At 54.6% G+C, this 57,671-nt stretch carries 50 protein-coding genes and 3 pseudogenes; 27 read left to right on the top strand and 26 right to left on the bottom strand.

All coding sequences use genetic code 11. The annotated features are described in order from the left end of the window. Nucleotides 1–177: 177 nt before the first annotated feature. Nucleotides 178–341: pseudogene (locus tag ACR1XY_RS18910) on the top strand (IS6 family transposase); the annotation flags it as partial. Nucleotides 342–397: 56 nt separating this feature from the next. Here the strand turns inward: ACR1XY_RS18910 and ACR1XY_RS18905 are convergent. From ACR1XY_RS18905 to ACR1XY_RS18880, 6 genes and pseudogenes are all read right to left on the bottom strand, one after another. Then, nucleotides 398–547: pseudogene (locus tag ACR1XY_RS18905) on the bottom strand (NAD(P)H-dependent oxidoreductase); the annotation flags it as partial. 228 nt (nucleotides 548–775) lie between these two features. Then, nucleotides 776–1,627: a 2OG-Fe(II) oxygenase family protein gene (locus ACR1XY_RS18900; protein WP_480595471.1), complete on the bottom strand. Its 852-nt coding sequence runs from the start codon at nucleotides 1,625–1,627 to the stop codon at nucleotides 776–778. Nucleotides 1,628–1,829: 202 nt separating this feature from the next. Continuing rightward, complete coding sequence (locus ACR1XY_RS18895) at nucleotides 1,830–2,237, bottom strand: nuclear transport factor 2 family protein (protein WP_480595470.1); 408 nt, start codon at nucleotides 2,235–2,237, stop codon at nucleotides 1,830–1,832. Then, nucleotides 2,237–3,082 carry an enoyl-CoA hydratase/isomerase family protein gene (locus ACR1XY_RS18890; RefSeq protein ID WP_480595468.1) on the bottom strand — a complete coding sequence of 282 codons (846 nt, stop codon included), beginning with the start codon at nucleotides 3,080–3,082 and terminating at the stop codon, nucleotides 2,237–2,239. Before ACR1XY_RS18890 ends, ACR1XY_RS18895 begins: the two co-directional genes overlap by 1 nt. 205 nt (nucleotides 3,083–3,287) lie before the next feature. Beyond that, nucleotides 3,288–4,433, bottom strand: a complete 1,146-nt coding sequence (locus ACR1XY_RS18885; RefSeq protein WP_480595467.1) for an adenylate/guanylate cyclase domain-containing protein — start codon at nucleotides 4,431–4,433, stop codon at nucleotides 3,288–3,290. Between the two features lie 262 nt (nucleotides 4,434–4,695). After that, nucleotides 4,696–5,682 (bottom strand): zinc-dependent alcohol dehydrogenase family protein, encoded by a 987-nt coding sequence (locus tag ACR1XY_RS18880; protein WP_480595466.1) that lies wholly within the window; start codon nucleotides 5,680–5,682, stop codon nucleotides 4,696–4,698. A gap of 324 nt (nucleotides 5,683–6,006) precedes the next feature. Here ACR1XY_RS18880 and ACR1XY_RS18875 point away from each other — a divergent pair, with 324 nt between their 5' ends. From ACR1XY_RS18875 to lpdA, 11 genes are all read left to right on the top strand, one after another. Next, a complete protein-coding gene (locus ACR1XY_RS18875) occupies nucleotides 6,007–6,993 on the top strand; it encodes a thiamine pyrophosphate-dependent dehydrogenase E1 component subunit alpha (protein WP_480595465.1) in 987 nt (328 codons plus the stop codon). Between the two features lie 16 nt (nucleotides 6,994–7,009). Then, nucleotides 7,010–8,029, top strand: a complete 1,020-nt coding sequence (locus tag ACR1XY_RS18870; RefSeq protein WP_480595464.1) for an alpha-ketoacid dehydrogenase subunit beta — start codon at nucleotides 7,010–7,012, stop codon at nucleotides 8,027–8,029. Nucleotides 8,030–8,100: 71 nt separating this feature from the next. Beyond that, nucleotides 8,101–8,334, top strand: coding sequence for a biotin/lipoyl-containing protein (locus ACR1XY_RS18865; RefSeq protein WP_480595463.1), 234 nt, complete (start codon nucleotides 8,101–8,103; stop codon nucleotides 8,332–8,334). Continuing rightward, a complete protein-coding gene (locus tag ACR1XY_RS18860; RefSeq protein ID WP_480595462.1) occupies nucleotides 8,331–9,011 on the top strand; it encodes a 2-oxo acid dehydrogenase subunit E2 in 681 nt (226 codons plus the stop codon). The genes ACR1XY_RS18865 and ACR1XY_RS18860 overlap by 4 nt, the downstream gene beginning before the upstream one ends. Next, nucleotides 9,008–9,718, top strand: a complete 711-nt coding sequence (locus ACR1XY_RS18855) for a lipoyl protein ligase domain-containing protein (RefSeq protein WP_480595461.1) — start codon at nucleotides 9,008–9,010, stop codon at nucleotides 9,716–9,718. Before ACR1XY_RS18860 ends, ACR1XY_RS18855 begins: the two co-directional genes overlap by 4 nt. Before the next feature lie 52 nt (nucleotides 9,719–9,770). Beyond that, nucleotides 9,771–10,133 carry a putative quinol monooxygenase gene (locus ACR1XY_RS18850; protein ID WP_480595459.1) on the top strand — a complete coding sequence of 121 codons (363 nt, stop codon included), beginning with the start codon at nucleotides 9,771–9,773 and terminating at the stop codon, nucleotides 10,131–10,133. A 97-nt stretch (nucleotides 10,134–10,230) separates the two neighbouring features. After that, complete coding sequence (locus ACR1XY_RS18845; RefSeq protein WP_480595458.1) at nucleotides 10,231–10,824, top strand: Twin-arginine translocation pathway signal; 594 nt, start codon at nucleotides 10,231–10,233, stop codon at nucleotides 10,822–10,824. A 19-nt stretch (nucleotides 10,825–10,843) separates the two neighbouring features. Beyond that, complete coding sequence (locus ACR1XY_RS18840) at nucleotides 10,844–12,424, top strand: GMC family oxidoreductase (RefSeq protein ID WP_480595457.1); 1,581 nt, start codon at nucleotides 10,844–10,846, stop codon at nucleotides 12,422–12,424. 123 nt (nucleotides 12,425–12,547) lie between these two features. Further along, a complete protein-coding gene (locus ACR1XY_RS18835; RefSeq protein ID WP_480595456.1) occupies nucleotides 12,548–13,141 on the top strand; it encodes a VOC family protein in 594 nt (197 codons plus the stop codon). Between the two features lie 69 nt (nucleotides 13,142–13,210). Then, the gene (locus ACR1XY_RS18830; protein WP_480595454.1) at nucleotides 13,211–14,485 is read left to right on the top strand and encodes a HupE/UreJ family protein; all 1,275 of its coding nucleotides are present in this window, start codon (nucleotides 13,211–13,213) and stop codon (nucleotides 14,483–14,485) included. 23 nt (nucleotides 14,486–14,508) lie between these two features. Continuing rightward, nucleotides 14,509–15,903 (top strand): dihydrolipoyl dehydrogenase, encoded by a 1,395-nt coding sequence (gene lpdA / locus ACR1XY_RS18825; protein WP_480595452.1) that lies wholly within the window; start codon nucleotides 14,509–14,511, stop codon nucleotides 15,901–15,903. Nucleotides 15,904–15,954: 51 nt separating this feature from the next. Here the strand turns inward: lpdA and ACR1XY_RS18820 are convergent, their stop codons facing one another. From ACR1XY_RS18820 to ACR1XY_RS18805, 4 genes are all read right to left on the bottom strand, one after another. Next, on the bottom strand, nucleotides 15,955–16,659 hold the full coding sequence (locus ACR1XY_RS18820; protein WP_480595451.1) for an AAA-type ATPase lid domain-containing protein: 705 nt from the start codon (nucleotides 16,657–16,659) through the stop codon (nucleotides 15,955–15,957). Further along, nucleotides 16,652–17,839 carry a sigma 54-interacting transcriptional regulator gene (locus ACR1XY_RS18815; protein ID WP_480595450.1) on the bottom strand — a complete coding sequence of 396 codons (1,188 nt, stop codon included), beginning with the start codon at nucleotides 17,837–17,839 and terminating at the stop codon, nucleotides 16,652–16,654. Before ACR1XY_RS18815 ends, ACR1XY_RS18820 begins: the two co-directional genes overlap by 8 nt. Nucleotides 17,840–17,930: 91 nt before the next feature. Further along, nucleotides 17,931–18,719 (bottom strand): SDR family NAD(P)-dependent oxidoreductase, encoded by a 789-nt coding sequence (locus ACR1XY_RS18810; RefSeq protein WP_480595449.1) that lies wholly within the window; start codon nucleotides 18,717–18,719, stop codon nucleotides 17,931–17,933. Between the two features lie 139 nt (nucleotides 18,720–18,858). After that, on the bottom strand, nucleotides 18,859–19,638 hold the full coding sequence (locus tag ACR1XY_RS18805; RefSeq protein ID WP_480595448.1) for a CmcJ/NvfI family oxidoreductase: 780 nt from the start codon (nucleotides 19,636–19,638) through the stop codon (nucleotides 18,859–18,861). A 158-nt stretch (nucleotides 19,639–19,796) separates the two neighbouring features. On the opposite strand from ACR1XY_RS18805, the gene ACR1XY_RS18800 reads away from it, so the two are divergent. Both ACR1XY_RS18800 and ACR1XY_RS18795 read left to right on the top strand, forming a co-directional pair. Beyond that, on the top strand, nucleotides 19,797–20,705 hold the full coding sequence (locus ACR1XY_RS18800; protein ID WP_480595447.1) for a LysR family transcriptional regulator: 909 nt from the start codon (nucleotides 19,797–19,799) through the stop codon (nucleotides 20,703–20,705). Between the two features lie 206 nt (nucleotides 20,706–20,911). Next, nucleotides 20,912–22,798 carry an NAD-dependent malic enzyme gene (locus ACR1XY_RS18795; protein ID WP_480595446.1) on the top strand — a complete coding sequence of 629 codons (1,887 nt, stop codon included), beginning with the start codon at nucleotides 20,912–20,914 and terminating at the stop codon, nucleotides 22,796–22,798. 111 nt (nucleotides 22,799–22,909) lie between these two features. Here ACR1XY_RS18795 and ACR1XY_RS18790 read toward each other — a convergent pair whose 3' ends face one another. After that, nucleotides 22,910–24,151 (bottom strand): YbfB/YjiJ family MFS transporter, encoded by a 1,242-nt coding sequence (locus tag ACR1XY_RS18790; protein ID WP_480595445.1) that lies wholly within the window; start codon nucleotides 24,149–24,151, stop codon nucleotides 22,910–22,912. 371 nt (nucleotides 24,152–24,522) lie between these two features. Beyond that, nucleotides 24,523–26,082 carry a class I adenylate-forming enzyme family protein gene (locus tag ACR1XY_RS18785; RefSeq protein WP_480595444.1) on the bottom strand — a complete coding sequence of 520 codons (1,560 nt, stop codon included), beginning with the start codon at nucleotides 26,080–26,082 and terminating at the stop codon, nucleotides 24,523–24,525. A 204-nt stretch (nucleotides 26,083–26,286) separates the two neighbouring features. Between ACR1XY_RS18785 and ACR1XY_RS18780 the strand changes: the two genes are divergently transcribed. After that, nucleotides 26,287–26,673 (top strand): WGR domain-containing protein, encoded by a 387-nt coding sequence (locus ACR1XY_RS18780; RefSeq protein WP_480595443.1) that lies wholly within the window; start codon nucleotides 26,287–26,289, stop codon nucleotides 26,671–26,673. A gap of 26 nt (nucleotides 26,674–26,699) precedes the next feature. Here the strand turns inward: ACR1XY_RS18780 and ACR1XY_RS18775 are convergent, their stop codons facing one another. The 4 genes from ACR1XY_RS18775 to ACR1XY_RS18760 form a co-directional block, all read right to left on the bottom strand. After that, the gene (locus tag ACR1XY_RS18775; protein ID WP_480595479.1) at nucleotides 26,700–27,392 is read right to left on the bottom strand and encodes a glutathione S-transferase; all 693 of its coding nucleotides are present in this window, start codon (nucleotides 27,390–27,392) and stop codon (nucleotides 26,700–26,702) included. Nucleotides 27,393–27,442: 50 nt separating this feature from the next. After that, nucleotides 27,443–27,832: an HAD hydrolase-like protein gene (locus ACR1XY_RS18770; RefSeq protein ID WP_480595442.1), complete on the bottom strand. Its 390-nt coding sequence runs from the start codon at nucleotides 27,830–27,832 to the stop codon at nucleotides 27,443–27,445. Between the two features lie 223 nt (nucleotides 27,833–28,055). After that, nucleotides 28,056–28,253 carry a hypothetical protein gene (locus ACR1XY_RS18765; protein ID WP_480595441.1) on the bottom strand — a complete coding sequence of 66 codons (198 nt, stop codon included), beginning with the start codon at nucleotides 28,251–28,253 and terminating at the stop codon, nucleotides 28,056–28,058. 927 nt (nucleotides 28,254–29,180) lie between these two features. Continuing rightward, on the bottom strand, nucleotides 29,181–30,293 hold the full coding sequence (locus tag ACR1XY_RS18760; RefSeq protein WP_480595440.1) for a hypothetical protein: 1,113 nt from the start codon (nucleotides 30,291–30,293) through the stop codon (nucleotides 29,181–29,183). A gap of 198 nt (nucleotides 30,294–30,491) precedes the next feature. Here ACR1XY_RS18760 and ACR1XY_RS18755 point away from each other — a divergent pair, with 198 nt between their 5' ends. The 3 genes from ACR1XY_RS18755 to ACR1XY_RS18745 all read left to right on the top strand — a co-directional run bounded on the left by ACR1XY_RS18755 (nucleotide 30,492) and on the right by ACR1XY_RS18745 (nucleotide 33,170). Beyond that, nucleotides 30,492–31,145 (top strand): PepSY domain-containing protein, encoded by a 654-nt coding sequence (locus tag ACR1XY_RS18755; protein ID WP_480595439.1) that lies wholly within the window; start codon nucleotides 30,492–30,494, stop codon nucleotides 31,143–31,145. 37 nt (nucleotides 31,146–31,182) lie between these two features. Continuing rightward, a complete protein-coding gene (locus tag ACR1XY_RS18750; protein WP_480595438.1) occupies nucleotides 31,183–31,842 on the top strand; it encodes a response regulator transcription factor in 660 nt (219 codons plus the stop codon). Nucleotides 31,843–32,030: 188 nt separating this feature from the next. Further along, nucleotides 32,031–33,170, top strand: coding sequence for an ATP-binding protein (locus ACR1XY_RS18745; RefSeq protein WP_480595437.1), 1,140 nt, complete (start codon nucleotides 32,031–32,033; stop codon nucleotides 33,168–33,170). 511 nt (nucleotides 33,171–33,681) lie between these two features. Here the strand turns inward: ACR1XY_RS18745 and ACR1XY_RS18740 are convergent. Both ACR1XY_RS18740 and ACR1XY_RS18735 read right to left on the bottom strand, forming a co-directional pair. Next, the gene (locus ACR1XY_RS18740; protein WP_480595436.1) at nucleotides 33,682–35,709 is read right to left on the bottom strand and encodes an oxidoreductase; all 2,028 of its coding nucleotides are present in this window, start codon (nucleotides 35,707–35,709) and stop codon (nucleotides 33,682–33,684) included. A 264-nt stretch (nucleotides 35,710–35,973) separates the two neighbouring features. Continuing rightward, nucleotides 35,974–36,921, bottom strand: coding sequence for a DMT family transporter (locus tag ACR1XY_RS18735; RefSeq protein ID WP_480595478.1), 948 nt, complete (start codon nucleotides 36,919–36,921; stop codon nucleotides 35,974–35,976). Nucleotides 36,922–37,466: 545 nt separating this feature from the next. Here ACR1XY_RS18735 and ACR1XY_RS18730 point away from each other — a divergent pair. Next, a pseudogene (locus tag ACR1XY_RS18730) lies at nucleotides 37,467–37,789 on the top strand (transposase); the annotation flags it as partial. A gap of 264 nt (nucleotides 37,790–38,053) precedes the next feature. After that, the gene (locus ACR1XY_RS18725) at nucleotides 38,054–38,899 is read left to right on the top strand and encodes an MBL fold metallo-hydrolase (protein WP_480595435.1); all 846 of its coding nucleotides are present in this window, start codon (nucleotides 38,054–38,056) and stop codon (nucleotides 38,897–38,899) included. Nucleotides 38,900–39,034: 135 nt separating this feature from the next. Here the strand turns inward: ACR1XY_RS18725 and ACR1XY_RS18720 are convergent, their stop codons facing one another. The 3 genes from ACR1XY_RS18720 to ACR1XY_RS18710 all read right to left on the bottom strand — a co-directional run bounded on the left by ACR1XY_RS18720 (nucleotide 39,035) and on the right by ACR1XY_RS18710 (nucleotide 42,066). Further along, nucleotides 39,035–40,759: a caspase family protein gene (locus ACR1XY_RS18720; protein WP_480595434.1), complete on the bottom strand. Its 1,725-nt coding sequence runs from the start codon at nucleotides 40,757–40,759 to the stop codon at nucleotides 39,035–39,037. A gap of 440 nt (nucleotides 40,760–41,199) precedes the next feature. Then, nucleotides 41,200–41,463: a YdeI/OmpD-associated family protein gene (locus ACR1XY_RS18715; RefSeq protein WP_480595433.1), complete on the bottom strand. Its 264-nt coding sequence runs from the start codon at nucleotides 41,461–41,463 to the stop codon at nucleotides 41,200–41,202. 300 nt (nucleotides 41,464–41,763) lie between these two features. Beyond that, on the bottom strand, nucleotides 41,764–42,066 hold the full coding sequence (locus tag ACR1XY_RS18710) for a winged helix-turn-helix transcriptional regulator (RefSeq protein WP_480595432.1): 303 nt from the start codon (nucleotides 42,064–42,066) through the stop codon (nucleotides 41,764–41,766). A gap of 154 nt (nucleotides 42,067–42,220) precedes the next feature. Between ACR1XY_RS18710 and ACR1XY_RS18705 the strand changes: the two genes are divergently transcribed. The 6 genes from ACR1XY_RS18705 (at nucleotide 42,221) to ACR1XY_RS18680 (ending at nucleotide 50,783) form a co-directional block, all read left to right on the top strand. Continuing rightward, nucleotides 42,221–43,936 (top strand): adenylate/guanylate cyclase domain-containing protein, encoded by a 1,716-nt coding sequence (locus ACR1XY_RS18705; protein WP_480595431.1) that lies wholly within the window; start codon nucleotides 42,221–42,223, stop codon nucleotides 43,934–43,936. Nucleotides 43,937–44,466: 530 nt separating this feature from the next. After that, entirely contained in the window at nucleotides 44,467–46,197 is a 1,731-nt protein-coding gene (locus ACR1XY_RS18700; protein ID WP_480595430.1) for a sensor histidine kinase, read from the top strand. Next, on the top strand, nucleotides 46,194–47,534 hold the full coding sequence (locus ACR1XY_RS18695) for a sigma-54-dependent transcriptional regulator (protein ID WP_480595429.1): 1,341 nt from the start codon (nucleotides 46,194–46,196) through the stop codon (nucleotides 47,532–47,534). The genes ACR1XY_RS18700 and ACR1XY_RS18695 overlap by 4 nt, the downstream gene beginning before the upstream one ends. 125 nt (nucleotides 47,535–47,659) lie before the next feature. Continuing rightward, nucleotides 47,660–48,670 (top strand): TRAP transporter substrate-binding protein DctP, encoded by a 1,011-nt coding sequence (dctP, locus tag ACR1XY_RS18690; protein ID WP_480595428.1) that lies wholly within the window; start codon nucleotides 47,660–47,662, stop codon nucleotides 48,668–48,670. A 68-nt stretch (nucleotides 48,671–48,738) separates the two neighbouring features. Then, the gene (locus tag ACR1XY_RS18685) at nucleotides 48,739–49,371 is read left to right on the top strand and encodes a TRAP transporter small permease subunit (protein ID WP_480595427.1); all 633 of its coding nucleotides are present in this window, start codon (nucleotides 48,739–48,741) and stop codon (nucleotides 49,369–49,371) included. Nucleotides 49,372–49,382: 11 nt separating this feature from the next. Continuing rightward, a complete protein-coding gene (locus ACR1XY_RS18680; protein WP_480595426.1) occupies nucleotides 49,383–50,783 on the top strand; it encodes a TRAP transporter large permease in 1,401 nt (466 codons plus the stop codon). 420 nt (nucleotides 50,784–51,203) lie between these two features. Here ACR1XY_RS18680 and ACR1XY_RS18675 read toward each other — a convergent pair. The 5 genes from ACR1XY_RS18675 to rsgA all read right to left on the bottom strand — a co-directional run bounded on the left by ACR1XY_RS18675 (nucleotide 51,204) and on the right by rsgA (nucleotide 55,343). After that, nucleotides 51,204–51,961, bottom strand: a protein-coding gene (locus ACR1XY_RS18675) for an IS5 family transposase (protein WP_480595425.1) whose coding sequence is annotated in 2 segments (ribosomal slippage) — nucleotides 51,204–51,640 and nucleotides 51,640–51,961 — 759 coding nt in all. Because the reading frame shifts where the segments join, the coding sequence is not laid out codon by codon here. Nucleotides 51,962–52,481: 520 nt separating this feature from the next. Then, nucleotides 52,482–52,622, bottom strand: a complete 141-nt coding sequence (locus ACR1XY_RS18670; protein ID WP_480595424.1) for a hypothetical protein — start codon at nucleotides 52,620–52,622, stop codon at nucleotides 52,482–52,484. A 204-nt stretch (nucleotides 52,623–52,826) separates the two neighbouring features. Then, nucleotides 52,827–53,021, bottom strand: a complete 195-nt coding sequence (locus ACR1XY_RS18665; protein ID WP_480595423.1) for a hypothetical protein — start codon at nucleotides 53,019–53,021, stop codon at nucleotides 52,827–52,829. Between the two features lie 467 nt (nucleotides 53,022–53,488). Next, on the bottom strand, nucleotides 53,489–54,256 hold the full coding sequence (locus tag ACR1XY_RS18660) for a VOC family protein (RefSeq protein WP_480595422.1): 768 nt from the start codon (nucleotides 54,254–54,256) through the stop codon (nucleotides 53,489–53,491). A 4-nt stretch (nucleotides 54,257–54,260) separates the two neighbouring features. Further along, nucleotides 54,261–55,343 carry a ribosome small subunit-dependent GTPase A gene (gene rsgA, locus ACR1XY_RS18655; protein WP_480595421.1) on the bottom strand — a complete coding sequence of 361 codons (1,083 nt, stop codon included), beginning with the start codon at nucleotides 55,341–55,343 and terminating at the stop codon, nucleotides 54,261–54,263. 750 nt (nucleotides 55,344–56,093) lie between these two features. Here rsgA and ACR1XY_RS18650 point away from each other — a divergent pair. Continuing rightward, the gene (locus tag ACR1XY_RS18650) at nucleotides 56,094–57,323 is read left to right on the top strand and encodes an adenylate/guanylate cyclase domain-containing protein (protein ID WP_480595420.1); all 1,230 of its coding nucleotides are present in this window, start codon (nucleotides 56,094–56,096) and stop codon (nucleotides 57,321–57,323) included. The last annotated feature ends 348 nt before the right edge of the window (nucleotides 57,324–57,671 follow it).

Genomic DNA, 57,671 nt, shown 5'->3' with positions numbered 1-57,671 from the left:
AATAGCTGGTTTTGGGATTCGTCGTTTATGTGCTGGTGTGCATCCTAGATGGGGGTTCTGTTACAAAGTTATGGCTGTTGACGCGCTGGGGTTTAGCGCGTGGATGGCTTTCGGTCCCAACTGGTCGAAAGTCAGTTCATGATCTCCTTCAAAGGCGCGTAATATCCCAAGGATGCGATCCTCTTTGCTGTGTTCTTCTACGTCCGATACGGCGTGTCGTACTGTGATCTTGAAGATACCATGTCCGAGCGTGACGCTGCGGCAGATCTCACGACGCTGAACCGTTGGGTGATAAACACGCTAGTGTGATCGCCGACGTAGCGCGAAGGCGTAAGGGACCGTGTGCAAACCCGTGTTGCAGAACGAGTTCCTGCCTCTCTTTCAGAAGGCTCGGCGTTGAGTGCCAATACAGTGGAAACTGAAACAGGATCACATCGTGATCCGGCAGGCGACGCTGCTCCTTCTCGAGATCTATGTCGTGGCGGGGGTATTCGGCGTACAGATCAACGAAGGTTATACCCGTGACGGCCTTTGCCGCTTTTGCCATGATCTAATTTGCCCGGCTATGGCGCTGCCCAGGATGGCCGAAGTACACGATCATTCTGGACATCATAGCCCCTTTTTCTGTTGTGGTTTCTGCAGGTGACACGATGTTAAGTCTGGATGTCGCGGCTCGTCAGTCGCACCGCAACCAGGCACAATTTTGTAACCTGGTGACGCTGTGCAGACTGGCGAGGCGCTTTTCTGCACCGGTGAAATTGATTCAACGGCTCTGTTAAAACGGTGCAAAACTGTCGGCTGAGGGCGCTGGCACAGTCCACCGCTGACGCGCGTCTATTTCCTTGTGCTCTGCCCCTTGAGGTGGAATCCGACCGTTTTCACCATACAGCCAGAGCACAAAGTTGTAGCGCTCGCCACTGGTGATCGGTTCGGACGCATGAGGGACACTACCGTGGTGTATCAAAGCAGTCCCCGGCTCAAATGTAAGCTTGCTGACTTGACGCGTTTGATTGTCAAAAAAGCTGACGGCTGACCCTGAAAAATCCTCGCCCGGTAGGTTCAGATTGATGTTCAGCGTCACAGCGGACGCATCAGTATGCGGGCGCAGCGAGGTATCTTTGTTTTCTTGCCAGCGAATGGAGAAACCAAAGGTCTGCGTGTCATAGCCGACAATGTCGGGGAACAGTAGGCGAGAAACGGGCCTCATATAGCCGTCCATCAGCTCTTGATAAAACGCTTGGAAACTTGGGGCCGCAAGATACCCTTCCGAGCGCGGATCAAGAAGCGCACCGCCCCGGTTCAGCACGATCCCATAAGGAGGGCGCAGCGGAATATCCGCGCGGGATACCTTGTCCAGGTAGTCCCTTAGAACGGCAAGTCGTTGTGGGTCAAAGAACTGTGTCGCGTAAACACCTGGAAAAACTTCTTTCCACAGGTCCCGAACTGCCGCCTCTTTGGTCGGGTCGTCCCATGCTTGCTCAACAGCTTCGCGCAATTGTGGATCAAAAAGGGACGGGTCAAGCACGTGCTTTCCTCCCTCTGCATTTTCCCAATCAGTCCAGGCGTCTTTGAATAAGTCACGGTTCTTAGTCCAGAATTGTTGAACAGAGGGTGCGCGTTGAAGCATCTCTTCTCGCGTAGGTCGCTCAATTGTACGAGCGCGGTCCAGTGAAGTGACTGACATAATTACATTAGTCTCCGTTTGTGGGAGGCTGCGCCGCCTTCAGCGCCGCAGCGTCAAGTGAAGCTATCCAAAAATCGCGGGCACCGGGTCCACTGCCTAACGACGACTGGATATAGAAAGCGCCCGTCAGATGTGCTGACTTTGGTCAGACGTCGTCGATCAGGACCTGCTTCAGGTGCAGCGTGTCCATGTATTCGCGGATTGCAGTGATCTTTCCGTCCTTCAACGTCACCAAGAAATGGTAGAAGTTGTTGTAGACAGTTCCGTTCACTTTGGTCCCGTAGGACTCCATTTCCATCGCGACCCGATCACCCTCGACAGTCCAGCCTGTTGGCGTAAGCTGAAGGCCACTGGGCATTCTTTCACGCATCTTTTTGATAAGCTCGGCTATTCCTTCTCGATCCATCCGTGTATCCACAGGTGGGTTGCTTTTGAGGCCCATCGCTTGCCAAACGACTTCTGCGTCCAGCAAGGCCAGTGCCCCCTCCACATCGGTTTCAGAAAACCGCTCAAAAAAGCATTGAACGGTTTCTTTGTTCTGGGTGGCGGACATCAGTTGATGTCCTGAACCTTCATCACCAGTTCGCCCCAGTTGCGCTGGTTTTCGATGTCATGCTCCAGTCCCTGTTCATCTGCGATAGCAAAGCGTTTGACCGCAGGGGTTTTGCTGGTTGCCTGATACAGCCAATAGGCTTCGGCTTTCAGAGCTTCATCAATTGGCTTGTCGATGGACTCGTAGACCATTTGTTTGCAGGCATTGATCGACTCCGCTGGGAATTGTGCAATGCGTTTGGCCAACGCGTCGACAAATGGTCCAATCTCGTCAGGATCAAGCGCCTTGTTGATTGTGCCGAACCGTTCCGCGTCGTCCGCATCATAGTCCTGCGCACTGAGGATGATTTCCAGCGCCCGACCCAGACCGGTTTGACGGGCCATGCGTGATGCACCTCCGCCGCAGGGCAGGATGCCCATGCCGACCTCCATCTGCATAAACTTGAACTTACCGCGCGCAGCAAAGCGCATGTCCAGCGCCAGTGCCAGCTCGTGTCCGCCACCTCGGGCGAAACCCTCCAGTTTTGCGATCGTCGCCTGCGGTACGCGGCTGATCCTTTCGCAGACGGCTTGCAGGTCCAGCAACTGGGCTTCATCGCGCGACACGGCCTCGGTCGACATGTCTTTCAAAAGTTCAGTGTCGTAGTGGCAGACCCAGATTTCCGGATTGGCGGATTCAAAGACCACAACCTTGACGTTGCGGTCCCTCTCCAGCCGCATCGCGAGGCTGTTAAGATCAGCCAGCATTTCCTGACCCTGGACATTTACGGATCCGAAATCGAACGTGACGGTGGCGATTGCGTTCTCAACCTTCACGTTGAACGTGGTGAAGTTCTCATACTTCATTTGGGTTCCTCATTTCCTGTTTCGAACCGTTCGGACATGAACGGTTTTGGAGGTTGGCATTTCCCTAAGGGCGAAGCGGTTCTTGAGCAGCACCTCACCCGAAGCGCAATCTATTCGCTGGAGCTGTTTTATAAATACGCCTAAATAGATTTCAGTATTTAGTTTTCTTATATATTCAACTTGAAAATATGGTCATCACCAAGCTTCAAACCATTGAAGGCAATGAAAACAGTTGCTCTGGTTTGTTCATTCCTTTGAGGCATTGCGTACCCAGAGACTCAACCTCATCATCGAGAAGGCATGCGACCTCTGAAGAGAACAGCAGGTTCCGTTTCAGTATTTTACAGCACCCCTCAATTCGGCTTGCTACATTTACGGCCTCGCCAATGACGGTAAAATCCAATCGCTGCGCCGCACCGATGTTTCCAAAGAAAATTTCACCCAAGTGCAAACCAATGCCCGCATGTAGCGGAGTCCAAGCCGTTTCACTACGCATGCGCACGTTCAGTAAATCCAGCTCGGATAGCGCTTGTCGCGCGGCTTCAACAGCCGCTTGGGCGGCGCTTTGAGACGTTTCAAAAGAAGCAATTGGAAACACGGCGAGCATACCGTCACCAATAAATTTCAAGATGTCGCCGCCATGCTGATTTACAGCGTCTGCCATGGCTGTGAAGTAGTGATCGAGCACCTTTGCGACGGATTGGTTGTCCATGTTTTCCGAGAGCGTAGAAAAACCACGCATATCAGAGCTCCATACAACTGCCCTGATCGGAACGCCCGTTCCCCGCCGGATCGTCCCGCTTGCAACGCGCTCGCCTGCTTCCCATCCAAGATAGGTATGGGAGATGTTCTTCGTAATCCGTTCTGCAACGTGTCGATCTACATGCAAACCGAACAACTTGATTAGGAGGGTCAAATTTTCCAGTTGTTCCGTTTCGAATCCGCCTCGCTGTCGCGTGGCCAGTGTGATGGCATTAAATCTGCCGCAGCTCGCAGATATCGGAAGCGCCACATATTCCAAGAAGCCCTCTTTAACGAGACTTTTCATGAGAGGGCTTGCCGCTTCGCCTTCATCGTTTTCAAGAGCCACCCGAACCATTCGGCCGTACTCCATCACGTTGAAAAGAGGGTTTTTTCTGTAGCCGTCAGAATAAAGGGCTTCCTCACCAATTTGGATCTCATCGCAAAACCCGTCGGTCGTGCTCCAGTTCCACGCATATCCAAAGGCTTGCGGGTGCAATGTTCCAACATTGAGACTCAGACGACCAACACCCAACCCGGCCTGCACCAACCGTTCCGCAAACTCTTTTGTGAGGTCGATGGTGTCCTTAGTCAGAACTGCTGCGTTCAACAGCCAATCCCCGACGTCTTCCGGGGTGCATTGTTGATTCAGGTTCAGGTCGAACCGGCTGCGCCTGAGCAGACTTACACCAGAAGCATATGTCCGCGGTGCAGGATCCAGAACCTTGAACCGAGCGTTAGCATTTTTTCGGCTCGCCGCATGCATCGCAAATTCGTTCCTTGGGTTCTCAAGCAGGGTTCAGAGAAAGAAAATCGAGCAGCGACGCATATCGAATGCGCGCGGCCCGACAGGGTGGTTTTGGTGCAGTGTTTTAGAGTTCGACAACGACCTTGCCGATGGCTTGTCCACTGGTCAGGCGATCATAGGCATCACCAACCTGTTCAAACCCGAAACGCTGGTCATCAAGCAGCGGCCTCAATGCGCCTGCGTCTACAATTTCGGCCAACTTGGCCAGGATCGCGCCATGCTCTTCGCGCTTGTGATCGTGGATCATCGGGATCAGCATGAAGATGATGTGCAGTGACAGACCTTTGAAATGTGCTGGAGTAAGGTCCAGTTCAACCATAGCAACGGTTGAGGCGATGTTGCCGTTCAGCGCTGCGGCCTCGAAGGAGTTGGTCATGTTTGGGCCGCCAACCGAGTCAAAGATGGTCTCGAATCCCGAACCGGCAGTGTGTTCCTCGACATAGTCCGCGATCTTCTCTTTCATGAAATCGATAGCCGTCGCGCCATAGCTTTCAATCACTTTGAGTTGCGACTCTCCGGTCCCCGTTGCAAAAACGTCTGCACCGAAATGCCTGGCAAGTTGCACGGCCAAATGACCGACCCCACCGGCGCCACCTTGCACCAGAACCTTCTGACCGGCCTGAGTGCCCGCGCGTGTCAGGCCCTCATAGGCAGTAATGCCGACCAGCGGGATCGCAGCAGCTTCTCGCATCGAAACTGACTTGGGTTTGTGTGCAATAAGGCGCGCATCAGCGACCATGTATTCCGCCAGGGCACCCTGCAGTTCCAGCAGACCGCCAGCACATCCGTAAACCTCGTCGCCAACCTCGAAGCCAATCACGTCGTCCCCAACAGCCTCTACAGTTCCGGCAAAGTCCATACCCAGAACAGCGGGCAGTTCGGGCGAAAGCGGAAGATCCGTGCCCATCGCGCGGATCATAGTATCTACAGTGTTCACGCTGGTGGCTGCGACGCGCACGACAACATGGCCGGGTTTGGCAGTAGGCGTCTCAATCTCGGCGAGTTCGAACTTTGCGTTGTCGCCGTATTCAACAAGGGTCATTGCTTTCATTGGGCATCTCCGGATGGGTGTTTGACGGCTCATACGTAGATTGAACACCCATTGGGATAAATTGGCCCAAATCGGAGTTCAGTTTTCCGATTCTGAGAATAATCTGGAAGAATCTCCAATATCGGTTTTGGTAAGCAACCACATGCTGTGGTCGCGATAGCTTGAGGGCCATTGTCTCAAACTGTCTCAAATTGTCTCGCGGTGAGACAGTTAGGCAATTGGCAGGGCTTAGAGCTAACGAGGTCCTTGCCGCATTCAGCGCTTCTCGCCAGCCTTCCCAACGAAACATGAGCGACATCACGATCGCATGCTTGGGAGGAGCGCATGACACCAACTCGCGAAGAACAGCATTGGATGTATCGCAATATGGTCACGAGCCGCCGGTTCGAAGAAACCATTGCAGGCATCTATTTCGAAGGCAAAACGCCCGTATTTAATATGGCTAATGGGCCGATTCCTGGAGAAATGCATCTAAGTGACGGTCAGGAACCGGTCGCCGTCGGAGTATGTGCGCATCTCAATCCTGATGACGTCGTGACAGCGACGCATCGCCCCCACCATCAAGCGATCGCCAAGGGTGTCGACCTCGACAAAATGGCAGCGGAAATTTTTGGCAAAAAGACAGGCCTGTCCGGCGGACGCGGCGGCCACATGCACATCTTTGATGCCGACGTGAACTTTGCCTGCTCGGGGATCATCGCCCAAGGCATGGGGCCAGCTGTAGGCGCGGCTCTTTCCCGAAAGATGCAAAACAAACCGGGAGTTGCGGTCGCGTTTGTTGGAGAGGGTGCAGTTAACCAGGGTGGCTGGCATGAAGCCATGAACTTGGCCGCCGTTTGGAACCTGCCCTTTGTCTGCGTGATCGAGGACAATGCCTGGGGCATCTCGGTTTCCAAAGAAGCCTCAACAGCGGTTACAAACAATGCGGACCGCGCTGCGGCTTACGGCATCCCCGGAAAACGCATCGAGGGGAATGATCCTTACGCGATCTATGAGGCAGCCGGAGAGGCCATAACGCGTGCACGGGCTGGCGAAGGCCCGACCCTTCTGGAAATTGAGACATATCGTCTGGCGGGACACTTCATGGGTGATGCCGAAGGGTATCGGCCAGAGGGCGAAAAGGACGCGCTTTTCGAAAAGGATCCTATTCCGAAGATGCGGGCCAAAATGCTTGCCGATGGAACAGCCACCGAAGCTGAGCTCGACGCAATCGAAGCCGAAAGCGCGGCACGCGTAGAGGCTGCAATCAAATTCGCCCGGGAAAGCGAAGAACCAGCACCTGAAGATGCGCTGATAGCGGTCTTTGCCTGAGCTGGAGGGAGGAAAAATGAACAAATCGAACGAAAGAAAGCTGACCATCGCCCGAGCTATGGCCGAGGCGATGCAGCAGGAAATGCAGATTGATCCCTCGGTCTTCGTGATGGGTGAAGACATCGGTGCGCTGGGTGGAGTTTACGGAAACACCCGAGGCCTCCTGGACGAGTTTGGCGCCGAACGGGTTCGTGATACTCCGATCTCAGAAACGGCCTTTATTGGCGCAGCAGTTGGTGCCGCACAAGACGGGATGCGACCAGTCGTAGAATTGATGTTCGTGGACTTCTTCGGCGTCTGCTTCGACGCGATCTACAATCTAATGGCCAAGAACATCTACTTCTCGGGCGGTAATTTCAAAGTGCCGATGGTGCTGATGACTTCGACCGGCGGCGGTTACTCGGACGCAGGTCAGCACTCGCAATGTGTCTACGGCACCTTTGCCCACTTACCTGGCATGAAAGTCGTGGCCCCTTCCAACGCCTATGACGCCAAAGGGCTGATGACGGCAGCAATGCGCGATGACAGCCCCGTGGTCTACATGTACCACAAGAGCCTTCAAGGCATGGGCTGGTTGGGCACTGAAGCCGGTGCAACCGTTCATGTTCCCGAAGAAAGCTACACCGTGGAAATCGGAAAGGCCAAAGTGGTCCGCGAAGGATCAGATGTCACTATTGTCAGCCTTGGCATGGGCGTTCACAACGCGTTGAAGGCCGCTGCCAAGCTGGAAGGGCAGGGCGTCAGCGCCGAAGTTGTGGATCTCGTCAGCCTTGTGCCGCTGGACCGCGAAACGATCCGCGCCTCGGTGTCCAAAACCGGCCGGCTGATCGTCGTTGACGAAGACTACATGAGCTACGGCGTCTCCGGTGAAATCATCGCGACAGTTACAGAGCATGACATCTCGGTGCTGAAAGCCGCACCCAGGCGGATCGCTTTCCCGGATGTGCCGATCCCGTTCTCTCGTGTCATGGAGCAACACTGTTTGCCGAACCCGGACAAGATCGTCGCAGCCTGGAACGACATGAAAGCCGCCTGATCCACACACCAGTGAAAACCATCAAGCACGGGGCAGCACATTGCGGCCCCGAACAAGGAAGGAGTGCCTAAATGGCAACTGATATCACTATCCCTTCGGATCTATGGGAAGAGGACGAGGAAACTGTCATCACAAGTTGGCTGGTCGATAATGGATCGACCGTCGAAGAAGGTGCCCTGATTGCCGAAATTATGACGGCCAAGGTTCAGTATGAAATCCTTGCCCCGGCATCCGGGACCGTAAGCATCAAAGAAGAGGCCGATGCTGTCGTCGCCAAAGGCGCCGTGATCGGATCGATAGAATGAGCGGCGAAGTGAAAACTGTCCCGCTCAAGGGTGTGCGCGGGATGATCGCTGATGCGATGGTGAAAAGCCTGCAGACAGCCGCCCAGCTGACGCATCAGGGCAGCGCCGACGCGACCGCTCTTTTGGCGGAAAAGACCCGATTGGCCGAGGCAGGAACGAAGGCTTCGGTCGAGGATCTTCTGATGTCAGCGGTTATCCGCGCTTTGAAAAAGAACCCGGACGCCAATGGCAGAGTAGAGGGAAAAGACGTCAAGCTTTCCAGCGCGATTGATCTGTCGGTTGCGATTGCCTTGCCGGGAAATTTGTTGGTTGCACCAGCGATCTTTGGTGCGGGTAAGATGGATGTTTCTGAACTGAGGGCGGCACGACAAGACCTTGCCGCTCGGGCGAAGACCAACAAGCTCAGCGTTACAGAAATGACTGGCGGCACGTTCACTGTCAGCAATCTTGGATTGACCAGGGTCGAGCACTTCACACCCATCATCAATGCCCCGCAAATCTGCATTCTGGGTATCGGGCGCCTTACTGACAGGGCGGTTCGAAGTGAAGATGGCGGTATCGAATTGCGTCCGCATGTGGGTCTGTCGTTAACTTTCGATCATCGCGCCCTCGACGGGGCCCCGGCGGGCGACCTTCTGACTTCGATCTGCGAAGAAATCGAAGGAATGGGCAAATGACCAGCCTTCTACGGCAGTTTTCAAGCCCGGCCGAGGGGTTGGCTTTTGAAGCCGAGCTTTTTGCCGCTCGGGAGTCTGCCGTGGGTCTATGGACCTGCCAGAATGATGCGCTGGTCTGTCCGGCCTCGTATCGCAACAGCCCCGGTTTCAACAATGCCTTATCGCATTCGCTGACACGTGGTTGGCCCGTCTTCACTCGTCCAACCGGAGGGGGCGCTGTTCCGCAAGGGTCGGGGATCGTCAATTTGGCAATCGCTTTCACCGCACCGCGCGGTTTTGCGATCAATGATGGCTATAGGTTGATTACCGGCATCATTCGAGACGGGCTAGGTTCCACGGGGGTAAGGCTGGCCACAGGTCCCACGCCTGCAAGCTTCTGCGACGGCGATTGGAATCTTTCCCTTGGCGGCAAGAAGGTCGTGGGTACAGCGCAGCGCTGGAAGCCGCTTGGTGAAACCAGCATACGAGTTTTGGCGCATGCTTTGATCCTGGCCACGGGCTCAGTTGAACCCGGCGCTCGGGCAGTGGGCGCCTTTAATGCCGACCTGGGGTTTGGCGCTGTCTCTTCTGCGGCTCACACAAGTCTCGAGCTTGCTACCGACAAGCCCGTTCGCCCCCCCAATACCATCGTTCAGGACCTGCACGCAGCTTCGGTGTCAGCGCTTCGGTCCATTCACAGCAAAGCGCATGCCTTTGTTGCGGCATGAGCAAAAACATGAGCCGCCAGCGGAAGGCGGTTTGCAAAAAAGGGAGGAAACAATGTCCAATGAAACGATCCACGTTCACCTGAAAGTTGGTGTGCCCTCAAAGAACGCCAGCAGTTTCGAAGACCTCATGGCCGAGCTCGTTGCGAGAACCCAAAACGAGCCGGGTACGCTGGTTTACGAATGGTATCGAACTGACGACGGTAACACCTGGCATATCATCGAAAGATATGCGGATGCCGCGAATGGCGATCTGCATGTGAAAGGGTTTGCCGAGAATTATGCAGGCCGGTTCTTCGAGTTGATCGACGGGTGCGAAGCCATCGTGTCGAATAATGCGACGCCATACATTCGCGGTATCCTGGAGGGCATCACGCCTCTCTACGTTTCTCAGAAAGGCGGGTTTCACCGCTTCTGATCCGCGCAGGATCAACTCGATGGAACCTCATCCAAACATCGTCAGGCCTCTTAGCAGGCCCGAAAGGGCGGGCTCAAAATCCAATATGGAGGAGAATATGGATTTCGAAACCAAGAATCCTGAAACACCAAAGGCGCAAAAAGATCGGCTTAGTCGCCGAAGCTTTCTGGTCAAATCAATCTTGGCCGGGGCAAGTGCAACGGCGATTGTGGGGGCCGCGGGGAACGCCTTTGCCGCAACGCTGAACGAAGATCAGGCCATCACATTGCTGCAGATCGTTCAAGATATCTTCCCTCACCCGGATTTTCTTCCGCTGAGCGTCTATCAGGATGTTTTGACGGGTGTTCTGACCGAGGCGGATTCTTCGGAAGAAACCGCGGAACTTCTGTCTGACGGGTTGCAGGATCTCAATGCGCGATCTGCTGATCTCCATGGCACTGCCTATGCTGATGTGGATGCCTACGTAAAACGTGAAGCGCTTCTGCGTATCATCCAGGACAGCGATTTTTTTCAGAAACTCCGATGGGCCACCTGGAGCGGCATCTACATCAATCCTGAAGCATGGCCGCAATTCGGCTATGAGGGCTCTTCCTGGGAACAAGGCGGCTATATCGACCGTGGTTTCAGCGATGCGACCTGGATTCCTCCCGGCCCGACGCTCGAAGAGCGTTTGAAGGCTGTCGGCAGGTAAGAAAGCAGGAGGAAGCATAATGGCTACCCAATTTGACTTGGACGACGACAGCGTTGTCGTCATCATTGGTTCGGGTGCTGGCGGTGGAACGTTGGCCAATGAACTTGCGCAAAAAGGTATCTCTTCGGTTGTTCTGGAGGCCGGCGGCGTTTTCGGATTTGACGACATCGAAAACGATGAATGGGGCATGTTCCTCAAGCTGACCGATTTCGACAAACGATATTCGGGCGGCGGCTGGCACGGGGCTCAAAACCACCCGACATTGCCGAACTGGTTGGTCAAGGGGCTTGGCGGCTCGACGGTTCATTGGGCGGGTGTTTCGCTGCGCTTTTATGAGCACGAGTTCAAAATGCGCACCGTGAACGGCGATATTCAGAATGCTAATGTAGAAGACTGGCCGATCACATTGGAAGAGCTGGAGCCGTACTACGACCGCGCCGAAATCAAGATGGGCGTGACAGGCAAGGCGACCGGCATGCCGCATCTGCCTTGGAACAACGACTTCCGTGTTCTTGCCGAAGGCGCACGCCGTGTTGGCTATACGAAAATCCAGTCCGGGCCGATGGCGATCAACTCAGAAGACTATGATGGCCGGCCAGCCTGTCAACAAATCGGGTTCTGCATGCAGGGCTGCAAGATCGGTGCGAAATGGTCGACGGACATCACGGAAATTCCGGCAGCCGAGGAAACGGGCAAATGCGAAGTTCGCACCAATTGTATGGTGTTGAAGATCGAGCACGACGACACCGGCAAAGCCACAGGAGTGGTTTATGCCGATAAAGACGGCAACCATCATGTTCAAAAGGCCCGTATCGTGGCGGTCGCCGGCAACTCGATTGAGACCCCGCGTCTGCTTTTGAACTCGGCATCGTCGATGTTCCCGGACGGGTTGGCAAACTCTTCCGGCCAGGTCGGCAAGAACTACATGGTTCACGTCAATGGTGGCGTCTACAGCGAAATGCCGGAACGTGTGCATATCCACCGTGGGACCCAGGTGGCCGGTATCGTTGCCGACGAAGTCCCCAACAATCCCGATCGTGGTTTCATTGGAGGGTACCACCTCGAGAAACTGACTCTTGGTCTTCCGGTTATGTCGCTCTTTCTGAAACGCGGGAACGGTGCCTGGGGCAAGGATCTGGCTGAAGCACTGGAAAAATATGACTATCTGTCCGGTGTGTACATTGTGGGTGAAGATCTGGCGCAAGAGCAGAACCGTATCACGCTGCATGACACTGAAAAAGATCAGCATGGTCTTCCGGTGCCTATCGTAAACCGCACGCCGCATAACAACGACGAACGTATGCTGAAGCATGCTTATGAAGTGATGGATAAAATCCATGATGCCGTCGGCGCGAAGGTGACACACCATTTGGCCAAATACCCGGCAAGCCACAACATGGGCACAGCACGGATGCATGAGGACCCAGACAAGGGTGTCGTGAACAAATGGGGTCAGACCCACGATGTTCCGAACCTGTTCATATCTGACGGCAGTGTGTTCACCTCATCCGGCGCGGCCAACCCCACATTGACCATCGTGGCATTGGTCATCCGCCAGGCAGAGTACATCGCGCAAGAGATGAACGCTCAAAATATCTGACGCCACACGCGCCTCTCCCCGGTGCGGTCAGGCCTTTGGGCCTGGCTGCATTGGGGGCAGTCGGTCTTGCGCAATAGCGGGGTTTGCTCGCCCTGAAACAGCATCAATCCATAGGAGGAGAATATGTTCAAGAAACTCAGTAAAATCGCCTGCGCCTCAACACTGGCACTTGGTCTGCCGCCAGTCGCGCTTGCCGAACTTCCAGGCATGCGCGGAACTCAACACATCGGGATCACCGTTCCGGACGTGGACGATGCCGTTGAATTCCTCGTCGACGTCCTCGGATGTGAGTCCTTTTTTTCCTTCGGTCCGTTTGGTCCGTTCGAAGATGACTGGATGACAGAAAACCTGAACGTCAATCCGCGCGCGGTCATCGACGTCATCACAATGGTACGCTGCGGCAATGGCCCAGCCTACGAAGTGTTCCAATACACCTCGCCGGATCAGAATCCCAACCCGCCAAAGAACAGCGACATCGGCGGTTATCACCTGGCGTTTTATGTCGACGACATGCAGGCTGCTGTACAGCACTTGCGTGACAACGGTGTGCGTGTACTTGCGGAACCCCACGACCTGCCCGGCATACCGTTGGAAGGCGAACAATGGGTGTACTTCATGTCGCCTTGGGGTGCGCAAATGGAACTCGTCAGTTTCCCCGACGATATAGCCTTCCACAAGGACCAGACAGCTCAGCGCTTCTGGGATCCGCGCGATTGACTTTCTGACCGACAATCCAAGGGTTCCGTTGCTTTACGTATCGGAGCCCCATTTTGAAGGCGATCAGCCATGGACAACCCCGTACGCACAGCGCGAAGCTATCTCGCAGCCTGGACACTCAGCTCCGTGGTCGCTTTGCTGACGCTGTTTGGCCTGCCGCAGGGCGCGAATGCGCATTTCAGCTATTCCGATCCGCGAATTATCCATATTGCTGGGGACGGCAGGGACCAGGTAATCGTGCTCATTCGGATGCCCGCTCCGTTGGCTCTGCTTCCGAACGACTGGCAAGGACAGAACGACACACGATTGCCTCCGTTTGGTGTCAGAAAAGGCGCTGATATCTATCTGGACACAGATGCGGTTGAGCGCGGCAAGTCAGAGCTCGAAGAAATACTCAGCCGGTCGTTGTCCATCTGGACTGATGGCCGTGAATCAGCGGTTCAGATTGAACAATTCCGGTTCTGGACAGATACCGCGCGGCCGTCATTTGGAACTCTCAAATCTGCAAAAGCAGCCTTTGAAGAGGCGGTTGAAATGGATCAGACTACTCTCCCGTATCTTGATCTCACCTTGGACGTCGCGATTTCTGTACCAGCAGGATCTCTCAACCAGGACCTGCGTCTTGTTTCAGAGCTTGGGGCAAACTTTCAGGTTATCGACAAGTTTGGCACCGTCGTAAAATTGCACCGCGATGATGGGACTGAAACCCAAGCAATGATCGGTGTTCTGGACACCTCATTCCCAGCGATATCAAACAAGTGGATCGTTATGCGTGATGCAGCCTTGATCGGCGCAGAACACATTTACTTTGGGCTTGATCATCTGGCCATTATCATCCTGATCGCCATCGCTGCACAAAGCTGGCGTCAAGCACTTGGGCTGGCTTCAGCCTTCACCATTGGACATATGATCACTCTTGCGGCTGGCCTCTATGGAATCGCGCCCGCAACAGTCTGGTTCATACCACTGGTGGAGTTTAGCATTGCGCTCTCGATTGTTGTCGCTGGCGCATTTATTTGCTTTCAGATCCGGCATCCGCTGGGTTGGTTGGCGCTGTTCGTCATTGGACTGGTCCATGGCTACGGGTTTGCCGCCTCTGCCTCTCAGGCGATGTTCGCGGGTCAGTTTGATTTCCTCGACCTGTTAGCATTCGCCTTTGGGTTGGAGGCCTGTCAATTCGCGATCTATGCCATGATCCTACCGGTCATCCTGCTGGCAGATCGCCTGTTCCCAATGGTGCACGACACGTGGCGCAGAGGTGTTGCTCTGCTCATCGCGGTGTTTGCCGCGTCGGCTACGTTCACTCGCTTTACCGAAACAGCAGATGCTTTTGGCCTGGTTTAGGCCGTTCATCACGGAGATCCAAAATGACTGATACCAAATTCGATATGGTCGTAATCGGAGCAGGACCAGGTGGTTATGTTGCTGCAATCCGTGCAGCCCAACTGGGGTTGGATGTCGTTTGTATTGAGCGTGAACACCTTGGTGGTATTTGTCTGAACTGGGGATGCATTCCCACAAAGGCACTTCTCCGCTCAAGCGAAGTGTTTCAGCTGGCGCAGAATGCAAAAGACTTCGGTTTGAAGATTGAAGACCCACAACACGATCTCGAAGCAATTGTCGCGCGGTCGCGGAGAGTTGCCAAACAACTTTCAAGTGGCGTTGGCTATTTGTTCAAGAAGAACAAGGTTCCGTTTATTATGGGTGAAGCGCGCCTGGCCGGGAATGGCGAAGTTATTGTGAAATCCAGCGATGGAGAGCAGAAACTGCAATCGGACAATATCGTTCTGGCAACGGGCGCACGCGCAAGGGATCTTCCTGGGCTTGAAGCTGATGGGGACCGTGTGTGGTCTTACAAACATGCTCTGCAGCCGCCGCGTGAACCGAACAAGCTGCTGGTCATCGGTTCTGGTGCGATCGGTATCGAATTTGCCAGTTTTTACAACGCGATCGGAGCAGAAACGACCGTAGTGGAAGTAATGGAGCGTATTTTGCCTGCCGAAGACGCCGAGATTTCGACCTATGCCAGGAAGAGCTTCAGCAAACAGGGCATGAAATTCTTCGAGGGTTCGAAAGTTACGCAGCTTGAACGTCTCAGCGACCGAGTTGTCGCTCGTATCGAAAAGGACGGCGAGGTCACGGTTCAGGAGTTTGACGCCGTGATTTCTGCTGTTGGCATCACTGGTAACGTTGAGAACCTTGGTCTCGAAGAGTTGGGTGTTGAGATCGATCGAAATCACATCGTCACAGACGAGTTTTGCCGCACCAAAATACCCGGGCTCTACGCTATTGGAGATGTCGCAGGGGCGCCCTGGCTTGCTCACAAGGCAAGTCACGAGGGTGTTATGGTCGCGGAACTCATCGCTGGACTTGAAGGTCACCCTGTAAAACCGGAGAGTATTGCAGGTTGTACGTATTGCCACCCTCAGATCGCGAGTGTTGGTATGACCGAAGCGCAAGCAATCGAAGCCGGTTTTGACATAAAAGTCGGGCGGTTTCCTTATCAGGGCAATGGCAAAGCTATTGCCTTGGGCGACGCGCAGGGGATGGTTAAAACCGTATTTGATGCCAAGACCGAGCGACTTCTTGGCGCGCATATGGTCGGGGCCGAAGTGACAGAACTTATCCAAGGGTACGTTGTCGGGCAAAAGCTCAATGCAACGGGGTCAGATTTGATGGAAACTGTATTTCCGCACCCAACACTTAGCGAAATGATGCATGAAAGCGCGCTCGACGCTTTCGGTAAAGTCATCCACAAATAGTTTCGCTCGACCGCTTGTCGGCAACATTATTTGTTGCCGACCATGCTCATGCTAACGAGGTCGCGCGATGCCATATTGTTTCATCTTTCGATGAATGGTTGCGCGACCCATGCCTATTTTACGCGCTGCTCTTGAGACGTTCCATCGAGCACCAATCAGCGCATCCTGAATGAGTGTCTGCTCATCATAGGTCGAATTTGACTGGTCGCAATAACTCTGTCTTGTCTCTATGACCCTGCGTGTTTCGGACACTGGTATAGTGCGTTCCGGCAAGTCCAGTCGTGAGATACGCCGACCGTCCCCTTCCATAAGCGCTTGCTGCAGGGCGTTTCTTAGCTCTCGGACATTGCCCGGCCAATCAGAACGGGAAATCGCACTTTTTGCTTCTTCTGTTATTTGAACTGCCTCTCCTGCCAACTGTCGAGCAATCTCGCCAGCCAAGGCATCAACCCGTTCACGCTGTCGAAGAGGAGGAAGTTGAACAATCGTATTTGCCAGCAGGAAATAGAGATCATCACGGAATAACCCATCCTGGACGGCAGCGCGAAGCGGCTGACGGCATGTCGCGATAATTCTGGGAGTCAGCTCTGAAATCTGCTCTTCAAGCAGGAACCCATCAGCTTCAAATTCACCCATCAGCACCCTGAGGCGAGCCTGCGCAAATTCTGGCAGCTCGTCGACGTTCTCAAAGACAAGTACGATATGTTCTTGGTCTGCAGCTCCAATTGAACCCGCAATACGCGTTTGTTCAAGCAACGTCTGGAAAAAAAAGCTTGTCCTGCTCAGTTTCTCCCAGCGATGCGCAATCCACTGTCGTTACCCGGGTCGAATTGGACTTGTCGGCTTCAAGGATCGAAGCAATGAGGGCAGTTTTTCCGGTTCCGGATTCTCCTTCGATCAGGAACGGCAATCCCTTTCTGTAATATGCCAACGCCCTCGTGCAAAGCGCCGCCATTCGATTGCTTCCAATTGAAAGCTGGCGCAACGAAGTGGCCATTCGGATGCGTTTCGGTCCTTGCGAAGCTATAGCCTTAGGGTTTCTCCATGAAACTGGAGAAATGCGCTTATCTCTCTTGGTCCGCGCCGAGAAATTTAGAACTGGCCCGTGCTTGGACCGAACACTCAATACTCTTTCGGGGACGGTTTCCATAGCCTTTGAATCAGTACCGAACACCAACTCAAAAGCCTTCCCTTTCAATGTCGCGGGCGTCTTGTCACCTACGAGGCGATGCGCTCCTGCAGTGGTGCCCAAGATGATGCCAGCTTCGTTCAAGGCAACAAGTTCATCCCGCTTCAGCAAGTCACGCCCATCAGCTGAGGAAACAGAAATGATCAAATCATCTGCAAACTGCTTTTCGAATAGTATGCGCTGGATTCTGTCTGCTGCGGTGCCCAAAAGCTGAGACGCGAAGAGGTAATCTGACGAGTTATTGCGATCCAGCATAGCCAAGCTGATTGCACCTAGTGTGTGGTTTTCTGCGTCAAATAGAGGGGCAGCTGTGCAAGCGAATGGACGCAATGAAGAAAAGTAGTGGTTTCCTCCGTTAACAGTGAAGGCATCTCTCTCAGATAACGCCATGCTAACACCATTAGTTCCTGCAATGCGCTCATCCCAACAGGAGCCGACGGCGATGCCGTTTTCTTCAAAAACGGACCGGCCCTGGTCGGCGCCTTCCAGACGAACCGAAACTCCGTCGATATCCGTGACAACAAGGCAATGACCAGCATTGGCAGCTATTTGAGCGAGTTGGCTGATTATCCCTTGGCGACCGCCGGAACGTTCTACCAATTCCTCTAACCGCGGAGCCACTTCAGATGATTGCAGGCGAAGGATAGGACGAGCTGCATCCCGAACAAGCTTGTACTTAAGCTCACAGCGCTCCCAAGACTCACTGATGGCATTCCCAAAGTGCAAGGAATTATCGGTTTTCACCATACGTCCTCCCCGTGCCACCAGCTTACAGCATTGAGCGCCAATTCAGCAAATAAAGGTCAATGCTCTCGCAGTTTCCCACCCGCGCGAGAGCTTAATGCATGGCGGCGGCAACCTCGCGGATAGTTTTCATCACAGATTTTCTATGATCTTCATTCAATGCCGATGCATGCGGTCGCGCCAACTGACCTGAATCGTTGTCGAAGTATTTGCCGGAAGCATCGGCAAACTCAGAATCCAGTGCGGCACGGCACAGGATGTCCGCGCCTATCCTCATATCATTTCCTGCGACGCCAAATCCCTCTTTCACCATCTTGGAAGCAAGCAGCGAGCCGGGATTCACCGCGATGACAGACGGACCATTTGGTAGCGCTCTTGCCAGTTCCTGAGACCAGATGGTGATCGCCAGTTTGCTTTGGGCATAGGCCCCAAAGTCGTCCAGCGAACCATAACCAGCCATCGCCTTTGCATCGACCGGAGCTTGTGCCGCAGACGACAGGTTAACTATGTGGCCATCCTGCGGGATGATCGGCAGCAGTCGTTGCGTCAACACCCATGGCGCGAACGTATTGACCACAAAGCGAACGTCGAAGCCATCCGGCGTTCGCGTATTGGCTGTCTTGTAGACACCAGCATTGTTGATCAGGACATCTATGCGGTCGTGTCGGTCAAGAATCTCTGCCGATAGCGCTTCGACATCACTTAGCTTTGAAAAGTCTGCGACAAAGCTTTCAGTCTGTCCACCGACTTCCGTGGCCGCCACCTCAAGCTTAGCTCGGTTTCGGCCATGTAGCAGAATTCTATGTCCCAGTGCCGAGAGGGTTTTGGCAGTCAAGAGACCGAGGCCGTCGGTTGATCCGGTGATGAGAATTGTCTTGGACATGGTTCATTCCTTTGCTCACAAGTCAGGCTTCGGATGGTTGAGGACGGACTGCCCTTTGAAGTTAGTATTCATCTGACCTTTAATGGCCGAGCGTGTTTTAAGCTCGCATTAGGTGTTTGCCTGGCTTTTCGCTAACTTTTCAGAAGCGAACAACTGTTCTGCTCTCAAGGCTCTTTCGAATAGAATGGACACTTGGATCCTCAACCAAATCGACTGCACTGTGACCCACTGAAGGCAATCCTTGGTTGTCGTAGATATTGAACAGGACAATCTCATCCGGGGTCATGCGTGATTGATAAACCCATTCATGTGCGTCACTCGCCGCCAGTCCCATGATGTGGCCACGCCGGTCAGGGTAAATCAAGTCAATCAGAATCCAATCTTCATTTGTGACGCTGGATGGGCGAACAAAACCAAGCGGTGCGCTATTGATCGGGTTTTCGACAGGGCGCCAGATATTGATGAAGGCAAAATGCCCCGTGACCCATTCTGCAGCTTTGTCTGACCCGAGAATGTCTACCAGTCGCTTTTCCGCCCCTTCAGTGCTGTAGTCGCTATGAACATTCCGGGCAGGTTTGCGATCAGAGTCAGGGTCATCGACTCTTAATGTGTGGTCGAAAACAAAGACCTCTTTGGCACCCAAATGCTGGGTAAGCACATCGGTTAATTCGCGATCATAAAGCTGTTGCCAATCGTTTCCATCTTCAAACGAAGTTACATCGCTGGGTGATGTGACAAACAAGACGCCGTCTGTTTCGAAAGAAATAGCATCCTCGGACCCCCGAAGGTCTCGGAGTGAAATTTCCGTCGCAACAAGTTCTGGTGAGATCAGATTTCCCGCGACACCTCCGGCATCGATATGAAACGCCTGCCTCGACGTACTGTGGACGTGGTAATTGACGGTTGCAGTACCCGGCATAGTTTCCTCCTTATTTGCTTCAATTTCGGACCTCGATTTCGGAATCGAATTGCGTTCGCATCTCGCTCCGCTTTTGGCTTGCTTTAAAGATACGCATTGAAGAATGAATAAAAATAAGCCATCAAAAGATTGATAATTCGGATTTTGGATATAATGTGATGGATACAGAAAGCCTTCGCCTGTTTGTTCTTGCAGCTGAGAAACTCAACATTAGCGCAGCGGGGCGCGAACTCGGTTTTGCACCGGCTGTAGCAAGCGCCCGGCTTGCCAAGCTTGAACACACATTGCGTGCTGACTTGTTGCACCGTTCGACCCGAAAAGTTTCGTTATCATTGGAAGGCGCTGAATTTCTGCCCTACGCCCGGGAAATTCTGGCGCAGGAGAGTGCTGGCCGCGCCGCCTTGGGTCAGGGACAAACTCAGCCCACAGGAACACTGCGCTTTACCGCGCCCAGCACTTTTGCCCAGCTCTACATCGCGCCAATCCTGCCAGAATTCGTCCTGCAATACCCTGGGGTTAATCTCGACCTTCGTCTGTCCGACAGCCAATTCAACCTGATTGAGGGCAGCTATGATTTGGCCATTCGGAACTCAGCGCTCGAAGATACAAGCCTCAAAGGCCGCAAGCTCGCTGACGACAGTCGCGTACTCTGTGCCTCTCCTCGATATTTGGCCGAGCGTGGGACACCGACAGTGCCATCCGATCTGATGGACCATGACTTGATCGCATTCAGAGATCAGGAGCCGCGTCCTCTCACCAGTTCAGACGGTTCATCCGGAGAATTTGATCCCCGCGCGGCCCGCTGTCAGCTAACCTTTGACGATGGCCACAGCCAGAAAATCGCCACGGTTGCCGGAGCAGGTATTTCTATGAATTCGCTCTGGAGCGTCCACCGTGAACTGTCAGAAGGCAGTCTTGTTCAGGTCTTGCCAGATTATCGGGTGACCGACGCATCTGTGTTGTGGCTTGTCTATCCGAAAGCAAACGTCTTGTCCGCTAAGGTTCGTGTTTTCATGGATTTCCTGTTGGAACAGATTGGAAGGATGCCAAGTTGGGAAACGTCCTGAGTTTAGGCTTAATGTAGAAGTCCCTATTGATTGTCATGCTTTCGAAGATCATCAGAAAGTCTTCAACCTCGATTCCGAAGGAAGTTCTGAGAAACTGTTGCTTCTACATCTTTCGAACCGAAAGCCCCCAGAATGGCCGTGAAACAGATGTGGCGATGAAAAGAACACGACGAGTTCTTTGTGTGTATCTTGAGTTGGATTGACCCTTGGTTTTTGCCACGCGGCGAATGGCTACATCGGCGGGCGACGCCGCAGCATCTTTTGCATTAGGTCAATGGCAGCTTTGGGCCGAACACTTGAGCCAACCGTCGCGCAAGCATGCCTATCCAATACGGAAGGAAGCGTTCACGTGGCAAGCTCGTTGCATTTGTTCCCGTATAATGCTGACCTTGCCGGACAGATGCGTGCAACCTGTGTGCGCCGATCCGAAAGGACAGCCTATGGTCGATCCCGGTCCGGTAAATCTACAATACTTAACCAACCCGCTTTTGAACAAAGGTACTGCATTTTCTTTGGCGGAACGAGAAGAGCTTGGATTGTTGGGCCTTCTTCCACCGCACATCGAAACACTCGAAACCCAGGTAGACCGCGTCTATGCCGCCTTTAAACGTGAGGAGACATCGCTGGACAAGCATGTCTATCTGCGCGGTCTTCAGGATGACAACGAAGTTCTGTTTTACGCTCTTTTGGTGCGGCATCTGTCCGAGATGATGCCGATAATTTACACACCAGTTGTAGGTGACGCCTGCAAGCGTTTCAGTGAAATCTACGATCACCCACGCGGATTGATCATTTCGTACTCTGAGCGTGACCGGATTGATGTCATATTGGACAACGCCATTCTGCCATCCGTCGAAGCTATAGTCGTCACCGATGGAGAACGAATTTTGGGTTTGGGCGATCAAGGCGCGGGCGGCATGGGAATTCCGATTGGTAAACTCTCGCTTTATACTGCTGCTGGCGGAATTAGCCCGTCTGTGACACTCCCGGTGGTTTTGGATGCTGGCACCAACAATCAGGAGCGGTTGGAAGATCCCCTTTATATCGGCTGGCGGAATGAGCGCGTCAGTGGGGATGACTATTTCGATTTTGTCGATCTCTTCGTACAGGCTGTAAAGCGCAAATGGCCGGATGTGTTGCTGCAGTTCGAGGATTTTGCACAACAACATGCCGCACCATTGCTTGCGCGGTATCGAGATCAACTCTGTACATTCAATGATGATATTCAGGGCACGGCGGCGGTAACGGCAGGCACTTTGCTGGCTGCCTCAGATGTCACTGGCATTCAGCTAAAGGACGCCACTATTGCGTTTCTCGGCGCGGGTTCTGCAGGAGTGGGCATCGCTGAGCAACTGGTCCAACTCATGGTCCGTCAAGGATTACCCGAGACCGAAGCCCGCGAGCGCATATTCATGGTGGACCGGAACGGGCTGCTAACCGATGCGATGACAGGCCTTCTGCCGTTCCAAAAACAAATTGTCCAACCTCTTGCTAAAGTGGGGAGCTGGTCCGACGGTGAAATTTCACTTCTGGACGTGATAAATCGGGCCAAACCCAACATTTTGGTTGGTGTCAGTGGTCAGGCGGGCTTGTTTTCAGAGGAGATCATTTGTGCAATGGCAGCCCAGACTGATCATCCAGTCGTGTTGCCCCTTTCGAACCCGACATCGCGAATTGAAGCTGTGCCTGCGGATATTATCCACTGGTCAGATGGCCGTGCAATGGTCGCCACCGGCAGCCCGTTTGATCCCGTTGTCTGCAACGGTAAGACGCACCATGTCGCGCAGTGCAACAACTCGTACATTTTCCCAGGTATGGGGCTGGGTGTGCTGGCGGTGGGCGCGCGCCGCGTAACTGACGGGATGTTCATGGCCGCCGCCGAGGCTTTGGCCACATTATCGCCCGCAAAGTCCGATCGCACTGCCAGCTTGCTGCCGGATGTGGGGAACATTCGTCAGGTCAGCAAAGCTATCGCCTTTGCCGTTGGTCGACAGGCGCAGTTGGATGGGGTTGCGCCCGAAACCACAGAGGATGACTTGAAGGCGGCGATAGATGCGAAGTTCTGGATCCCGCACTATGGGGAGATCGCGTGAAGCCGAACCGCGTTGGAATGGCCGGGGGGCTTCTGTTTGTTCATTCAGAATCCATTGAGGCTTTTGTTGGGAATGAAACGCAGCATCTGCGCGTGGTCCAGATTGCGACGGCTAAGCCGCCTCACGGCTGAGCGGCTTTTGCATCGCAGCACAAAGGGCACCTACCAGCAGGATCGCAGAGGCTACGATCAAACTGTCCCCTATTTCTCCGGTTATGTCCCCAATGACGCCAGCCCCGATCGGCCCCAGTGCCTGTGAGATTGCAAACATCACGGTAAAGAAGCTTATGGTTGCACCCCAATCCGGTTGTTCAACATTCTTGCGGACAAAGCTGGTTACAGCAGTAGGCGGCATAAACACTGACAGTCCGAACACTAGTGCCGACAAAATCAATCCATATCCGGTTGGAACCAGGATCGGCAGGGCTGAACCTAATGCGACTCCGCTTAGGATCAGCGCCAAAGGTACTCCGGATGAAAAGCGAGCCAGCACCCCGCGCCATACAAACGGAGACCCCATGATACTGAACCCAAGAACCATCCACGTTGCGGTGGTCAACAGGACACTGGATTGCTGCTCCTTCATCCAGACGGAGATAAAAGTGACGTAGACAATGTAACCCAGTCCAAACAACGCATACCCGCCGAGTTCACCCAGCATTCTGCGCACCGGTGGGATGGAAGGTAGTGCGGCGTCGTGTTCGGTTTCGTTCAATCTGGTTGCAGCCCAAATCGAGAGTGGGCAAATGACCAGGGCTGCCAACCCGACCCCGATCCATGCCCAGTCCCAATACTGTGGCCCGAATGCGTCCAACATACCGGGAAGGATAGCGCCACACAACGCGATACCCAATCCTCCGCCACCGCCAAAGTATAAGGCGATAGCCAATGCATTTCTTCGGGCGCTGTTCTGGAACAGCGATGCTGCCAGGACGCCGCCTGATACAAAAGAAAGAGCACCAAACAATCCCACCAATGTACGGCAAGCAGTTTGAAATACGAGGTTCTCATCAAACCCGGTCGCCAAAAGACACAGTGCGGTCGCTAAAGTGCCGCTTGCAAACAACCGCGAAGGCGAAATATGCCGGATTAACAGAAGTGTTAGAATCGAACCTACTATGTAGCCAATCGAATTGGCCGTATTTAGCCAACCAGACTGAGTGAGACTCCAGCCAAGGCTACTTTTCATTGATGGCAGAATAAGGCCGTATGCAAAGCGACCAAAGGCGTTGGAAATGCTGACCCCGAGCGCGAGGCCCAGCAATATGAGCCATGGGTTGGTAGGTTTCCCCGCGGACATGGGTACCCTTTCCAGTTGAATGAACACCGTGCCCCAATGTGCTTTGTCGTGCAATCCTAGCCGATCTGCCCAGGCCCTTTGCTGTTCAAATTAGACAATCTGAGATTGAAATATGTTGTGGTGCAACTTCCGACCAATCTGTCCACGCGTCGTGGTTCCAATTGACTGGCGCCTGTGCCAACACGGAAGGCGGCGCAAAAACGCTCCACACTTCGGGTCTGTGACAAAGAGCAGTTTTGAACGCTCTCAACGCTCACGCGAGCGGAGACCAGGGAGATACTGCATCGCACTCCAGATCGGCAAAGAGCCCGCAAGGAACGTACACAGTCGGACAGAATAGGCGACTCCCTCTGCTTGCCGCCTGTGGCCACCGCTTAAAACCCCATGGCAAGCCGTCCGACTCCTTGAGCCAACCGCCAAGCGCGTCACAGCACATGTGCAGCACCACTTTCTTCCGCCGCCAAGCGCTTCAACGCCATTCGGTCAAGCTTGCCGCCCATGGTCAACGGCAGAGCTTCCACTACCCGAACCATGTCCGGCGCCTTGTATCCAATACGCTCTCTCGCAAAGTCGATAATCTCACCTGAGCGCACCAGCTTGGCGCCTTCGGTCAGGCTCACAAACCCCCAGACGTCTTCCCCGTGCATTTCGTCTCGCACTCCAACCACAACTGCTGCGGCAACGGCTGGATGTGCTGTCAACGCATCCTCCACTTCAGTCGGGCTGATATTCGATCCGTCATGTACGATGATCTGCTTTCGTCGCCCCCGGAACCAGAAATAACCGTCTTCGTCCCGCCGCATCAAATCGCCGGTGTCGAGCCAGCCATCCCGAAAAGCCGCTGCAGTAGCTTCCGGATTCTCCCAATACTCCGTCATTATGGTCGGGCTCTTTACCCAATGCCGCCCGTCTATACCCACGGGCACTTCATCATCAGCTTCGTCGCGAAGCGCCGAGACATAGCCCGGATTATTCAACCCAACTGCACCGAGCTTTTCAGCGCCCCCGTGGGTGTTGGAATGCGACGTCCCCATTTCGGTCATCCCATAAAACGCCCCAATCGGTACACCGGCTAATGCGCCGAACGCGTCGACCAGCTTCTGAGAGGGCTTGTCTCCACCGGCCATCATCGTTTGTAGTGAGCGAAAGTCTTCGCGCTTCGCCCCGTGTCCTGTGAGTAGCGCCGCCAAAGGCGCAGGTAGGATCTGTGCCACCGTCGGCCGCGTCTGCCGCAAGAGCGCCAAGAGCTCGTCGGGTGTGAACCGCTGTGCAACATTCGTTGTAGCACCGGCCCAAAGCCCTGCAAACGTCAGTCGCAATCCTGCGGTATGCGAAATCCACGAGGCTGGTAGCACTACGTCCTCGGGACCTAGGCCCAGCCCTTGTGCATTGCTCGCTACCATATATCCCATACTGGCTTGGCTATGTGTCACGCCTTTGGGTTTTCCGGTGGTCCCAGAGGTAAAAAATATGAACGCTGGAACCTCGGCTCCAACTGTCGGCAGCGTCCCTTCGCCTTCTCCTGCCAGCAAATCCTCGAAGGCGAGCGCTCCGGTCAATTTGCCGCCATAGGAAATCATTCCAACAGGCAATTGCGCTACGCCAGGAACTACGGCCACATCCTCGGCCCGTTCGGCATGAGCGAATAGCGCCACAGGTTTCGCCAATCCTAATGCATAGTCGATTTCCGCGGCCGTGTAACGATAGTTGAGCGGCATCGCCACGAGACCCGCCCGCATACAAGCCAGGTAATGGATCACAAGTGCTGCCCGGTTCGGCATGATCGACGCCACTCTGTCTCCCGGGTTTAAGCCCAGGCTCAGATACCTCAGCGCAAGCCGTGTACAGGCGGTATCCAACTCGCTCCAGTTGAATTTCTCGTCCAATGCGTACAGCGCAGTCGCCTCGGGATCCGCTGACAATCCCCGTCGAAACAGGTCCGTCAAATCCGCTGTTACGGTCAGCGGTGGTCCGGATACCGGCATGTCCTTCTCCTAAAAATCCAAGCCGTTCTAAAGTCTACACCACGTCGCCTAGGCTAAGAAGCCCCAGCCAATCGGCCCGATACACCGGCACCATAGTGTGTCCTAATCATTTTAATGATTGGTCGCGCAATGAACGCAATCGTAAACCTAATCGCATGATCAAATGGTCTTACCGACACCGGTAGTTATTGGTGACCGGCGGAAATGCGTGTTGAGCGAAAATTGTCTCATCGGCAGGTAGAGTTGGTATTAGACTCCGGCAAAGCTCAGAATCTTTGCCTGCTAATCGACCTCCTAGGGTCACTAGACCGAAAGGCTGAATCAAAATACAAAAAAGGTATGCATCTGACAGAAGCCACACCTGTCCATCTGATTCATGTGGACCCGGACGTCAACATGGCCCGGTTCTATGGAATAGAGTTGCAGCCGACGCTATTCGGAGAAGTTTCCGTTCTTCGCAGCTGGGGTCGTATTGGAACGAATGGGCAAGCCATGATGGTGACCTACAACGACGAAAGTCAGGCCGCTGAAGCGCTCCGTAAACTCGAAAAGCAGAAACGTCGTCGAGGATACGTTTCAGTGAGCGAGTAATTCCAGGCAACTCTTGGAAAAGTGGATTAGAAACTTCTGGAAGATGGTGATTGTCGGCAAGGGACCGGCTCGCCATGTTGAACAGGGCCGCTAAACCAAAGTGGTGCGTCGCCTTCTACCCATGGCGAGTACTTGTTCATTACGTGCGAGAAAGCTTCGCTTATTAAGAAGCGATCCAGCCATGCAATCAAATTCGGCCATTCCTGAGCGTCAAACCACTGCCTGTCTATATGGGCGAACTGGCGGACAAAGGGCAGGAGTGCAAGATCCGCGAGGGTTGGGCGATTTCCGAACAGCCAAGTCCGCCCGGTCAACTGTTTGTCGAGGTTGACCAAGTAGCTTGCAGCTTCCTTTCGCTCTGCTGCATGGTCGATTTCCGGATAGCGTGTGGCGTACTTAGTGTGATCCAATGCAGCCTTGAACGGGCCATCATTTTCCTTGATCAGATCCCACCCTTCCTGTGGCATGTCCAAAAGCCGCTGCGGGTCATTTTGTTCAAGAGCCCAGATCATGATATCCAGGCTTTCGTCAAAAACCTTATCCGGAAGGCGAAGTGCAGGAACGGTACCGGTTGCAGAGGTCTGCAAGAAGGCTTGCGGCTTGTCCCTTAGAAGAATTTCACGCAGCTCAACTTTGACACCCGAACTTGCCAACGCGAGGCGTGCCCTTATTGCAAAAGGGCAGCGGCGAAAGGTCCATAAGATTGGGTGATGAGGCATATGAGGATTTACCTGCAATCTGCCGGCTCGGTCAAACCCTTCCTCGACTGTCAGGTTGAAGCTTCCGCTTTCATGCCACCAGGTCCGGCCAAGCGTTCCACCGTTTCGCAAATATCGGCCACCGTGGCCGTCGGTTTCGGTATAAACCGGGTCTCGTCGCCATTACGGAGTTTTCCTTTGCACACCTGATATGCTTCTGCCAGTCCCGTAGCCAAGGCACCATCAATATCGCTTTCAGCATCGTCGCCGATCATGGCTGCCTGCGCAGGAGAGAATCCGGTAGTGGCAATAGCGGCTCTGAAGAACCCGGGATCTGGATTGCCCGGCAACTGAGCCCGGATGCAGGTAGCGTGTTCAAACGCTAAAACATAGCAGCCAGCATCAAGGTTCAGTTGCCCATCCTGATCCATAAAAATGCGGTTGTTAACGAGGGCGACCAAGAGCGCTCCCTTCTGCAGCAATTGGTGTGAACTGTTCATGTTTTCGCAGGAAAATTCTTGAGCGGCATCGCCAACAATAACGGCGGGCCGCGCGAGCCGTTCGCCATTCCGGACCGGACCTACGTTCGCGCAGCAGCGGTGGTTCGGATTAGCCCATTCTTCCGATCTTTGCGGGACGGCCGAATGGCGGCAACCCGAGCCGGTCAACCTTGAGAGACGACACTTAGTTCAGAATGTCGGCTATTGCCCCTATCAGGTTCAGCACTTCGTGCGTCTCCCGGTTTACTTCGTAAACGTAGTCTCCGGCGCGCACATAGTATCCGTTTCGCCTCAGACCATATCGGACGGGGTTGTTGATACGCGCATACCCATCATAGATGTAGTCCCCAACCCGGTATCGTTTGACTTGGCCGGGTGGCACGCATGGGACTGTTTTCTTAGCCAAGCCGGGCGGGCACTGTCCGGTTTTGGATTTTGCGAGAACAGGCTGCAGTGTTGTATGCGCTGCGGCACTCTGTTTGGGCCCAAGAGGCTGCGAGACGAAACTGGCACTCGCAACCGATGCGGCTTGAATAGCGAATAACGTTGCCACAATTCCCAAGGTTGATTTCATCTCTGGTGCCTCGCTTAGCTTTGTGTCTTGATAATGCTTCTCGTCGGGAATTGACCAATTCCTGGGCAGAGACCTGCCTGCCGCTGACCAATTCTCCTGCGGCGCAGTGGATCACTCGGCACGGTGCTCTCAATAATCGACCTGCCAATCCGCCAAAGTTGATGGGTGCAAAACAAGAGGTGTTCGGCCAAAACCCTTTGTTTTTATTTCGTGAACAACATTAACCGAACGTGAACAGTGTATTCTCAATGTGTTCAACCACGCTGGGGCATAGTGGCCTGGTTATATTGAACGGAACGCAAGTTGTTTGGTTGACAACAAGGGGATTAGCATGATCAAGCCTACCTTTGTGACTGAAGACCGCAGCACGAACGCTGCGAAGCAGACCTCTGGCAAAAGTACCGAAGAGCGTCAGACAACCAAGATGAATTCGAGCACTGGTCGCTTCCCTCCTATCGAAAATGCACTAACACAAATCATAAAAAACAAGCGGCTATCCGAGGCTCACCAAAACGTCAGTAGGCTTATCAGTTGACCCCCCGGAACAATTCTCGATATTCGTCCTAAACATCGGAATTGTAACCTGAATCCCGTCCCAAACCTGGGGCGGGATTTCGTTTTGTCCAACATCGCGATCAGCGGATACCAATGCCGACACTTAAACACCCATGATGCCTCTGGCCCGACCGGGCGTCCGTAGGTGTGAAAGACCAAGAGCGGTCTAAACCCTTTCGGCTACAGTCCCAGAAGCGATTTGACCTGTTCTTCAACAGCGTCGGTGACAGGTTTGTTGGCCGCTGCTTCCAAGGCTTCACGCTCGGCCAAGTCTTGCTCTTCAACAAGTTCCGTCAGTTCCTCCACCTCTTCGACAGTTTCACTATAGTCGATGGTGGCCTGTCTCTCGTCGTTCAGATCCTGAGCTTCTTCGATCGAGTCGTCCAAAGCGGCTTGGGCCTCTTCAAGTTGCGCTTCGATCTCTGGATCTGTGCCGCCGGCGTCTTCCAGCGCCTGCTCGAGATCCTCAACGCGCTTCTGGTTTTCATGGACTTCGTTCAGGGCAACCTCCAGGTCTTCCTCGATCTCAGAAACGGTCCGTTCCGGTGGCTCCAGTCCGGTGAGTTCTTCCAACTGTTCCGCAAGTTCCTCGCGCAGCGGCTCGCCTGCCAACACGGTATCGCGATAATTTGCAATTCGGCCGACGCGCGAATTGGGGGCTGCGTTTGCCAGTGCAGTCTCGCTGGCGTTGGCCGCGTTCAAGGCGCCCAGTTCAGACGGGTGAGCACCTAGCAGCGCAGCCATAGTGTTGCCTTTGGTCCGGACGGTGGGACGAATGGACTCCTCCAAAATCACGGTTTTCGACGGCTTGTGGTAGGTCCTCTGCTTTTGCCTGACACCATTCGTGGTCGCGCCTTTTTTGGAGGTGGCAACGGTTCTCGATTTACCTTTGCCGCCGAAGATGTCCTTCAAGGAAAAACGGCCACCCTTACCTGAAGCAGAGCGTGAGGACTTGGACTTCGATTTGCCGGCATTTCGGTCACCTCGGCTCTTGTCAAAACCGTTCTTTCCGCCTTTGTTGCCAACAGCGCCATGGTCGCCACGATCTCCTTTGGCAGAATTCCCTTTGCCGCCGCCGTTACCCTTTCCGCCGCCGTTGCCGTTGCTACCACCATTTCCGTTGTCGCCACCCTTGCCGTTTCCGCCACCGTTACCTTTTCCGCCGCCATTGCCATTGCCTTCCTTTGCAAAGGCAACGTCCGGCACGGCGACGGTGGCTACGAAGGCTGTTGATCCCAGCAAGGCAATCGCGATTGTTGAGGCTTTTAGCAGTCCGCAGTTGGTGGTTTTCATATCAATCTCCCCAAGCCACACAGCAACACCCATCAGCACATTGATTTTGGTCGCTATGGTCGGCAGTTGGATTCGGGCTCGAATCATTGAAGGTCGTCACTATTTAGTCCTAGGTCGCTTGAACGCAGGGCTAACTGCCTGTTCATCATCGGTTCATGTCCGGCCATATAGTTTTGATCAAAGGTGTGTGAGGGTACTATGCAGACCAAAGCGCTTTTGCTGGTTGCAGCTTTGCTGACTGCCTTGTCCGGAGGGCAAGCGGCCGCAGGCGCACGTGAACTCAAACAGTCTGAACTGCGCAAGGCGACGCTGTCGGGCAGCGCGATCCGGTTGAAGCGCGTCATCAAAGGCGTGGAAAAGGCATTCGGTGGAACCCCTGTCGACGCCCGTGCATTCAAAACGGACACGGTCTACTACCGTATTCTGGTTAAAAAGCAGGGTGGTAAGATCATAAGCGTGATCGTGAATGCCGAAACCGGAACAGTGGTTCCGAACCGTTCAAGTGTCGGGCGCGAGATTTCCGAGGCCGCTCGCTCCACTACAGCCAATTCCAACAGCAATAACGGTCAGAACGCCTCTGCTACCCGTGGGAACAGCGCAAGCGGAAGCAATGCAGGCGGCAACGGAAACGGCAATGGCGGTGGTAACGGCAACGGTGGTGGAAATGGCGGCGGTAACGGTGGTGGAAACGGCGGCGGCAATGGTGGCGGAAACGGCGGCGGCAATGGTGGCGGAAACGGCGGCGGAAACAGTGGCGGAAACGGCGGCGGAAACAGTGGCGGAAACGGCGGCGGTAACAGTGGTGGAAACGGTGGCGGTAACAGTGGTGGAAACGGTGGCGGCAAAAAATAGAGTGAAGCTGATGCCGGTTTGATTGTAGTCTCTGGATATGCGAATACTTCTTGCTGAAGACGAACCCCAGCTCTGCGAACAAATCAAAAAATTGCTGGGTGCCGAGGGTCGCGTTGTGGATGTGGCGAACAACGGCACCGATGCCCTGCATCTCGGGGCGACTGAGCCTTACGACATGATCATACTCGATATTGGTCTTCCCGAGCGTGACGGGATTTCTGTGTTGCGCGAATGGCGTAATGCGGGCGTCAAAACACCCGTGTTGATCTTGACCGCCAGAGACGGTTGGAGCGAACGTGTCGACGGCCTGGATGCGGGTGCGGATGACTACATGGCCAAGCCATTTCACATGCCCGAACTGGCCGCGCGGGTACGTGCGATCCTGCGGCGACAAAGTGGGCAAATGAATCCGGTGATAGAAATGGGCGATGTCTCGCTGGATACGCGGAACGGTCGGGTCAGTGTCGGGGGCATTCCGGTTGACCTGACGGCGCAAGAAATCGCGGTTCTTACCTATCTGGCGCACAACATCGGTCGCATGGTGTCACGCACAGAGTTGTCCGAACACATCTACGAATACGACGGTGACAGGGATTCCAACACGATTGCCGTATTCGTCACGCGTCTGCGCAAGAAACTGGGTTCCGATTTGATCACGACGGTCAGAGGACGCGGCTACATGATTGATCCTACCTGATGCTATCGCTGCGCCAGCGGGCCTTACTCGGTGGCATCGCCTCGGCTGCGTTGTCCGTGGGCGTAGGTACGCTGGTGGTATTTTCGTACATCAACACGCGCGTCCTGGATCAGTTCGACGGAGCGTTGCGAGACCGTCACACCCAGCTTGTCGTTGGCCTCAGCGCCACTACGGATGACCCCGAAACCTTGCGCGAGTTGTTGTTCGACCCGGCCTATAGCACGCCCTATTCAGGACGGTATTGGCAAGTATCGGACAGCAACGGGGTCGTCTATACCTCTGCCTCGCTTTTTGATGAAACGATTGCAGAACCTGCACGCGCCAGTGATGAGGCAGCCATTTGGAACACAACAGGCCCGGATAGTGAGGCCGTTCGCGGTGTCTTTCAGAAAATCACGTTCGAAGATGGAACGGAATGGGGCGTAACCGTCGCCGAAAGCAGGCTGGTATTGATCAGTGAACGCAGGGAAGCGCAAAGCAACTTGCTTCCGGTTTTTGGATTAGTCGGCTTGATTGGGGTGGCCAGTTCGCTTCTGCTTATGTCGGCCATTGTCGGCCCTCTCAGAAAGTTGCGCGCCGATGTGGCCCATCGCTGGGATCAGGGCGACGATCTGACGCCCGAAGATTATCCGGATGAGGTTTCCCCACTCGTTGAAGACCTTAATCAGTTGCTGCACAGAAATCGCGAGATTGTCTCCAGCTCCCGAAGGCAGGCAGCGGATCTGGCGCATGCCCTGAAAACACCGACGGCCATTCTACGCAACGAATTGACAGACCTGTCTCGAACCGGAGCACAAACAGAGCCAGCAGAAGAAGCCCTCAGCCGAATTGACGCCCAGCTTGGCCGTTCCCTCGCACGCATGCGCGCATCAATCACCGGAGAGTTGACGCATTCCCGAACAGACCTTTCGAATTCGGTCGAACGGTTGTGCAGATTGTTTTCCTCCATGGCAGAACGTGAAGGAAAAACGCTGACTTCGGATTGCGAGTCTGGTTTGCGCGTTCGAATGGATCCCCAGGACATCGAAGAAGTGATTGGAAATCTTCTCGACAACGCCCTCAAGTGGAGCAGCACAAGATTTCAAATCACTGCACGACGTACCGACAGCAGTATCGAACTTTGCGTTGAAGATGACGGGCCAGGAATCCCAGAAGACGCCCGACGAGAGGTTATGCGTTCCGGCCGTCGGCTGGATACCTCTGTAGAAGGAACAGGATTGGGGTTGTCTATTTCCGTTGATCTATTGAACGTCTATGGCGGCAAGCTGGAACTGGAAACATCGAAACGCTTGGGCGGTTTGGCGTGCCAAATCAAGATTGGCACGTGAGAAAACCGCACTGTTCAGCACTGTCGGCGACCAAAGCGAAGCCCATTCTAAGTTTATAACTCGGTGCCTGGATAGGCACTGGACTGCCACAAAGCGGTCGTGACGGCCTGCACGGTGAATCCTCGCTCCGTCCCGCGTCCACGTTGTCGGGTCAAGCTACGGCGGAAGTACGGTTTCTGTCGGAGCCAAATCGACGCCCTCGAACGGCTGGTTCGGTGACATACGCTGCATCGCAACGATAGGCGTGCGGCATGTGCGAAAAGTTGCTGCGGCAGCAAAGGCTGGAAATCGAAATCCGGCAAAGTCCGCTCTGCTTGAGTTCAGCTGACCGCCCAATTCGTTCGCGCATCGAACGGCAGGTTCGACGGGCCGCGTCGCAGCATCGGTTGGCGAAGCTCAATGATTGGTTGGGCCGCTCGAAACCTATGAGGGTCGGTGCTATCCTGTCATTTGCTGCACCAGAACTGCTAGTCAACTCCCATGTTTTATCGGCGGAGGAGCATGGTTTCTTTCAGACCGGAGCACATACCCGCAAGGCATCGAGAATTGCAGCGTGCATATTCCGGCTTGTAACCGCATCACCAATGCGGGCCAGATAGAATTGACCGCTCGGATTGGTGTCAACGTATGGAAACGTCCCCCCAATGAGCGCCTTGTGTTCGATCTGTCCAAGGTTGCGCGAACTTGGCTTGAGGTCGAAATAAAGCTCGGCCATCGGGGACAGGCCATGCTCAACAACCACGTAATCAACGAGACATTCAGTGACATCCCCCGTCAACACGTGCCGCAAGCTGGCGCGAACCAAGTCACCTTCACGCGTCAGAGAGGTAAGTTCTTGCAGACAGGTGAAGGTAACTGCGTTGGAGACCAGATCGCGCAATGCAACGGCAGAGGTTGTTGGACCGAGGTCATGCAGAAGGGTCCGATCCGGGGTAACGAGATTGACGCTACACCCGGTGCTTGCCAGCATGTCGGCCGTGATGGCCGCAGGGTGGTCGCCGACCTCGTCGAACAACAGCACTTGGCCCGAGACGCGTGCTTCACCGGACAACACCTCCCAACTGGAGACCGCCAGGTCGCCGCCGGGGATGGCTACGGTTTCGGGCCAGCCGCCTGTCGCGACCACCACGACATCGGGAGCTTCGGACAGCACGTCATCGGCTTCAACATAGGTGTTCAAGCGGATATCGACCCCGAGCGTGCTCACTTCGGAAACCAACCAGTCAGCGACGCCCCAGACTTGTCTGCGCGTCATCCCCTTGGCGGCTAAAACCAACTGGCCGCCCAGCCGATCCGACGCCTCAAACAGCACGACTTCGTGACCGCGTAGGGCGCAGACCCGCGCGGCCTCCAGCCCGCCGGGCCCACCGCCAATGACAACCACTTTGTTGCGAGTGTCGCTGAGGGTGATGATATGAGGCAAGGTCCGCTCTCGCCCCGTGGCGGCATTGTGCCCACACACGGCAGGTTTTCCTTGATTGACCCGGTCCACGCAGTAACCCAGGCCAACACAGGGTCGGATGCGCTCTTCCTCCCCACGCGCGAGTTTATCCACCAAATAGGGATCGGCCATTTGTGCGCGGGTCATGCCCACCAGATCAACATGGCCGCCAGCGACAGCGTGGCGGGCCGTGGCAATATCCGCAATCCCCCCGGCGTGCAGGATCGGCAGATCAACAGCATCACGGATGCTGCCGGCCACGTTGACATGCGGGGCCGCAGGCAGGCCCATTGGGCGCACCCATTCAGCCAAGCCCAGATCATCAAAGGGTGCACCGGCAAGGATGTTGAGAAGATCGACATGGCCGGAACGTTCCAACATCCGGGCGGCAGCTATGCAATCTTTGGCGCTCAGCCCTCCTTCGGTCAGTTCATCGCCGGTGATGCGCATCGACAGGATGAAATCGGGGCCGACTTCTGCGCGCACCGCGTCTAGCACTTGCAGGGTCAGGCGCATACGGTTCTCCAACGTCCCGCCATAGTTATCTTCGCGCTGGTTGGTCAGTGGGGACAGGAACTGCCCCAGAAGGTGTGAGTGGGATAAAATTTCGATCCCGTCGAACCCGCCTTGCTGACAACGTTGCGCAGCAGCAGCGAAATCGCTGATCACGCGATCGACGTCTTCTTGTTCCATTGTTTTGGGAAAGGAGCGGTGAGCGCGTTCGCGGATACCAGACGGAGCCATAACCGAAAGCCAATGCCCATCATCCCAGGCTGTGCGTCGCCCCATATGAGTAATCTGGCACATGATAGCGGCGCCATGTTCGTGAACACCATCCGTCAGTTTCCGGAACCATGGGATGATACTGTCATCACCGGCATAAAGCTGGCCAAACACCGATGGGCTATCAGGGGCGATATTGGTCGACCCACCGACCATGGTCAGAGCGACCCCGCCTTTCGCCTTTTCCTCGTGATACAACCTGTAACGGTCCCGTGGATGGCCGTCTTCGGCAAAACTCGGTGCATGGGATGTGCTAACGATACGGTTGCGCAAAGCCAAGTGTTTCAATTTAAACGGATCAAGTAAGTTTGCCACTTTCGTATCCCTTCGGCCAAAGCTGCTGTTTGAAAACCGCGCAAGGTCGGGCGCGCGGGTCAGATTCCAGGCATGATGAGGTTCGTTGCCGAAAGTATTTACTTGGGAAGCAACGCGTGAGAAATCGCAGCTTCCGACATAGCTGTATGAAAAGACGACCCGACCACGAATCTCAAATGCGGAAAAATCGTTGAGCAGAGACCGAGACTTGGTAGGTGCCGCTGGATCCACGAAGGTCAGTTAAGAGGGGCGACGCGTGTAGTCTTAGATTGGAGGTGCTGCGCGCGCTGTGACCAACTGTCTGGCTGTGACCCTTTCGCGATGTATCATGTACAGTCCTGCACAGATGATGATGGCAATTCCAATTAGGCTGAGCGTGTTGGGGAAGTCATTGAAAACAAGGTAACCAAACAGGGTCGCTACCGGTAGCTCAAAGTACTGCAATGGAGCCAATGTGGCGGAAGGCGCAAAGGAAAGTGCGTAGGTCATCATCAAGTGACTCACCGTCGCAAAAAAACCAGCGCCTAGTAGCCACAACAACGCGATGTCTGTCGGCCAAACGGGATCGAACAACTCGGAGCCAGAACCTTGCGCAACCACTAAGATTGGAATGCAAAACAGACTGGCAACCAGGCCAGTGTGGAATTGCAGAGCCACAGGATGCATTCGACGCGACAATCCCCGCGTTACAAGAATGTAGAAAGCAAAGGCAACTGCCGTACCAAGCGGGACTATTGCAACGGCACCGAAAGCCGCGAAACTGGGTTGGATGACGAACAATACACCAACAAACCCCACAAGAGCAGACCCGACACGACGAGGACCGACATCTTCCCCAAGATAAAACTTGCCGACCAACAAGACTATGAACGGGGCCACAAACACGATTGCCAAAGCGTCGGCAAGCGGCATCACCCGGATTGCCGCGATGAAACAAAAGGTCGCGAACAGCAAAAGTAGTGAACGGAATACGAGTGCCATCAATTCACCTCGCGCCACTCGTAACGACAGTCCCATTATCCTGATAAACGGTGCCATCAACGCGCACTGAACTACAAAGCGAGCAGCCGTTATCTGCCCAACTGGAACACTGGCTGATGCGAGCTTCGCAGCTACATCCAACAAAGGAGCGGTCAGGCAAAATCCAAGCATCAGCGTAACGCCTGCAAGGATGCGATCCGTGGATTGAGGTGTGGAATCAGCAGGGGTCATGTCACCATATAGAAATGTCGCCAAATGTGTGTCTGTTCTCAATGCGACGCCAGGCAAAAGTTCCGAAATTCGCGAGTTTGGGTTGGGTTGGAAAGTGCCGCAGCAAAGGGCAGGTTCGACGCGCCACACAGCAGCATCAGCTGCCTTGGTTCAAGGTCCGCTATGGGCCGTCTCAAGCTGACGGAACGCCAAATCCCCGCTGGTTTGGAGGTTGGCTGAGGGCTGGTACTAGCTGTGAGACAGTGTCTCTGAACGTCTATTTCAAGTTGTATCACTTTAACCAAAAAGTGGGAGCGTTCCATCTTTTCTGCAGGCTTAGTCTTTCAATTTTGGCCTTAGTCATCGCGACGGAGCTCAAGTGTCTATTTGAATTTCCTATTGTGCTTAGATTGTGTGCAAGCTTTCCACCAGCGAACCCTGAACCAGCTCCTACCAACGCGCCCGGGTTACCGGAGAAAAATGTGCCAAGCGTAGGACCAGCGAACATAGAGAGTCTCCCCAACTGAACTGGTCCACCGTTATGTTCAGGAAACGGAGGACCAAGGATGGCAAGCAAGCGACCAAAGCCCGAAGAGATTGTCTTGAAGTTGCGGCAGGCTGAGGTTTTGATGGGGCAAGGTATGTCCCGTCTCGATGCGATCAGGCAGATTGGCGTTGCGGAACAGATCTGTTATCGCTGGCGAAATAAATATGGCGGAATGGGCGTGGATCAGTTGAAAGAAATGAAGCGGCTTCAGAAAGAGATCGAACGATTGCGGCGAGCGGTTTCTGATCTGACGTTGGACAAACTGATCCTGACGGAAGCTGCAAAGGGAAACTACTGAGCCCCGCTCGTCGTCGTGCCTGCATCGACCACATTCGCAGCGAAAGCCCGGTCTGACAGGCCGCAACGTAGCATCGAGATGACGTGGCCAGCGGCTGGTATCGGCCGCTTTTGCGCCATTTCCGGCGGGGTTGCTCTCTGATGCTGCGATACGCACTACGTCCATCAGGTTGCACACATCCGCCGTTTGTTCGGAACAGTATTGTGTTCTTTTTAATGCTACCGATGCGATAGCCTTTGAGAATCTGATATGCAGAGCACCAAGTCAAAGGCGCGTGGCGTTCAGCAAAGTAAGAAAGGGTACCGGCCATGCTGTGTAAAGTGGGTGATGTTGAAGTCTGGCGTATTCTGGAAATCCATGCTCCATTTCTGACCACGGAAGAGCTGTTTCCCTCTGCGGGACCAGATGTTCGGGCCATTGTCGAAGCGCATGTACCCGGTGGCGTTTGTGCGCAATCCGGGCGTTTGATCCTGCCGATTCAGGGTTTTCTGCTGAAAACACCCACACATAACATCCTGGTCGACGCTTGCGTCGGCAATGACAAAACACTCCCGCGGCGGCCCGACTGGCACAAGCGTTCAAGCCAGCGGTTTGGCGCAAACCTCACGGCGGCGGGGCTGGATGTGGGGGATATCGACTACGTCCTGTGCACCCATCTGCACGCTGATCATGTCGGCTGGAACACACGGCTCGAGGACGGGCGCTGGGTTCCAACCTTTCCGAACGCGCGCTATCTGATGCCTGCGGCGGACGAGGCGTATCAGCGCAAGGACAACAGCGACCTTTATATCGAAAGCGTTCTGCCCGTAATCGAAGCCGGGCAGGCGGAACTGGTAGAGACCGGGCATATGCTGGGCGATCATGTCACCTTGATGCCAACGCCGGGCCATACACCTGGCCATGTCTCAGTCGAGATCACCAGCGGAGACAGGCGTGCCCTGATTACCGGCGATGCGATCCATACAACCGCCCAGTGCTGGCACCCGGAGTGGTACTTCAAATTTGACTCCGATGCTGAGATGGCCGTCACATCCCGTCGGAAACTGTTGGAAAGCGCCTCGGAAACAGGGTGCCTAGTGCTAGGGAACCATTTCGCCTTGCCGTCTTTGGGTCGGGTGAAGGCGGACAAGGACGCGTTTCGCTGGGAGGACTAGCCCAGATTGAATTGCAATGTGCACGGATCCGTCGTCGGATGGAGGACTTCGTGAAGTTTGATGCGCTGCGCCGCAGAGTAGCCTCATCTGACTGGAGGCCAGACGGCCAGTTACTAAGACGAATATGCGGTATCTTCACATGCCCGACGCTACGATGAACAACAACACAAATAGAACGACAAACAACAGACCAATATAACTACAGACACGCATGAACTTGTCCCATGCTCTTAGTGACTTCCATGGTCTTTTTTTCGGCGTCTCGGAGGTTTGAGTTTCTGAATTGGACGTTTTGTTTTGGAAAGTGTCCTTTGTTTCACTTGCGCGCTGTTTTGCCGAGGAAATTACTTCGTTTGCACCAGACTTGAAATGTGCCCATTTCTTGCCGAATTTCACCGCATTTGAAGTTTCAGGCGGTGGCTGCTTCGCCTGCGTTCGCGGCGTAGAAGGTTTGTTCGCACTCAACCGTTCCCATTCATCGAAAAACAGTCCTGGTTTGAAATCGCCTTTTAAATGAGTTTCCAGTAGCCGAAAACGACGACGCTGCACCAGGTCCATTTGGTCGAGATTCAACTTCAACAACCCGGTAAGCCGGTCCGACTGGCTCTCCGACAGAAGTCCTTCATGTTGCAAGTCGTTGACCTGCTTGCGAAGACGCCGAGCGAGATCACGATGTGGTTGCAACCCGGTTTTTCGCAGGGTGACGGCGCCACTGCCTGAAAAGTTGAATTTCTGCGGGCGCTGAAGGTGTTCGACCTGCATCATCTCTTCGAGGTAATCAAAAAGCTCGCGAGTATCGACTGTACCATCACCGTTTCGGTCAGCCGCACCTTTCAATCCGTCCAAGAGGTGCTTGGTGAACACACCATGGCTATAGCTTTTTGCTTCCCGAGCTACTTGCGTGCTGGTGGCCGAAGTCATCACCAAAGTGCGGCTGTTCGCTCCAAGCTCCATTTTAAGTTGCTCACTCAGCGCTGAGCGAGAAGCATCCTCTCCAGCTGCACCCGCGTAGCAGCAATCGAGTATTACCAATCGGAAACGAGCCGTTGCTTGCTCAACAACATCAAGCAGGTTACTGTATTTCAAAGCTGTTGAATGGACAAGATCTGAGCGCGTATTAGCAAATGCCAAATGTAATTTCTGATTTCTTACTAAACCGTGACCTGCGTAATAAACCAGTAAAAGATCGCTACGCTGAGTTTCAGTGGTTATCCGTTCAATCGTCGTCAGTGCATCGGAATGGTTGCCTTGGGTTATCAGTTCGACATGATCAAATTGTTCGCCAGTCTCACCCTGTAGCAGATTGTGAAGCGCCGTAGCGTCGTTACGTGCGTAGCTCAGATCGTCCAACTCAGGGTCTTCGAAATTGTCCATTCCTACGACAATCGCAGTCTTCCGCGTTGTTTGATTGGGTTCAGTTTGCTTCTGAGGGGGCTCGAAAAGTTCGATCGTCACGTCTGATTGATCAGTTTTTGCAACACCTTGAGATGAAGTCTGCGTGGTATCCGGGGCAAGTCTGGATAGAACGTCAAAAACCTCTTCCTCGCTGAAATTTTTGGCGTCAAATACGATCTCTGTGCCGTCATCTGTACTCAATGCGAATGAAATTGATTTTTCTCGAACAATGTAAGCTTTCAAGACTTGGATTAACGACGACACCGCAGCAGACTGCGAAACTTCGATCCAGAGCTGCGGGTCAAGCAATAACTCAAATGCGCGCTCTCCTGGTGCGGACTTGTGCTTCGCACGAGCAGATCTGACCCCGGCCGAATTGTTCAAGTCACGATCAAGCAGCGCTACAATTGTCGACAGCGCTTTATCGTCCAGTTCAGATGATTGTATATCCAGCTTAATAGCCATTGATAAATTACCCGACACAGCAAAAAATAGAGAACGATTGCCGTAACAGACTTAGGAATGATAACAGAAGTCTTGTTAGGTGTCCAAATAGCGACTGCGTGCAAAATTCCCGTCACAGCAAACAAAATGACGGCGCTATCCATTATGAAGCGCTTCTTCCGCTCGAAGAGCGGGTTCAGTCCTAACTTTCACACCCACGAGCTACAAAACAGTTCAAACAAACTGGAGCCCCAAATTCAGGCCTTGAATGGTGGATTTACAGCGCGACGTGTGAATGAGTACTGGTCTTGGTCTTACGATCGCAGCGAATAGTCGGAATGCCGACGCACCTGCAATGCCGTGGATAAATGCTTAATGACCGGAACAGGCCGCAACTTTGAGTGATCCTTGCAGACACCCGGTATCTTCAGAAGTGATGCTGACGCTGGTTGCTGGCCCGGCTAGCGGTGATGGAGCTCAGATAGCGGATATCCGTTTAACGACCGCGGGCGCCATGCCATCTTCACATAGACGTCACCGGATTTCAGTTCATCCAGCATCTGATTGAGGCGTCTAAGTTTGGCGTCGTCGCGCTTGGCTCGGTCGATCCAGCCGAGATAGTCATTGCGCTGGGACCATGGACGTTCGTTGTAGCGGTCCCGTAGATCGTGAGCTTCCATAGCTGCGCGGACAACCTCCGGCATTGGATCTGCTGAACGTTTCATCTTGTTCCTCACCTGAGTTTAATGAGCGGCTTATCTTAAGCTGATCGCGTTGGCCCGCAGGTTGAAAATCGTCCGCGGTGCAGGCATCAAAGCTGATTGGATGCCGCGCCATCGACCAAAGCCGGCTTTGGTGAAGCCGCATTGTGGCATTGGACAACGTGATCAATGACCGATCTGGGCCGTCCCTGTTGGCGCAACACCGTCCACCAAGTGAACATGCTGCGAACAATCTAACGTCTACAACGAGCCCTCAGTACCGGGTGCTGCACCAAGTTTGAATGGCCGGTAATGCGACCTAACTCATGCTTCTGCATCGAAGGCATCCCTTGATTGCTGAATCTGCTCATGGTTATCCCCAGCCCATTCAGCTAACGCCATCAACGATGGTAACAGGTCTTCCCCAAGGGCAGTGAGTTCATATTGGACTTCGACTGGTGGACACGGCTCAACGCCCAAGGTCGAATAATTGTGTTTGGCTACCGCAACGAAATCGGCCGCTTTTGCGCAACTCCGCTTTCCGATGATGTAGCAAAAATACGGGATCAATGGTAACTTCTGTCCCTGAGCTATGGAGTTTGATGTGGACCGCAAGCTCACCACCATTCTTGCCGCTGATGTAGTCAGTTACTCCCGACTGATGGGAGGGAACGAAGTTGGCACGCTTGAGGCTCTAAAGGCTCACCGGGCGGAGTTGATCGACCCAAAAACCGCGCAATAGGGCGGACGCATTATTAAGCTCATGGGGGATGGGATCCTGATGGAATTCCCCAGCGTGGTTGAGGCCGCCAAATGCGCCATCGAGGTGCAATGTGGGATGAATGCGCGCAATGCCGCCGTGGCCGAAGACAGAAGGATCTTGTTCCGCATCGGCATCAATATCGGCGACGTCATTGTCGAAGGCGATGACATCTACGGCGAAGGGGTCAATGTCGCGGCCCGACTGGAAAGCCTTGCTGACCCCGGTGGCATTTGCGTGGGCCGCAACGTGCGCAATGAATTGCGGGGCAAGTTGGACGTCGATTTTGCCGATCTCGGCGAGGTAAAGGTCAAAAACATCACCCGTCCGATCAATGCGTTCAGCGTCACCTTCAACAAGAAGGCTGACGCGCTGGTTACCCCGGTTTCATCCGCCTCAGCTCCTACGAAACTGCATACCAGGTTCGTCGCAATGACGGTGGTGCTTGCTGTGGTTCTGTCGCTTGTCCTCGGGCTCGCCTATTGGCAAAACCTTCCGCCGGCAGAGGAGCAAATCGCCACCGTGCCCGGTGATGCGCAATCCCTGCCTTCGGTCATCGTGCTTCCTTTTGACGATCTGTCACTCGATGGCAGCCTCGGCTATTTCGCGGATGGCATGACCGAGGACATCACCACCGAGTTGGCCCGCTGGAAAGAACTGCGGGTGATCGCCCGCGATTCTGCGTTCCTCTACAAAGACAAGGCAGTCGATGTCCGAGAAATTGCTCAGGAAATGAACGTACGCTATGTGCTGGAAGGTAGCATTCGCCGCGCCGGGGACAAAATCCGCATTAATGCCCAACTCATCGACGGGAGGACCGGCAATCACGTCTGGGACGATAAGTTCGACCAAAGCGGCACCGACGTGCTGGCGCTCCAGGATCAGATCACCAGTAAGCTTGCAGAATCACTTAGCGGCCATCATGGCACGATAAGAGCAGCGGAATATCTAGCGGCATGGGACAAATCCTCCGCCCATCTAGAGGAGTACGATTACTATCTGCGTGGCCACGATTTGTTCTTCAAGTACACGCCTCAATCGCATGCAAGAGCGCTTGAGATTTTTCAAGAAGGTCTGGTGAAGTATCCGGACTCCGGCCTACTCAAGGTCAAAATCGGTTGGATCCATATGATTGCGGGTCTGTTCGGCTGGGCAGACGATATCCCCGCCGAGTTCAAAGAAGCGGCAGCCTTGGCTGATGAGGGTCTTGCGGATGAGGCTCTGCCGCCCCAAGGTTTACGGTCCGGTCTCTGGTTGAAAGCATATGCAGATATCCATCACAGGCGGGACTGCGACGCGGCCCTACGCACAGCGAAAACGGTGGTCGACAAGTACCCGTTTGATCCCGAAAGCCTTATTTGGATGGGTGATGTTATCACGAATTGCGGCGAATTTGATCTGGCAAACAAATGGATTGAAGCAGGTTTCGACCGAAGCCCGCATCCCTTGCCAAACTATTACACCGTCCTGGGAATTTTGCGTTACCGGCAGGAGCGGTACGAAGAGGCGATTGCCGCTTTGAAAAACGCGTTGGATTTCGAGGTGGAGGTCTATTTTCTGGCCGCCTCCTACGCAGCACTGGGACAACTGGTCGAAGCGCGCACCTATACTGCCAAACTTTCAGACAAATTTCCCCACGTCACGCCGGATTTCATCCGCGCGATGAATCCGGACATTGATCCAAACGTTGCGGAGTCTATTATCGCCAATCTTGCCAAAGCCGGTTGGCCGGAATGAAGTCTCGCGAACGAACCTTCACATTTAAACCCCTTCAAGTCTCGATGAATGGAGAGCGGGCATTGTTGTCGATAAGGTTTATGACGGCTTTGTCTGCATCGGAGTTATCAACGACCTACGGCTCGAATGACAGGTTTCGCAGCAATGGGGCGGGCGCACGAACGCCGCTGTGATTTCTGTTTTCCGCCGAGCGACAAACCAAGGCTATAGTCTGTTGCATGATCTGGTAGAAAGCGAACGGATCAAAGGTTTTGTGCTACCTTACCTTGGGTTGCAAGACCAAGGTCTTCCCCACAGGCCGTCTGGTCTCAATTCCCGCGATCAAGTGAAAGACTGCCCGACCGGTTTTGGGTCGACGTCTACTTGCGAAAAGCAAAAAGTTGTTTTTGCAGGTTCGTTCATTGCTTAGCGTTCTCAAATTATTCGGTCATTTTTGTTTGGCCTGAACATCAAAATGTCGGATTAGAAGTCATGGGATGGACGGCTAAATCCTACTGTGATCCTATGTTATCGCGGTTTATGGGCATTAAATGCGGTCAACTTCGTATATTGTAGGTATTTTGGTAGCCATTGTCGCCAGCATTGGCCTTTATTTGGTTTCTTACCAATACTTCGTTTCGGCGGAACTTTCGAAAGCTCAGGGCCGGCTCTCTCTCTACCAAAGCTCGGTGAACAGCGAACTCGAACGATTTTCCCACCTCACATATGTGCTGTCACAGGATTCCTTTGTAATTGGTACAGCCGAAGGAGACAGCACCGGAACTTTAAACCGGCGCCTCGAGGATTTTGCAGAGCAGGCGGGGCTGGATGCGATCTACCTGATGGACGAAGACGGGATCACGATTTCCGCATCGAACTACCGCGACACTGGGAGCTTTGTTGGCCAGAACTACGCTTTCCGCCCGTATTTCCAAAGTGCCGTTTCTGGTAAACAGGGCCGCTTTTATGCCATCGGGGCAACGACTGGTCTGCCAGGATACTTCATCGCCAACGCAGTGCTTGACGACCAGGGAGCTTCAACTGGCGTCATAGCGATAAAGATCGATTTCTCTGATCTTCAGGATAGTTGGAAAAACTCGGGTGAACAGGTTCTTTTGGCCAATGAAGACGGTGTCGTTTTGCTTTCGTCGAACTTGGACTGGCAATATCGCGCGTTGACGCCGTTGTCAGAACCACAGCGAGAACGGATTCGGGATGCCAGGCAGTTTCCGGGGCAAGACTTAGATGCGTTGGATTGGGTTGAGTTACCGGGGGATCAGGCCAGAATTGCGGGGACGAAGCGCTTGCATCTTGCAGCTACGGATTTGCCACATGGCTGGTCGCTTCACTATTTTGCAAGTGACGATCAGGCCGTAGCGCGCAGTTGGCTTGTAACTGCAGTTTTTGTCCTTTTGGCGGGGCTCGCATTTGTCTTCTTCCAGATACAACGCGCAAGACGCGTAAGCGCAGCCTTGGCGCGGTCCGAACAGGAAGAAGCAAAGCTGCGCGAGGCGAATGAAAGGCTTGCCATCGAAATTGACGACCGCAAGACAGCCGAGCGGAGCCTCAAGCGCACCCAAGGCGAGTTAGAGCGCGCAAGCCGGCTGGCGGCTCTGGGGCAACTATCCGCTTCGGTCACGCATGAGCTGGGCCAGCCCATCGCTGCGATGCGCAATCACCTGGTGGCAGAAGAGATCTCATCTTCCGGTGAGTCCAAGCTGCCGCAAAAAATCGGAAGCTTGGTTGACAGGATGGAAGGGATCACGCGCCAATTGCGGTTTTTTGCACGGTCAGAGAGTGAGGCGTTCGACGACGTAGACTTATGTACCTCGGTCAACGCCGCTTTGGCTCTGGTTGCGCCAAACATCGAGCAGGGTAAGGTGAAAACCTCAGTTGATGCGCCGACCGGTCCGGTCATTATCCGGGGCAGTGCCCTGCGGATCGAACAGGTCATCACTAATCTTTTACGCAATGCCATAGATGCAACGGACGGAGCGGATGCGCCTGAAATCCATATCGCTGTCATGGCTTCTGATGATGAGGCAGTGTTGGAAATTCAGGACAACGGTCATGGGTTGGGCGAGGCAACGCTGGCTGAATTGCAGGAGCCGTTTGTAACCACAAGGGAGAGCGGACGAGGTATGGGCTTGGGACTGGCCATTTCCACCAGCATTGTCAAAGATCACGATGGCACAATGACGGCCCGAGATCGTGATGGCGGTGGAACAATATTCCGTGTCACCTTCCCAATGGCCTCAATTACTGAAGAAACGGACGAATGACCCAACAGCAACCCTTCAAAGTTCTGGTCGTTGATGATGACAAGTCGATGCGACAGTCTCTTGTCGAGTTGCTCGAAGCTGCCGACTGGATTGTCAGCGCCTTGCCACGCGCGACCCAGGTGACGGAACATCTGACTAACGCCTCGCCCGATGTTATTCTGTCCGATGTGCGTATGCCCGGCATGTCGGGACTTGAATTGCTGGCCAGCCTGGACAGGCATGTGGCGCCTCCGGTGGTATTGATTTCGGCACATGGTGACATCCCGATGGCGGTTCAGGCCATACAGGACGGGGCGTATGGGTTCATCGAAAAGCCATATGAACCACGGCGATTGCTGACGGTGCTGAGGCACGCGGCTGAACAAAACCGAATGCGAAAAAGCAATGCCCGCCTTAAAGACCGGCTTTTCAAGCTGTCCGGGCTTGACCGCATCCTGCTGGGTCAAACAGACGCCATTACAGACTTGCGACAAGAAGTACTTGATCTTGCCGATACATGGGTTGCGGTTTTATTGCAGGGAGACACGGGCACCGGGAAGGAACTGGTTGCCCATGCTCTACATGACTTGGGCCGCTCGCCGGAGGCACCGTTTCTGGCGCTGAATTGCGCAGCGTTGTCGGCCGATACGTTTGAAGCGGAAATGTTCGGCGTCGCGGGTGAATCCGACGGAAGGCTTGTGGCGGCATCGGGTGGGACCTTGTTTCTGGACGAAATCTGTTCTTGCCCACCAGCGGCGCAGGCCAAGCTACTAAGGGTCATCGAAGATCAGCAGGTGCTGCCGGTGGGGGCTGTGTCGCCGGTGCCGGTAAGCTTCAGGGTCGTGTCAGCAACCAACGAAGACGTTGTGCAGGCGGCCGAGGAAGGCCGCCTGCGTCAGGACCTATTGTTTCGATTGAATACTGTCGTCCTGTCCTTACCTCCGCTGCGACAAAGGCGGGATGATCTGGTTCTGTTGGCAACGCATTTCTTGAACGAATACGCGCAGGTTTATGAGATTGACGCGCCAGAACTCGATCAGGACGATTTGGCCGCTCTGCTTGCACATGACTGGCCCGGCAATGTGCGTGAATTGCGCCATGTCTGCGAGCGACGCATATTGGCCGCCCGGCGCGGGGGCGGTTCTCTTACTAAGGCGATCCAAAGTGATCATCACATCGACGATGTGCCAGATACGCTACGCGAAGCGGTTGCTGCTTTTGAACGCGAGCTTATTGGCAAAGCTATAAAGGCGCATAAAGGCCGAATGGATGCCGCAGCTGAGGCACTTGGAATTGGTCGCCGTACGCTCAATGAAAAGATCGTCAAACTTGGTCTGGATAAAGAAGCCTTGTTGTAAGCCAGAAACGTCCTGCGGAAATCCGCAGAGGACCCGAAGGATCGCCCGCGTTTTCCTTCATAGTCAGCCCTCTACGCATACTGAATACTCAGCACAAACAAATTGCGTGACTGGGAGGAGCCACTATGCGCAAACATCTGAACCGGGCGGCCATTGCTGCCCTCTCGCTAACCTTTGCATCCGAAGCACTGGCCGTTGAGTGGAACGTTTCCCTGTGGGGCAAGCGTCGCGCCTTTACCGAGCACGTCGAAAAACTGGCCGAATTGGTAAACGAAAAGACCAACGGTGAATTTACCCTGAATATCAGCTATGGCGGCCTGTCGAAGAACAAGGAAAACCTCGATGGGATTTCGATTGGCGCGTTTGAAATGGCTCAGTTCTGCGCTGGCTATCACCGCGACAAGAACCCCTCGATCACTGTCTTGGAACTGCCGTTTCTGGGCGTGACATCCCTTGAACAGGAAGTCGACCTGTCGATGGCCGTTTATCAACATCCGGCCGTTGTCGAGGATCTGGCCCGCTGGGACGCGACTCTGCTGATGCCTTCACCGCTGCCGCAGTACAATCTTGTTGGTGTAGGCGAAGCGCCAAAATCCCTAACCGATTTTGAAGGTCTGAGCGTACGGGCGACAGGTGGCATCGGCAAGGCGATGGAGACGGTTGGGGCAGTTCCGACCTCGATGTCTGCGTCCGAAGTGCGTCAGGCAATGGACAGCGGCATCGTCAAAGCGGTCAGCTTTGCGCCACACGCCCATATGTCCTTCGGCACCATTGAAAATGGCACGTGGTGGACGACGAACCTCAACCCTGGCACTGTCAACTGCCCTGTCGTGGTGAACACGCTGGCGCTGGAAGATTTATCAGACGAACACCGCGAAGCGCTGTTGGGATCGGTGGAAGAGGCACTGGATCACTACGTGAGCCATTATCAGACCAAAACGATGGAAGCGTGGGGCCCTGAGCTGGATAAACGGGGCATCGAACGGGTCACTTTCAGCGATGAAGAAATCGCAGCGTTCAAAGAAGCCGCTGCCGCACCCGCAGCCGAGGCCTGGATTGCAGAAAACACCGAGCGTGGCCTGCCAGCACAAGAGCTCTACGACCTTGTGACTGGCAAGATCGCAAGCGGCAGCTAATCCACTCACTGCCCGGCGTCAGCTTAGCTGGCGTCGGGTTCTTTCTTCCCTGACAGCGGAGTAAAACGATGGCCGGGTCATCCCTGGTGCTGTCCGACGACAGCCGTCTCAGCATTCTCGATCAACGCCTCTACAAACTGGAAAGCATTCTGGCTTTGATCAGTGGTCTTGCAGTTTTCTCGCTGATGGTCATGGCCGTGGCCTCCGTCGGTGGCCGGAATATCGCCAATGCGCCACTTCCTGGTTATGTGGACTGGATCGAGCAAGCCATGCCGCTGATCGCCTTTATGGGGATTTCTTATTCGCAGCGTGATGGCGGTCATATCCGAATGGACATGGTTGTTGGCGCGCTGAAAGGCCGGACGCTCTATATCGTTGAGTTCGTCACAACCGCTCTCATTCTGGCGCTGATCGTCTTGTTGATCTGGGGGAGCTGGGCACATTTCGCGCGCAGTTTTGACTTTGGTGCTCCACTCTGGAGCCGCGACAGCTCCATCGACATAGGTATCCCGCTGTGGCCCGCAAAGCTATTGGCCCCCGTCGCCTTTAGCGTGCTTTGCCTAAGGCTTGCTTTACAGCTCTGGGCCTACGGTCGCGCGATCCGGCACCCCGATCAGCCGCCTATTGCCGTCCCGCTAATAGCCGATGCAGCCACTCAAGCTGCAATGGAAGCCGAGCATGTCTCGGGCCACGACAACTGAGGTTAAATCTGATGGAACCCATTGATATTGGTTTGATCGTCTCGGGCGGAATGCTTGTTCTTGTGGTGTTGGGGATGCGCGTGGCCTTTGCCGCCGCGACCGCCGGCATGGTTGGTCTGATATGGATTTTTTGGGCCAAATTTGGGTACGATCCGGCGCGTTTCGGCAAGGCAGTGACCGTGGCCGTCAAAACAGCGGGGCAGGTGCCTCATTCAAAGATCTCAAGCCAGGCGCTGAGCCTTATCCCGACCTTCATCCTGATCGGCTATCTTGCCTACTACGCTGGCCTGACCAAGGCGCTATTCGAGGCTGCCAAGAGATGGCTCGCATGGGTTCCGGGCGGGCTGGCGGTTTCGACAGTCTTTGCGACTGCCGGGTTCGCCGCGGTATCCGGGGCCTCAGTTGCCACATCGGCTGTTTTCGCTCGCATCGCCATCCCAGAGATGCTGAAGATCGGATACGACAAGCGCTTTGCTGCCGGTGTCGTCGCTGCAGGCGGTACGTTGGCCTCGCTCATCCCGCCTTCGGCCATTCTGGTCATCTACGCGATCATTGTGGAACAGGATGTTGGCAAACTGCTGTTGGCCGGATTCATCCCGGGCATGTTCTCAGCCGTGATCTACGGCTTGCTGATCATTGGCATGGCCGTTGTGATCAAAGGTTTCGGTCCCGCGGTCACAGGCTTTACGTGGAAAGAACGTTTCCTGTCTCTGCCGCCCGCACTGCCCATCGTGGTTGTCGTGGTGACCATCATCTTCTTTGTCTACAACCCGTTTGGAGGCGATGCGTGGGGTACACCGACCGAGGGCGGTGCTATCGGAGCCTTCGTGGTATTCCTGATGGCGCTGTACCAAGGCATGCGCTGGTCCGAACTCAAAGACGCGCTGTTGGAAACCGCCAAGCTGAGCGTCATGATCTTCACCATCATCTGGGGTGTGCTGGTCTATGTTCGCTTTCTGGGTTTTGCCGAACTGCCCAACGCGTTCTCCGACTGGATCACCTCGCTTGAAATGTCGCCGATGCTGATCCTGATCTGTATCCTTCTGGCTTATGCTGTTCTGGGCATGTTCATGGATGCGATCGGGATGTTGTTGCTGACCTTGCCGGTTGTTTACCCTGCGGTCATGGCGTTGAACGGCGGCGAAGCCGTTAGTGCAGCAGAAAGCACCTTTGGGATGTCCGGCCCGATGTGCGCCATCTGGTTCGGAATTCTGGTCGTAAAAATGGCCGAGTTCTGTCTGATTACGCCACCGATCGGGTTGAATTGCTTTGTCGTGGCTGGTGTGCGCGATGACCTAAGCGTTCAGGATGTTTTTAAAGGTGTAACACCTTTCTTTCTGGCGGATGCTGCGACTATCGCAATGCTTGTTGCCTTCCCGGCAATCGTTCTATGGCTTCCCGGACAGGTTTGAACCATGTGGGATGGTTTTGGAGTGCGGTTTGCCGGTGCAGCTAAAGCCTGGATCAGTCAGCCGCGCTGCAGAATACATGACACTTGTTCAATATCCGGTTTGGCCCGTTACGGTCGGGATGCCCGTTGGCGGTGTGTCCTCTGGGTCGGCAGGCAAAATCAAAGGTCCTGATCTTCGGTGTCATTTGGTCAAGAACTGAGTTTCTTAGGCCGGGCGGCGGAAGATGGTCACAATCTGATATGACTGCAATTGGCGCGCAACCCTGATGGACGCGACGCGCGGCACTGACTATCTTTCCCAGCCAGCCCGCAGTTTCACCCAACCGGTGCCTGTGCGGGTATGTTGCATTGCCTGCAAAACGTCGGAGAACGGGGTCGGTACGGAATAGGTCAACTCATCAACTCTTCCTAGGGTCGGGACTCATAGCCAGTAAATGACGAGGGCCGCGAGTGCGATGGCGGACAGGAAGGCCTTCGGATACCTGTCGTATCGCGTGGCCACACGCCGCCAGTCTTTGAGCCGTCCGAACATGATCTCGATGCGGTTTCGGCGTTTGTAGCGGCGCTTGTCGTATTTGACAGTTGTCTTGCGCTGCTTCCGACCTGGAATGCAGGCGCGTATCCTTTTGTCTTTCAACGCTTCTATGAACCAGTCGGCGTCATATCCTCGGTCGCCGAGCAACCAATCTACCTTTGGCAGGCTGCAAAGCAGTGCCCGTGCGCCGATGTAATCGCTGAGCTGACCGGCGGTGACAAACAGGTTCAGTGGACGGCCTCTGCTGTCGCAGATGGCATGAAGCTTTGTGTTCATACCGCCCTTCGTTCGGCCGATCAGGCGTCCACGTCCCCCTTTTTCACCGCAAGACTGGACGCTGCGCGATGGGCTTTGAGATACGTGGCATCGATCATGACGGTCTTTTCCTCACCATGATCAGTGGCCAAGCCGGTGAGCATCGCGGCGAAGATGCCCTTATCGCTCCACCGCTTCCAACGATTGTAGAGCGTCTTGTGCGGGCCATACTCTTTGGGTGCATCACGCCATCGTAAGCCATTACGATTGATGAAGATAATGCCGCTCAACACGCGCTTGTCATCAACACGCGGTTTGCCGTGCGACTTGGGAAAGAAAGGTTCCAGACGCGCCATCTGCGCGTCACTCAACCAGAAAAGATCAGACATGTTCACCGCTCGTTTTCGAGCCGTGAATCATGCCGTCGCTCGGAAAACAATGGATCCTGAGCCTAGTCATGACGATCCAGTGGTCAAGATTGTCTTTTTCCAGAAGCTGTTTTTGGCGCTTGTGACCTCTACCCAACCGGGCACGTCACGGATCGCAAATGTCGTTTGCGACGAGTCCGAAGCGCCTAGTGTTGGCAGCATCAATGGTAGGATAAAATACAGTGTTCTAAACATCATAGGTTCCTGAAAACCTGGCGCGGAGACATAAAAAACGGAACCAAAAGCCCGATTGTTAAAAATACAAAGGAAAGGGTTTGCCCCTTAAAAATGCGAGCATGTTCCAGGCAGACCACCCGCCCTGTGGCATAAGCCGCCGAGATCTAGGTCGAGACGTGGTGTTCAAGGATCACAAAATAGGCGAGCAACACGAAACAGAATGACAGGATCAGCCCCGCCCCGGCGTATTTCATTGGAAACGACGTGGCGTTTTCCCCTTTGCGCAGGACGCCCCGCGCACAGATCAGGAAAACGCACTTATGATCGCGAAAACCGGGTTCAGCCGCAGGGTCAGGTTGCGGATGGCGCCCGGCCCCTGTTCACGGAATTCCCTGCTGACCGCCGTGGCGAAAGCTGAAAATTCCTTGATGCGTTGTTCATCCATGGGGATATCGATATCGGGATCGCGTAGCGGCAGGGGATTGCCCTCGATTATGTCCGTGATGCGTACTTCGAAAAATTGGTCATCCCAATTGCAGTAAGAGATCAACGTGCGATGGACGTCAAACTCGGTCGTATTGTGATCGGCGTTATAGGTGGCGAGCCCGCGTTTATCATCGAGATACTGGATTGAGTCTAGGCGCAGGATTCAAACCCCGGCAATGACGAATTGCATGGTCAGGATCATGTAAAACGATTTCGCCGGAAGCCGCCCACCACTGATAACGTCCCAAATGGTCGTTTTGTCCAGGTCACGTTTTTTCAGCGCCGCGAATGACGGGTGCGATTGCAATGCCATGTGCAGGATAGCCAATGCAGCTGCGACGATCAAAAACACGCCCATCGATATCGCTAATACCGTGAGTTTTGGAACCGTCGGTGAGACCAATTCAAAATCCCGGATCCAACCCCGGTTGGCAAAAAAACACCCATATGTGATTTAGATCACCAGTAAGCGGTTTTCGGTCATCCCAGGCGATAATTTGTCCGTTTCGATGATGGATGAAGATTTCAATATTTCTGACTATGAATTCAGCCTGCGATTGTTGCTGCCAAGTAGAAAGGTCAGCGAGCTGTGAGTTCAACCAACCCTAGATCTCGCACCCGCAGCGAACGGCCGGTTTGACCGGCCGCACTTCAGCATCCAGCAGTTCGGCTGAAGGCCCGAAATGAGCCGTACCCATCCGTACCAGTCGAATTTACTGATCAAATGACGCATTTGCTCCGATTGCGGCAGTGAGCACATAGTCACCGATTCTGCAGAGCGGGCAAATGCCCACTCTGAAGTTCTGATGAGGCCGGAGCATGTAGCTATGACGGGCTTGTCCGCTCGACGCTGAAAACGAACGCTGCGCCGTTTGGATCACGAAGGATGATGCTCCGGGATTGAGCGGCTCTGTTGTCATTTTCAAGTACAGGGTGCGCTCCATTGACTTCGGCCACACGGCAGGCATCTGAAATTGAAGCAACCTTGATACTCGGTACCCAAATTGAGTTTGAGCCTGTATGCCAAGCCGCGGCATGTTGGACGGCGACGGGATTGCCCGAAGGCTCGAGGATGCTGAGGCTCTCAATGTCTCTCTCTGGACGGACCTGCCATCCGAAGAGCTCGGCATAGAACGCTTCGGGGAAGTCACCCTTTTTGCTGACGTAGACTTCGGGGCCGAACTGTCGGAGTGGCACCGGGAATGCGTGCCGTGACAGCGAAACTCCCAGCAGCGCGCCGAGCGGATCGCGAACCAGTGCGCTGCGCCCGACGCCCGGCACGTCGAACGGATGTCGTACGATCTTTCCTCCTAGCTTGTTGGCGTTCGCCACCGCCGCATCCACGTCGGGGACTTCGATGTAAGCGATCCAGCCGCTTTGCTGCTTCGGCGGCGTCTCGGCAAATCCGGCACCGGCTTCGTCACCGGACAGGGCAAGGACGAAATCCTTCTCGCCGCCGCCCCATGCGAAGTCCGTCGCCCGCTCGACCTGGTAGGTCCAGTTGGCGATACGCTGGTAGAAGTCCATCGACCGTTTCCTGTCGGAAGTGAAGAGATCATGCCACACGATCTGACCGGCTTTTGACTGTGTCATCGCTCTATCTCCTGACATCTTTGAGTTTCTTGACGTCACGGACTATCTTGCCGAACGCTTTGTCCCGCGATCTGCGTTCGGCAAGGCTGGCGGAGTTGAAGGCGTTTTCCGCCAAGAGCTTGCGCCACCGGCCGAGGCGCATTGAATCGATGGTGCCGTTTTCTATGGCTTCCAAAACAGCGCAGCCTGGTTCCGTCTCGTGCCGACAGTCATTGAATCGGCAGCGCGCTGCCAGCTTGTGAATATCTGCAAATAGGTCATTGATCCCATCCGCCGCGTCGGTGAGCTGCAACTCCCGCATTCCGGGGGTGTCGAGGATCAAGCAGCCATTCGGCATTGAGTGAAGATGGCGTCGCGTCGTGGTGTGCCGACCCTTCGCGTCGTCCTCTCGAATGGACTGGGTCTCTATGGATTGGCCCTCAAGCAACGCATTGGTCAATGTCGATTTCCCAACGCCCGACGAGCCCAGGAATGCAACGGTTTTGCCGGGCAAGCACCACGGAGACAGACCTGTCCGAGGTGCGCTTCCGCGGGCGTCAAGTGCGATCACGTCGATCATGTCCGACACAGCGCGGGCCGAGTCGATATAGCCTTGCGGGTCCGTCACGAGGTCTGTCTTTGTCACGACGATGACGGGCGTGATCCGAGCCTCAAATGCAAGCGCGACGTAGCGTTCGAGCCGGGCCACATTGAAGTCCTGATTGCAGGACGTGACGATGAAGGCCGTGTCGATGTTGGCAGCAATGAGCTGTTCCTGCCGGTTCGTGCCGGGCGCGCGTCGCTTGATCAGGCTGGTGCGCTCAAGGGCTCGGCTGGATCGCGGGTGCACCGTATCCAGCATCAGCCAGTCCCCAACAGTTACATCGGGTCTGGGAGGAAGTGTCGTATCAACGGTGTCGCCGATGACGTGCAGCCCATTGCGATGCACTTCGACGACGCGAACGGGAGGAGCCGCGGTCAAATCGTCCACACCGATTTGTTGGGCGAAGAAGGGTTGCCAGCCGAGGGCCTGAATACGGCTGAGTTTGACGGGTGATCCGGCGTCGTGCGCGCGCGGTGGGAGGAAACTGGAATAATCCCGTGTCATAGGATGTCTGCTTTCATGTCTCTGGCACAAGCAGGGCTTGGGTGCCGATGGTTAGGAAAAAGCATGCAAATCAACGTTCACCGTCAAAACAGTATGACGGAGCTGTTCTCAAACGTAGGATTTGCACCGAGAGGCACGCTGCCTCCCTTCCTTACCGGGACATGAAATCTCCATTTCGGACGCTCGTAATGTAGGGTGTGGTGACGCCCGATACAACCGCTCGGAACATATATACCGATCATTCTTACTATTGCCAAAGCAGCTACTAAACGGGATGGGATTTTGGTCCGCTTTGTCCGCGATCAAAACATCTGCCACCGCCGCGTACGAGCGGTTGCAGCGAACGATGCCTATGCGGGTTGCAACCGCGGCATTGCAGCAGTGCGCTGGATGTCTCCTTTGGGTCGGCCTTGTAGTGCCGTCCAGACCTTAGTCAGGCAAAAGCAGCTGCATCCAGAATCTGGAATGAGCCCATTTCGACCGATGCTGCTGTGCGTGCGCACCGTGGCAATATCGGTGATCCTTACGTTTAGTTCGCGTACGCCTTGCGTATTCTAGACCCAATTGAGATGTCCCCGACGACGTGACCAAGTGGAAGGTTTGCCAGTGAGGCTTATCCTCGGCGACGCAAGTTTCGCGCAACGGCGACGGCATTCATTCATGCTGTCGCGCACGTTCACACTGTCTGCAAGCTTGACGTTCGTCTCATTCCGACACCCAATTATGATCGAAGGCATTGGAGGGGTCCGTATGAAATGGCGCCGAGTTCTTCCAACCATCCGCTTTGGCACCGAACGCTATCCAGAGAAGGTCGCGCGGCGGCTCCGCGTGGTGAACGCGACCGCATTTGCGCTCGTGGCGATTTCTTTGGGATTTGTCGTCGCCCATATGATTAACCCCAATCCCGGCCTGTGGCCGCCATCGCTCGTCCATCTCGGCGCCGCGCTCGGTTTTAGCGCTGTCCCGTTAATGCATCGGTGGGGGCCGTCGCTGGGAGCGTCCTTGCTTATCGCGGTCGGGTTGGCGGACATTTCCGGACTATGTCTGATCTTTGGAACTGGTTCGGGTTTGCACTTCTGGGCCCTGCTGGTTCCGGCGCTTCTCATTCCGTTCTACGGAGAGATACGCCTCCCAGTTGCAGTCGCACTGGTCGCGTTGGCCGCTACGGTCACGATCGTTCTGGAGGCCGTGACGCCGGTGAACACAGGGCTGCGGCCACCGCACCAGGTTTTCGTTGCGAATTTCATTCCCTCTGTCGTACTGAGCTTTGCGATCCTGTTTGCGATCGTACTCTATGCGATGCGTCAGATCGCGCGCGCCGAGGCGGCGGCTGAGCATGAATTCGAGCGTTCCGAGGCATTGATCGCGAACATCCTACCTGTCAGTGTGGCTGCACGTCTCAAGGAGAGTGGCGGCGAAGTAATTGCCGACCGATACGATCAGGCCTCTGTCCTTTTTGCCGACATGGGGGGCTTCACCGCGCGGGCAAGCGATACGGATCCGGAGGATCTCGTTCGATTCCTCAACGACGTCTTCAGCGATCTTGACACGCTCGTCGAGAAGCATGGCCTCGAGAAGATCAAAACCACCGGCGATGCTTACATGGTTGTGAGTGGCGTGCCCGAGCCGCGGCCAGACCAAGTTGAGGCACTCTCAGATCTCGCACTGGAGATGCGCGAAACGCTCGCTGACCTCGTTGATCCAAAAGGACGTGCGGTGCCGATTCGCATCGGTATCGCCAGCGGTCCGGTCGTCGCCGGAGTCGTAGGCAGGCAAAAGTTCTTCTACGACGTTTGGGGCGACGCAGTTAACATGGCGGCGCGAATGGAGCAAACCGGCGAGCCTGGGCAAATCCAGGTGACAACGGACGTTCATGAACGCCTCATGAACCGATACATCTTCGTCGAACGCGGTTTGATAGAAGTTCGAGGCAAAGGCATGATACGCACCTGGTTGCTGAGCGGGAGGAAGGGTGGATGAAAGGACAGGACGGGCGAACTACTCCAGCATCGGTTTTTGTCTAAAAGACCAAACTGTCTTTGTGTCCGTTCCAGGCACGGGGCCAAGTTTGCCCTAAGGACAACAATAGAGCTCTGGACCGGACCTTCGGGATATTTTGCTAACGGCTGGTTTTGACCCGCAAGCTGTAAGTTAGACCTTATCTCGATTTAGCGCGTGCAGCGAATGCCTTCTCTGACGGGCCGCACCGCAGCGAAACTGACCAGGATCGAAGGGCATCTGTGGGTGGCTCCTGCATTGCAAGCGTTTACTCGTGATTTTGCGGCATTTTTCGTCAGTACCTTCGTCTGTCCGGCCTGTTTGTGTGGC

The sequence above is a fragment of the Ruegeria sp. AD11(2025) genome (assembly GCF_056542405.1).
Note: the sequence above shows the minus strand (reverse complement) of the source record. Positions and strands in the feature narration are given on the sequence as shown.

Bases quoted from the DNA above. Each gene is read 5' to 3' on its own strand.
- ACR1XY_RS18880 (WP_480595466.1), bottom strand. From the start codon at position 5,682: ATGAAAGCAATGACCCTTGTTGAATACGGCGACAACGCAAAGTTCGAA.
- ACR1XY_RS18815 (WP_480595450.1), bottom strand. From the start codon at position 17,839: ATGGTGAAAACCGATAATTCCTTGCACTTTGGGAATGCCATCAGTGAG.
- ACR1XY_RS18895 (WP_480595470.1), bottom strand. From the start codon at position 2,237: ATGTCCGCCACCCAGAACAAAGAAACCGTTCAATGCTTTTTTGAGCGG.
- ACR1XY_RS18840 (WP_480595457.1), top strand. From the start codon at position 10,844: ATGGCTACCCAATTTGACTTGGACGACGACAGCGTTGTCGTCATCATT.
- ACR1XY_RS18760 (WP_480595440.1), bottom strand. From the start codon at position 30,293: ATGAAAACCACCAACTGCGGACTGCTAAAAGCCTCAACAATCGCGATT.
- ACR1XY_RS18735 (WP_480595478.1), bottom strand. From the start codon at position 36,921: ATGACCCCTGCTGATTCCACACCTCAATCCACGGATCGCATCCTTGCA.
- ACR1XY_RS18830 (WP_480595454.1), top strand. From the start codon at position 13,211: ATGGACAACCCCGTACGCACAGCGCGAAGCTATCTCGCAGCCTGGACA.
- ACR1XY_RS18845 (WP_480595458.1), top strand. From the start codon at position 10,231: ATGGATTTCGAAACCAAGAATCCTGAAACACCAAAGGCGCAAAAAGAT.
- ACR1XY_RS18695 (WP_480595429.1), top strand. From the start codon at position 46,194: ATGACCCAACAGCAACCCTTCAAAGTTCTGGTCGTTGATGATGACAAG.
- rsgA (WP_480595421.1), bottom strand. From the start codon at position 55,343: ATGACACGGGATTATTCCAGTTTCCTCCCACCGCGCGCGCACGACGCC.
- ACR1XY_RS18715 (WP_480595433.1), bottom strand. From the start codon at position 41,463: ATGAAACGTTCAGCAGATCCAATGCCGGAGGTTGTCCGCGCAGCTATG.
- ACR1XY_RS18890 (WP_480595468.1), bottom strand. From the start codon at position 3,082: ATGAAGTATGAGAACTTCACCACGTTCAACGTGAAGGTTGAGAACGCA.
- ACR1XY_RS18725 (WP_480595435.1), top strand. From the start codon at position 38,054: ATGCTGTGTAAAGTGGGTGATGTTGAAGTCTGGCGTATTCTGGAAATC.
- ACR1XY_RS18685 (WP_480595427.1), top strand. From the start codon at position 48,739: ATGGCCGGGTCATCCCTGGTGCTGTCCGACGACAGCCGTCTCAGCATT.
- ACR1XY_RS18710 (WP_480595432.1), bottom strand. From the start codon at position 42,066: ATGGTGGTGAGCTTGCGGTCCACATCAAACTCCATAGCTCAGGGACAG.
- ACR1XY_RS18860 (WP_480595462.1), top strand. From the start codon at position 8,331: ATGAGCGGCGAAGTGAAAACTGTCCCGCTCAAGGGTGTGCGCGGGATG.
- ACR1XY_RS18705 (WP_480595431.1), top strand. From the start codon at position 42,221: ATGGAATTCCCCAGCGTGGTTGAGGCCGCCAAATGCGCCATCGAGGTG.
- ACR1XY_RS18835 (WP_480595456.1), top strand. From the start codon at position 12,548: ATGTTCAAGAAACTCAGTAAAATCGCCTGCGCCTCAACACTGGCACTT.
- ACR1XY_RS18755 (WP_480595439.1), top strand. From the start codon at position 30,492: ATGCAGACCAAAGCGCTTTTGCTGGTTGCAGCTTTGCTGACTGCCTTG.
- ACR1XY_RS18780 (WP_480595443.1), top strand. From the start codon at position 26,287: ATGCGTGTTGAGCGAAAATTGTCTCATCGGCAGGTAGAGTTGGTATTA.
- ACR1XY_RS18875 (WP_480595465.1), top strand. From the start codon at position 6,007: ATGACACCAACTCGCGAAGAACAGCATTGGATGTATCGCAATATGGTC.
- ACR1XY_RS18785 (WP_480595444.1), bottom strand. From the start codon at position 26,082: ATGCCGGTATCCGGACCACCGCTGACCGTAACAGCGGATTTGACGGAC.
- ACR1XY_RS18670 (WP_480595424.1), bottom strand. From the start codon at position 52,622: ATGGATGAACAACGCATCAAGGAATTTTCAGCTTTCGCCACGGCGGTC.
- ACR1XY_RS18870 (WP_480595464.1), top strand. From the start codon at position 7,010: ATGAACAAATCGAACGAAAGAAAGCTGACCATCGCCCGAGCTATGGCC.
- ACR1XY_RS18660 (WP_480595422.1), bottom strand. From the start codon at position 54,256: ATGACACAGTCAAAAGCCGGTCAGATCGTGTGGCATGATCTCTTCACT.
- lpdA (WP_480595452.1), top strand. From the start codon at position 14,509: ATGACTGATACCAAATTCGATATGGTCGTAATCGGAGCAGGACCAGGT.
- ACR1XY_RS18665 (WP_480595423.1), bottom strand. From the start codon at position 53,021: ATGGGCGTGTTTTTGATCGTCGCAGCTGCATTGGCTATCCTGCACATG.
- ACR1XY_RS18900 (WP_480595471.1), bottom strand. From the start codon at position 1,627: ATGCTTCAACGCGCACCCTCTGTTCAACAATTCTGGACTAAGAACCGT.
- ACR1XY_RS18850 (WP_480595459.1), top strand. From the start codon at position 9,771: ATGTCCAATGAAACGATCCACGTTCACCTGAAAGTTGGTGTGCCCTCA.
- ACR1XY_RS18800 (WP_480595447.1), top strand. From the start codon at position 19,797: ATGGATACAGAAAGCCTTCGCCTGTTTGTTCTTGCAGCTGAGAAACTC.
- ACR1XY_RS18775 (WP_480595479.1), bottom strand. From the start codon at position 27,392: ATGCCTCATCACCCAATCTTATGGACCTTTCGCCGCTGCCCTTTTGCA.
- ACR1XY_RS18720 (WP_480595434.1), bottom strand. From the start codon at position 40,759: ATGGCTATTAAGCTGGATATACAATCATCTGAACTGGACGATAAAGCG.
- ACR1XY_RS18805 (WP_480595448.1), bottom strand. From the start codon at position 19,638: ATGCCGGGTACTGCAACCGTCAATTACCACGTCCACAGTACGTCGAGG.
- ACR1XY_RS18865 (WP_480595463.1), top strand. From the start codon at position 8,101: ATGGCAACTGATATCACTATCCCTTCGGATCTATGGGAAGAGGACGAG.
- ACR1XY_RS18855 (WP_480595461.1), top strand. From the start codon at position 9,008: ATGACCAGCCTTCTACGGCAGTTTTCAAGCCCGGCCGAGGGGTTGGCT.
- ACR1XY_RS18650 (WP_480595420.1), top strand. From the start codon at position 56,094: ATGAAATGGCGCCGAGTTCTTCCAACCATCCGCTTTGGCACCGAACGC.
- ACR1XY_RS18680 (WP_480595426.1), top strand. From the start codon at position 49,383: ATGGAACCCATTGATATTGGTTTGATCGTCTCGGGCGGAATGCTTGTT.
- ACR1XY_RS18700 (WP_480595430.1), top strand. From the start codon at position 44,467: ATGCGGTCAACTTCGTATATTGTAGGTATTTTGGTAGCCATTGTCGCC.
- dctP (WP_480595428.1), top strand. From the start codon at position 47,660: ATGCGCAAACATCTGAACCGGGCGGCCATTGCTGCCCTCTCGCTAACC.
- ACR1XY_RS18750 (WP_480595438.1), top strand. From the start codon at position 31,183: ATGCGAATACTTCTTGCTGAAGACGAACCCCAGCTCTGCGAACAAATC.
- ACR1XY_RS18810 (WP_480595449.1), bottom strand. From the start codon at position 18,719: ATGTCCAAGACAATTCTCATCACCGGATCAACCGACGGCCTCGGTCTC.